The organism is Stenotrophomonas sp. B1-1 (genome assembly GCF_010894375.1).
Classification (GTDB): domain Bacteria; phylum Pseudomonadota; class Gammaproteobacteria; order Xanthomonadales; family Xanthomonadaceae; genus Stenotrophomonas.
Genome location: NZ_JAAIUZ010000027.1, coordinates 56,212 through 106,243 on the forward strand (window position 1 = coordinate 56,212; position 50,032 = coordinate 106,243).

A 50,032-nucleotide genomic window follows, 5' to 3' on the forward strand; every position below is an offset into this window, starting at 1 on the left:
TATTCCGGTGCGGGCACCAGCCCGTCGGACAAGAACAACGTCGAGCTGCTGGCCGACAACCTGATGCCGTACGCGCTGACCAACCACGTGCACGAGCGCGAAGTGTCGGTGCAGCTGGGCGTGGCCGTGGAGTTCATGCCGCACGTGGCGCCGCACTTCCGTGGCATCACCCTGACCGCGAACCTGTGGTTGAACCAGGTGCAGACCCGCGAGCAGATCGTCGCGCGTTTTGAGCAGGCCTACGCCGGCGAACCGCTGGTGGAGGTGGTGGACGAAGCACCGTGGGTCAGCCGCATTGCCGGCCGCCACGGTGCCCAGGTCGGTGGTTTCACCCTGGCGCCCGGTGGCAAGCGGGTGGTGGTGGTAGCCACCCTGGACAACCTGCTGAAGGGCGCGGCCACCCAGGCCATGCAGAACCTCAACCTTGCGCTGGGTATCGACGAACTGACGTCGATCCCGCACTGAACTCGTATTACGGAGCCCCCCATGGCAGACCTTCTTTGGCAGAAGCCGGGCGTCGCGGTCGACGCACAGATCCAGACCTTCCTCGCCGGCGATGACGTGATCCTCGACCGTGAGTTCTTCCTGCACGATATCGCCGCCAGTGCCGCGCACGCCGAAGGCCTGCAGCACATCGGCATCCTCAGTGCCGACGAACTGGAGGGCCTGCTGCGCGAACTGGACCTGCTGTCGCAGGACTTCCGCGCTGGCCGTTTCGTGCTGGACACGCAGTACGAAGATGGTCATTCGGCGATTGAAGCTCGCCTGACCGAACGCCTGGGCGATGCCGGGCGCAAGATCCACACCGGGCGCAGCCGCAACGACCAGATCCTGGTGGCCACCCGCCTGTGGCTGAAGGAGAAACTGCAGCGCGTGGCCCATCTGAGCGCCGAAGTGGCCAAGGTGGCGCTGGACCGCGCGCAGGCCGAGAAGGACCTGCCGATTCCCGGCTACACCCACATCCAGCGTGCCGTGGTGTCTTCGGCGGGCATGTGGTGGGCCGGTTGGGCCGAAGCCTTCATCGACAATGCGGTGCGCGCGCGCGACACCTACGCACTGGTGGATGCCAACCCGCTGGGCACCGCCGCCGGCTATGGCGTGAACCTGCCGCTGGACCGCGAACACACCACCGCTGCGCTGGGCTTTGCGCGCATGCAGGTGTCGCCCATCTACGCACAGCTGTCGCGTGGCAAGTTCGAACTGGCTGCGCTGGAGGCCTTGGGCGGAGCGACCCTGGACCTGCGCCGCATCGCCTGGGATCTTTCGCTGTTCACCAGTGCCGAATTCGGTTTCGTCGCGTTGCCGGCGCAGTACACCACCGGCAGCTCGATCATGCCGAACAAGCGCAACCCGGACGTCATCGAATTGATGCGCGCCACCCACGCCAGCGTGGCCGCGGCGCGTACCGAGATCGAACAGCTGCTGTCGCTGCCGTCGGGCTACCACCGCGACCTGCAGTCGTCCAAGGGCGCCATCTTCCACGGCTTCGGTCGCGGCCTGGCCGCGCTGGAACTGCTGCCGGCGCTGCTGGCCAACCTGGAGTGGCGCGACGACAAGCTGCGTGCAGCGATCGATTCGGGCATGTATGCCACCGACGTTGCGGTGGAAGCGGCCGTGGCCGGTGTGCCGTTCCGCGAGGCCTACAAGGCCGCCGCTGCCGGCGCTGACAGTGCAGGGCAGGGGCGTACCCCGGAAGGCAGCCTGGCCGCGCGCGTGTCGCCCGGTTCGGCCGCCGACCTGCGCCTGGACGAACTGCGCGCGCGCTGGCTGGCGCTGGCCTGATGTCCGGCACCGTCTATCTGGTCATGGCCCTGCGCCTGCCCACGTTCACCCAGGCCGCGGTGCAGCCGCACCTGGATTTCCTGGACGCGTTGCGCGAGCAGGGCCAGCTGCAGCTGACCGGTGGCTTCACCGATGGCAGCGGCGGCGCCTACGTGCTGTGCAACGTGGACAGCCTGGCGCAGGCCCAGGCCATCGTAGCCACCGATCCGCTGGTGACGATGCACGCCTCGCAATTGACCGTGCACGAATGGCGTACCCGCTGAGATCCCGCTGATGACACACCCCGCTGCCCACGTCGCCTCGCCGTTCCCCGAACAAGCGCTGCCGCCGTGGCGGCGTGCGGTGCTGAAGGTGGGCAGCAGTCTGCTGGCCGCCGATGGTGGCGGACTGTCACCGCGCCATGCGCTGGGCCTGGCCCAGTTCGTGTCGGCCCATGTGCTGGCCGGCCGCGAAGTAGTGATCGTCTCCTCCGGCGCTGTCGCGGCGGGGCGGGCGATCCTGCCGCGCGTGGATGAACCCGGCGCGGCCATGGCCGCCCGCCAGGCCCTGGCCGCACTGGGCCAGGCGCAGCTGATCGGCCTGTGGCAGCGCTTCTTCGAGCGCCCGGTGGCCCAGGTGCTGCTGACCCACGACGACCTGCGCAACCGCCGCCGCTACCTCAATGCGCGCGCAACGCTGAACGAGCTGCTGCGGCTGGGCGCACTGCCGGTGGTGAATGAGAACGACACCGTTTCGGTGGACGAACTCAAGCTTGGCGACAACGACAACCTGGCCGCCACGGTGGCCGCGCTGGTCGACGCCGATGCGCTGTTCATCGCCACCGACATCGACGGGCTGTACAGCGCCGACCCGCGCACGGTGGCCGACGCGCAGCCGCTGCACGACGTTGCCGAGTTGAGCGATGCCGTGTTGGCCATGGCTGGCGGTGCAGGCTCGCGTGCCGGTACCGGTGGCATGCGGACCAAGCTGGAAGCCGCTGCCAAGGCCGGCCGGCTCGGCATTGAAACCTATCTGTTCAACGGCCGCAGCGGTGACGTGGTGCGCGCGCTGACCCGCGATCGGCTGTTTGGCACGCGCATCCACGCCGCCCGCAGCCGTGAAGCGGCGCGCAAGCATTGGCTGCGGCATGCCCCGCTGGCCAAGGGCGCGATCCTGGTCGATGCCGGTGCCGCGCAGGCCATGCGCGAGAAGGGCGCTTCGCTGTTGCCCGGCGGCATCATCGGCGCCGACGGCGCGTTCCGTCGCGGTGACATGGTGCAGGTGTGCTGGAACAGCGACGCGGGGCGGGTCTGCGTGGCGCGCGGGGTCAGCCAGTACGCCGCCGACGATGTGCGCCGCATCGCCGGGCGCCACACGCGCGACATCCAGGCCGTGCTCGGCTACAACTACGGTGGCACGGTCGTGCATCGCGACGATCTGGTGCTGCCATGAACCAACCGCAGGATATCCCCATGAGTGAAATCGAAGCGCAGGCGCGGGCCTGCCGTGATGCGGCCACGGTGGTTGCCGGGCTGGACAGTGCGGCGCGCCGTGCATTGCTGCTGTCCATGGCACAGGCATTGGAAGCGAACGCTGGCCTGATCCTGGCTGGCAACGCACGCGATCTGGCAGCAGCGCGGGAAAAAGGCGTGGGCGCGGCGATGCTGGACCGCCTGGCGTTGGACCCGGCGCGGTTGTTCGGCATGGCCGAAGCGGTGCGCGACGTGGCCGCGCTGCCCGATCCGGTTGGGCAGGTAACCCGCGACGATGTGCGCCCCAACGGTATCCGCGTGCAGAAGGTGCGCGTGCCGCTGGGCGTGATCGCGATGATCTACGAGGCACGCCCGAACGTGACCGCAGAGGCCGCCGCGCTGTGCCTGAAGGCCGGCAACGGGGTGATCCTGCGCGGTGGTTCCGAGGCCATCCATTCCAACACCGCCATCGCCCAGGCCCTGGCCGGTGCACTGAAGGCCAACGGCGTGCCGCCGGCGGCGGTGACCGTGCTGACCGATCTGCGCCGCGAGGCCATGCTGGAACTGCTGCAGCTGCACGAGCTGATCGACCTGGCCATTCCGCGTGGCGGTGAAGGCCTGATCCGCTTCGTTGCCGAACACGCACGGGTTCCGGTCATCAAGCACTACAAGGGTGTCTGCCATCTGTTCGTGGATGCCAGCGCTGATCTGGACAAGGCCGTTGCGCTGCTGGTGGATGGCAAGTGCAGCCGCCCGGCGGCCTGCAATTCGCTGGAAACGCTGCTGGTGCACCGCGACGTGGCCGAGGCGTTCCTGCCGCGCGCGGCGCAGGCGCTGGGCGAGCGCGGGGTGGAGCTGCGTGCCGACGCGCGCGCGCAGCCGTTGCTTCCGGGCAGCACGGCCGCTACCGACGAGGATTTCGCTGCCGAGTTCCTCGATCTGGTGCTGGCAGTCGGCGTGGTCGATGACCTGGACGCGGCGATCGCCCACATCCGCACGTATACCTCTGACCATACCGAAGTGATTGCGACCGAAGACGCCGGCAATGCCGAGCGCTTCGTCAACGCGCTGCGTTCGGCGGTGGTAATGGTCAACGCGTCCTCGCGTTTTTCCGATGGTGGCCAGTTGGGGCTGGGCAGCGAGATCGGCATTTCCACCACGCGCCTGCACGCGTATGGCCCGATGGGGTTGGAAGCGCTGACCGTGGAACGGTTCGTGGTACGTGGCGAAGGGCAGACCCGGTAGGGGGCTTTGCGGCAGGGCCTGCGGCCCTGCACCTGCTGCACGTCAACGTCAAAAGCGTGCATTCCGTGGGATGGCGGGGTGGTGTCGGAATGCGGGGACGCCGCAAGTCCCCCTCCGGGGCCCGGCCCAGCCGCTGGCGGCTGTGCGTTCGGGCGCTTGCGAAGCAGTGCTTCGCAAGCAAAGCGCCCTCACCCCTGTAGGCTTGGCAGCCGCATCCATGCGGCTGACACCCCGCATTCCGACACCGCCCCACCTCTGACAGTTTCCCGCGATCTGTCGGAACGGCAACGGGCTCTGACCCCGCAATTGTTTCGGCACCCGTCAGTAGATCCACGCCATGCGTGGATGATTCATTCGATACCTGACAGATGTGTCGACCAAGGTCGACACCTACTGTCGGCACGATCTGTCGGAACGGCATGGGGTCGGATCCCGTTGCTGCGCAACGGGCTCTGACCCCGCAATTGTTTCGGCATCCGTCAGTAGATCCACGCCATGCGTGGATGATTCATTCGGTAACTGACAGATGTGTCGACCAAGGTCGACACCTACCGTTGGCGAGCGCTGTGGGAACGGCATGGGGTCGGATCCCGTTGCTGCGCAACGGGCTCTGACCCCGCAATTGTTTCGGCATCCGTCAGTAGATCCACGCCATGCGTGGATGATTCATTCGGTAACTGACAGATGTGTCGACCAAGGTCGACACCTACCAACAGCGCGATTTGTCGGAACGGCAACGGGCTCTGACCCCGAGTTCAATATTCGATTTCCATGGAAGATCATCCACGCATGGCGTGGATCTACTGTGTCGACCAAGGTCGACACCTACCAATAGCCGCGCGCTCGAAAAGTCGCCGTTGCCAACAGCCGAGTGAACCTGTCAGAGGTGGGGCGGTGTGGGTGGGCAGGACCGCAGGCGCCATGGATGGCGCCTACGAGCCTACACGGACGTACTTGCGGCGTGTCCTGCCCACCCACACCGCCCCGCCATCCCACGGATACCCAGCTTTTGACGTTGCCGTTGCCGTTGCTCTGGCTTGAAGCAGGTGCAGGGCTGCAAGCCCTGCCGAAACAACTCCCCCTTACACCAGCGGCTGCCGCGTCAGGCCCACCGGGCGTGCGTTGTCATCCATGTGCAGCGTCACCGCCTTGGCATTCACCAGCAGATCGGCCAGTGCATCGCTGGCACCCAGCGAGTGGGCGATCTCCGCCCGGCTCGAATCCACCCGCGGCGCGCGCCGTTCCTTGCCGGCGAAACGGTAGCGGTTGTACTCGGCCCAGGCGATCAGCAGCAGCGCGCAGCACACCAGGATGATCGGCAGCGCGATCATCACGAACGGGTCCAGGTGCTGCTTGTGCTGGTACAACTGCACGAAGGCCATCTGCCCGCCCAGCAGCCACGAGATCAGCGTGACCAGCGGTGCCCACAGGTAGAAGTAGAAGCCCCAGAAGGCCAGGGTGACGAAGCCCCAGGCCGTGCGCTGCAGGCGCGGCTGCTGGCGAGGCTTCTGGATCAACCGCGAATCGAAGCGGTTGGACGGTTTCTTGGTGGTGGTGCCACGTACGGTGCTCATCGGATCCCCCGGTCAGGGCTGACCCAGGTGGCGCGCTTGCCGCGGCGCTTGAACAGCGTCTTCGGCAACGCCACCAGAGTGGTGAACAGGCTGATCAACCAGTACGCCATCGGGTACCAGATGACCCAGAAGTAGTTGCGTCCAATGTGTGTTTCGTAACGACGGTCGATGATCAGGCTGCTGGCGAACTGCAGCAGGCAGACCAGCGCCAGGATCACGCCATGCCACTGCGGCAGCAGCGTATCGATGTACAGCGGGGCCGGCAGCGGAACGAACTTGCCCAGCGCCCACAGCACCACGATCAGCAACATGGTGTACGCCCAGAACACGCTCAGGATGTACTCCAGCAACACCCCCCACATGCGCCGCTTGCGCCAGCTGAACAGCGAAGTGCCATGCCGCAGCAGCACTTCCACGCCACCCTGGGCCCAGCGCAGGCGCTGCCGCCACAGACCCTTCAGGGTTTCGGGCATCAGGATGAAGCACAGCGCGTTGGGCTCGTAACGGATGTCCCAGTGGTCCAGCTGCAGGCGCCAGCTGATGTCGATGTCCTCGGTCACCATGTCGTCGGCCCAGTAGCCGATGCGGTGCAGGGCGGTGCGGCGGAACGCGGCGATCACCCCGGACACGGTGAAGATGCGCCCGTACACGCGCTGGGCACGCTTGATCATGCCGATGATCGAGGAGAACTCGGCCACCTGCAGGCGCCCCAGCAGGGTGGAGCGGTTGCGGATGCGCGGATTGCCGGTCACCGCGCCCACGCGCGGGCCGCTGGTCAGGTGCCAGACCATCCAGTGCATGGCGAACTCTTCCAGCATCGCATCGCCATCGATGCACACCAGGTATTCCGAACGCGCGGCCAGCGCGCCCATGCGCAGCGCATTGGCCTTGCCCAGGTTGCGGTCCAGGTGCACCACGCGCAGGCGCGGGTGCTGTGCGGCCAGTGCATCCAGGCGCGCGCCGGTGTCATCGCGGCTGCCATCGTTGATGGCGATCACTTCGAAATCCGGGTAGCGCTGGGCCAGCGCCGCGCCGATGGTGTCGTCCAGGTTGTCCGATTCGTTGTGGCAGGGAATCAGCAGCGTGGCGAACGGGTATTCGGCCATCGGTGGCGGATCGTTGCGCGGCCGCGACTTCCGCTCGCGGCGGAAGAAGTAGTACAGGCCACCGGACATCCAGAAGAACGCCATCACCATCGGGTAGAAGAAGGCGAACTGGAACAGGGCATACAGCCAGGGGCTCATGTCCATGTCACTTCTCCGGGTACGGGAAGTTGCGCGCAGACATCGCGGCGCGCGCGTCCACGGTCGACGGCTTGTCGGCAATGAAATCGTCCGGGTACCACGCGAAGTGGCGTACACCCTGTGCCTGCAGGCGGCGCACCTGGGCGCGCAGGCGCTGGCCGCTGATCGGCGTCTGTGTGCGCCAATCCACGGTCTGCAGTTCGAACATGGTGTGCTTCAGGTCCGGGTCGTGCGCGCGCACGGCGGTGACCAGGCGGTCCAGCCAGCGCTCGGGGTGGCGGCTGCCTTCCATCCACGGCATGGCCATCAGTGCAGTGCGGTCGTAGGCCTTGTTGAACAGGTCCAGGCGCTGGGCGAACCAGGTGGCGCTCTGCGGTTCCAGCACCGGCTGGGCGTACAGGTTGCGCACCGTGCCCAGCTTCGGCCGCCAGCGCTGCGCGCTGTCACGCAGTTCCAGGGTGAAGTCGATCAGTGCCTGTGTGCGGCCGCCATCGGGGCCTTCCTGCGGCAGCTGCGCCAGTTCGGTGTCGCGCACGTAGGCGTCGTCATGGAACAGCAGGCCTTCGAAGTACGAATTGATGGCCAGGTCTTCGTAGATGTCCTTGATGATCTGCCGCGCCTGCGGCTTGGTGAAGTCCAACCGGTACATGCCATCGTGTTCCGGGCTGGCGATACCCAGCGCGGTGCGCTGTGCGGCGTCGGGCAGTTCGTAGCCCAGCACCGGCAGCCACGCATACACCTTCACCCCGGCACGGGTCTTCAGCTGCCAGGCCACGCGGTTGAACAGGTCCGCACGCATCGGCAGGTGGCGGTTGGGGAAGTACAGGGCATCGGCGGTGTTGTTGCCGTCCGGATCGGCGAAGGCCTGCAGGTAGACGTGGGTCGGGCCGACCTTCTTTACGCGCTCGATCAGCGCATCCAGGTTGCGCGCCTGCTGCGCGGGGTTGGCGTCGTACACCGCATCCATGTCGATCTGCAGCGCGCGGGTGCCATCCAGGCTGACATTGCGGCGCAGTTCAAAGGCCAGCGAGGCGGTGTTCGGATTGTTGGTCACCAGCAGGCGCGCCAGACCGTGCAGGTCGCGGGTCACCGGCGTGCTGCGGCCTTCCAGATCGAACGACACCGGCATGCCCAACTGCTCGGCAATGTCGTTGCTCATCTGATTGTAAGCGGCGTACGGCCAGACGATCGCCTTCGGCGTCACCCCCAGCTCTTTCTTGATCAACTGCACGCTGCGGCCGAGGTCGGCGCGCAGGCGCTGTTCGTACTCCTGCGCGGTTTCGTAGCGCTGCGCCTTCGGGTCGTACACGCGGGTGATCACCGCCGGGGTCTGGTTGCCCTGCGGGTTGGACTGCACGCCGTGGTGCAGGTTGTCGGTGTGGCTGGCCAGTTCGATCAGTCCGCTGGACTGCATCTCGCGCAGCTGTGCCCAGGTCAGGAAATCGTCATGGCCGAACGGCCGGTAGCCATAGTCGATGGTGCGGCCCGGTGCCATGTCCACGTAGTCGGTGATCACTGCCACCAGCGCCGGGTAGTTGTACGCACGCAGCAGCGGGTACACGCGGGTGTAGACGCTGCGCAGGCCGTCGTCGAAGGTCAGCAGCACCGGCCGCGGCGGCAGCGTCGCTTCTCCGCGCGAGGCCTTGATCAGCTGCGACAGCGAGATCGGGTGGTAGCCGTGCGCCGACAGCCAGTCCAGGTGTGCGGCGAAGTTCTGCGTGCTGACCGCGTAGGCGTCGGCGTCGGCCTTTTCGCGCACGTCATCGCGGATGTCGTGGTAGCTCAGGATCAGCAGGCCGTTGTCGCTGGCATCCAGCTCGGTGGGCTGCTGGGCTGCGGCCGGCAGTGCCAGGGCCAGCAGGCCCAGCAGCACGGTGGTCATCAGGTAGCGAAGCATCCGTTCCATCTCACTCTCCCCAGCGCAGCGCGGCATCGAAGCCGATATGACGTTCACGTTGGCCGTCGTAGACCGGCCGCGACCAGCTCACCCCGTATTCCAGGATGCGCCCCTGGCTGAACTGCCATTCGTGGCGGTACGCCACGCTGGGAATCAGTGCGCTGCCATAGCCTTCCTGCCAGTAGTCGCCCAGCGACACCGTCAGGCGGTGGCGGAAGTGGCGTTCGTAGTGGCGCCACAACTGCTGGTCGATGCGCAGGCCGATTTCCACCGAGCGGTCGCGCGAGGGATTGAAGTACGGTGCGTCGTCCTGGCTGCCACGGCTGGTGTAGACGCTGCCCAGGCCATCGATCAGCAGGCGCGGGCGGGTCAGCAGGCGCTGTTCGATGGCGCTGGTCAGGGTGTCGCGGCGGTTGCCGTCGTCGTAGCGGAACTGGCTGCCACCCAGGCTCCAGTGGGTGCGCTCGTTACGGGTGTAGTCCACGGCCACGGCCACGCTGTCGGCGGTGATGCCCGAGACGCGGGCCTGCATCGAGGCTTCCGGATCGTTGCGCGCGGCAGTGACGCCGGCATGCCACTGGTCGTTGAACTGCCAGCCGAAGCCACCGCGCAGACCGGTGTCGCCGATGCTGTCGTTGGGACGAAGCACGGCGGCTTCGGCGTCTGCGTGGCCGAAGCGGTAGCGCACGCCGGCACCCATCCACAGCGGGTTGATCTTCTGGTCCTGGAAGGTGACCGAGCGGCGGTCGGCGAAGGCGAACAGCCGCCAGCGGTCGTCCAGGATGGGCGTGGCCACTTCCATGCCGTAATGCAGGTCGTCGTTGCCCAGCGGCGAGGTGCCGCCGCCGCCCGAGCTGCGGCCGCCTTCAACGGTGGCCTGCAGCTGCCAGCCGCGGTGTGCGCGCCAGTCGCGGTCCATGCGCAGCACCGAGGGCTGGTTGGGGTAGCGTTCCAGCAGATCGTCGTGCAGCGGCCGCGCCAGATCGTCGCGCTGCAGCTGCACGTAGGCTTCGTGCATGCCCAGGCGCGGCGAGACGTCGCGCGGGTCCAGCGTGTAGGCCATCTGGTGGCGTTCCAGCGAACGCCGCGGCCAGCCGCGCATCTGGTACACGCTGCCCAGCGCGGTCTGCAGGCCGCCGTTGCCCGGGCCCACGTCCACCAGGGCTTCCAGTTCGCGCTGCGCGGTGGGCAGGTCGCCGCTGTAGGCGCGGATCATCGCCAGGTTCACGTCGGCCTCGTAGCGCGCCCAGTTGGCGTACGGGCTCTTGCCGCCGCCCCAGCGCCAGGCCGGTTCGTCCTTCTGCCACGCCTGCAGGTAGCCGATGGCTTTTTCTGCCTGCTCGGTTTCCAGGTAGGCGTAGGCCAATTCAGAGCGCGACTGGAAGCGCGACGGATCGTTCTTCACCGCCGCTTCCAGCAGCGGAATGGCTTCGTCGGGGTGCTGGGTGGCCATCATCGAATCGCCCACCGCCGGCAGCACATAGTCGGGCAGGGCATGGCCTTCGGCCTGCAGGGCGCGTGCTTCATCGCGCACCTGTGCGTGCCGTGACAGGCGGTTGAGCAGGATCAGCCGGTCCATGCGGATGCGCAGGGGGGCCTGCGCCAGCGGCGTGCCGTCGCGCTGCACGTACTGCTCCATTTCAGCCAGCGCATCCTCGGCCTCGTCCAGGCGCGAATCTTCGGTCTGGCCGTAGGCCAGGCTCCAGTTAACCAGCTTGGCTACGTAGTTCGCTTCCAGCCGGGCCTTCTGGTCGGCATCGAACAACTGCGGCCGTGCCTGGTACAGGCGCCAGGCGCGGTGCGCATTGCCGATGTCGCCCAGGGTGAGCACCTGCAGCTTGTACAGCAGGTCATCGTTGGGTTCGACCTGCTGCGCGCGCTCGATGGCGGCCAGCGCATCAACCCAGTGGGCCTGGTCACGGTAATGGCCGATTTCAGCCAGCCGATCGGCACGGGTGGCCTGGGTGGGCGGCGGCGCCGCGTGGGCCCCGGACGCCAGAGCGGCGCAGGCCAGGCCGACGCAGAGCGCCAGCGGTCGATGAACAACCATGAATTCCCCCTTCAGCATCCATTCTTAGACGATGTGCAAAAAGTGTGACGCACATCACATGCCAACTTTAGCCGACACGCCCCAAGGAGGCCAGAGCCTCGCTGTTCCCTCTACACGCAAGCGCCACCGGATACAGGCCATTTCCGTCGCACCGTCCCTTCCGCCAAAGGCTTGGACTGCGAAATCACGTTGAACCGGCCGCCGCAGCGGCGCGGTGCGCAGGCACGGTGGGCGCGCCCCGGCCAATGGGCCTGGAAGCGCCCCGCGTCAGCTTTGGACACGCTACGTCAGTTCGCGCCGAAGCGGTGTGTACACGCGCGGGGGAAGGTGGCCCGGATCACCACAGATCTTCCAGGCGGCGCGGCTTGCACGCCACCCAGGACGCGCACAGCATCACCGTGGCACAACCGAACAGGAAGCCGAACGGCAGGCCCCAGCCGTTGCTGACCGTGTGCAGCCAGCCGACCAGGAACGGCCCCAGGCAGCTGAAGCTGTAACCCACGCCCTGCATGAAGCCGGACAGCGCCGCCGAGCCGGTGGCGGTGCGCGTGCGCAGGTTGATCAGGGTCAGTGCCAGCGGGAAGGTGGACGGGCCCACGCCCAGCAGGGCGGCCCACAGCAGGGGCACCTTCATCGGCGCCAGCAGCAGGCCGGCAAAGGCGATCACGAACGAGAAGAAGCCGATCAGCACCAGCGGGAACGGGTTCTGCAGGCGCACCGCCAGCGACGGGATGACCAGCGACGGCAGCAGCCCCAGCGCCGAGAACACGGCCACCATCACCCCGCCGAAGGCCGGCGTGGCGCCGGCTTCCACCACGATGCGCGGCAGCCAGGTGAACATCGAATAGGTCATCAGCGAGGTCATGCCGAACATCAGCGACATGCTCCAGCCCAGCGACGTGCGCCAGACCTTGCCGTGCGGCTGGGCGCTGGGATCGTTGGCCGCCAGCTGCGCGTGCGGCGCGCGGCGGGCCAGCATCAGCCACGGCAGGGCGGCGGCCAGGGCCAGCAGCGCCCACATGCCCAGCGACACGCGCCAGCCGGCCGCCTGCGCCACCGGCACCGCCAGCAGCGCCGGCAGCATGGTGCCCAGCTGCAGCATGCTGATGTACAGCGTGCTCATGGTGCCCACCTTGTTGGCGAAGTAGCGCTTCACCAGCGGCGGTACCACCACGTTGCCGATGCCCATGCCGGCCAGTGCCATCACCGAACCCAGCAGCAGGGTGCCGACGTTGCCGGCGCTGGAGCGCAGCAGCAGGCCGGCCATGGCCAGGGTCATGGCCAGCAGGGTGGTGCGTTCCAGCCCCAGGCGCCGGGCCAGGGCCGGGGTGGCCACGCCGAACAGGGCGAACGAGGCGGTCGGCAGCATGCCCAGCACGCCGGTCATGGTGGTGCCGAAGCCGAAATGCTGGCCCAGCACGTCCAGCAGCGGGGTGATGGAGGTGACAGCGGTGCGCAGGTTCACGGCCGCCAGCAGGATGGCAGCGAAGGCGAGCAGCCGCCCGTGCAGCAGTGAGGGCGAGTCGTGGGAGGCGGTGGTCATGCGGAATCCTTGCAGGTGGCGCACGCGGGAACGTGGGCGTGCAGCGGCGGCACCGGACCGGGCCGGTGCGACAGGTGGGGGCAGGGGGCCATTGTACGTGGCCGCGGCATTGCGGCCGCCATGCGGGCGGGGCGCCGATTTCAGATACAAAAAAACCCGGAGGACTGTCGTCTTCCAGGCTTCTTGCTGACCACCGAAGTGGTCGGGGAGACAGGATTCGAACCTGCGACCTCTACGTCCCGAACGTAGCGCTCTACCAGACTGAGCTACACCCCGAAGGGAGCCGCCTATTCTAGCTGTTCACCCCGATGGCGGCAAGGGGTGAAAGCGGTTTCCTTCACACTGCCAGGGCAGTGTCACTTCAGGGAACAAAAAAGCCTGGACAACTTCACCAGGCTTCAATGCGACCACAAAAGTGGTCGGGGAGACAGGATTCGAACCTGCGACCTCTACGTCCCGAACGTAGCGCTCTACCAGACTGAGCTACACCCCGAAGGAGCCGCCTAAGATACCGTGTGAAGGCCAAGGCGGCAAGGTTTTTTTACAACTCAGCGACGGTTTTCCTGTTCGAGCCGGTTCTCCTCGCGCGATTCGAACCACATGCCGTTGAGGATGGCCACGGTGGAGGCCAGGCCGGTGCCGAGAATCCAGGCGAAATACCACATGTTCGTTTCTCCTTCGTTCGGTGAAGGTGCCGACCGTGGGTCGGCACATCTTGCTTGTGGGTAGGTGCCGACCGTGGGTCGGCACACCTTCAAATCAATACGCGTTCGGGTTCTGGTCCATCTCTTCGGTGGTCGTCTTGCCCTTCAGCACGCGGTACACCCAGGTGGTGTAGGCCAGGATGATCGGCAGGAAGATCGCCGTGGCCACCAGCATGATGCCCAGCGTCAGGTGGCTGGACGAGCTGTCCCAGACGGTCAGGCTGGAACCGGGCTGGCTGGAAGACGGCAGCAGGAACGGGAAGATGGCAAAGCCGACGGTGAGGATGATGCCGGCAATCGACGCGCCCGAGGCGATGAACGCCAGGCCGCCGCGACGGGCCCGCAGCAGCGCCGCGCTGGCCAGTGCACCCAGCAGGCCCAGCACCGGGAACACAACGGTGAGCGGCATGCTGCTGTAGTTGCGCAGCCAGCCACCGGCGGCCGTGCCGATGGCCGCGGTCTTCAGCAGTGGGTTGGTCGGGCCGTCTGTCACCACCTGCGAGGTGATCTGGTAGCCGGGCAGGCCGAAGGCCACCCAGGCACCGGCTGCGGCGAACAGCACGCAGCTGATGATCGCCGCCACGCTGCCGTAGCGCGCGGCACGATCGGCCACCGGGCCATCGGTCTTGATCACCAGCATGGCTGCGCCGTGCGACACCAGCATCGCCACGCTCACCAGACCTGCCACCAGCGCGAACGGGGTCAGCAGGCCGAAGAACGAGCCGGTGTAGAAGATGCGCATGCTGTCATCGAAGTGGAACGGCACGCCCAGCAGCACGTTGCCCACCGCCACACCGGCGATCAGGCCCGGCAGCAGGCCACCGACGAACAGCACCCGGTCCCAGTTGTCGCGCCAGCGCTTGCTGGGCAGCTTGCTGCGGTACTTGAAGCCGACCGGGCGCAGGATCAGCCCGAACAGCATGGCAAACACCGCCAGGTAGAAGCCGGAGAAGCTGACCGCATACAGTGGCGGCCATGCGGCGAAGATCGCGCCGCCACCCAGCACCAGCCACACCTGGTTGCCTTCCCACACCGGGCCGACGGTGTTGATCACCAGCCGGCGCTCTTCATCGGTCTTGGCCACGAAAGGCAGCAGGGTGCCCACGCCCAGGTCGAAGCCATCCATCACCGCCCAGCCGATCAGCAGGATGCCCAGCAGCAGCCACCAGATCACGCGCAGCGTGGTGTAATCCAATCCAAGAAATTCCATGTGCGTTCTCCTGCCTCAGACCTGGCCGGGGGCCGGCATTGCGGCATTGGGGGATGCGGGGCGGATGTCGGCCTGCAGCGTCGGCAGGATCTCGTCCGGACCCTTGCGGATCGCCTTCAGCATCAGCTTCACCTCGATCACCAGCAGCACCGTGTACAGCGCGGTGAAGATGGCCAGCGTGGTCAGGATTTCATGCAGGGCCAGACCCGACGCGGCATAGAAGGTGGGCAGCACGCCATCCACCGCCCACGGCTGGCGACCGTATTCGGCCACGAACCAACCGCACTCGATCGCAATCCACGGCACCGGCAGCGACCACACCGCCAGCTTCAGGAACCAGCGCTTGTCCTGGAAGTTGTTGCGGCAGGAGAAGTAGAACGCCAGGGCGAAGAAGGCGATCAGGTAGAAGCCCAGGCCGGCCATCACGCGGAAGGTCCAGAACAACGGCGCCACGCGCGGCACGGTATCCAGCGCCGCCTTGGAGATTTCTTCCGGCGTGGCGTTGAGGATGTCCTCGCGGTAACGCTTCAGCAGCAGGCCGTGGCCCAGGTCCTGCCAGTGGCGGTCGAACATCTCGCGCGCTTCCACATCGTCCTTGTTGGCACGGATGCGTTCCAGCGCACCGTAGGCCAGCTGGCCGCCGCGGATGCGGTGCTCGGCGCGCTCCACCAGTTCCAGGATGCCCGGAATCGGCTGGTTGGTGGAACGGGTGGCGATCAGGCCCATCAGGTACGGGATCTTGATCGCGTAGTCGTTCTGCTGGGTGGTCTGGTTGGGAATGCCGAAGGCGGTGAAGTCGGCCGGCGCACGCTCGGTTTCCCACATCGCTTCAATGGCGGCCAGCTTCATCTTCTGGTGTTCGCTGGCGGCGTAACCACTTTCGTCACCCAGCACCACCACCGACAGCGACGACAGCAGGCCGAACGCAGCGGCCACCGCGAACGAGCGGCGGGCCATGTCACGGTGCTTGTTGCGCAGCAGGTACAGGGCGCTGATCGACATCACGAAGATCGCACCGGTCACGTAGCCGGCGCTGACGGTGTGCACGAACTTGGCCTGGGCCACCGGGTTCAGCAGCACGGCGGCGAAATCCACCACTTCCATGCGCATCGTTTCCGGGTTGAACACCGCGCCGGTCGGGTTCTGCATCCAGCCGTTGGCGATCAGGATCCACACCGCCGACAGATTGGTGCCCAGCGCCATCAGCCAGGTCACCGTCAGGTGCTTGACCGGGCTCAGCCGCTTCCAGCCGAAGAAGAACAGGCCGATGAAGGTGGCTTCCAGGAAGAACGCCATCAGGCCTTCGATGGCCAGCGGCGCACCGAAGATATCGCCCACGTAGTGGCTGTAGTACGACCAGTTCATGCCGAACTGGAATTCCATCACCAGGCCGGTGGCCACGCCGATGGCGAAGTTGATGCCGAACAGGGCGCCCCAGAACAGGGTCATCTGGCGCCAGACCTGCTTGCGGGTCATCACGTACACGCTTTCCATGATGGCCACCATGAAGGACAGGCCAAGGGTGAGCGGTACGAATAGGAAGTGGTACATCGCGGTCAAAGCGAATTGCAGCCGCGACAGTTCTACGACTGTCTGATCAATCATGGCCTGGCTACCTCGTTGGATAGTGCCGTTGCAGGTGGCGGGAAGGGTGGTCTACGGGGTGGATGATGTGACCGACTACTTCAAACAGCCTTGATCCAGATCAATGTATGAATGGCTCTGCACGGGGATCGTATGCCAAACCGGATGAAGACTGCGACCGCTGGCCGCAGGGGAGGGCGCCTGTGTGTGCCTACAATGCCGGCCATGCCCTGTTGCCCGTGACCCCCTTGAGCGCTGCCGAATCTTCCGCTGTTGCCACCGACCCGCACGCCGAATCGGCCCTGCAGCGGCGTACCCGTACGGCCTGGCTGGCCGATCTGGCGCGCGCGGCGCGTGGCCGCCAGCGCCTGGCAGGGCTGTGCCTGGGCCTGTCCGGCGCACTGCTGATCTGCCAGGCCGCGGCCATCGCCTGGCTGGTGCAGCACGTGCTGGTGCAGCGTGCGCCGCTGGCGTCGGGGCTGCCGGTGCTGGCCGGGCTGGTGGTCATCCTGCTGCTGCGCACCACACTGGCCGGCGCCAGCCAGGCCGCCGCAGGCGACGTGGCCGACGCCGCGCGCCTGGCCCTGCGCGAGCGCGTGTTCGCACGCCTGCTGGGGCAGGGCCCGCTGTGGCTGCGGCAACGTCGCACCGGCGAGCTGGGTGAATTGATGCTGCATCACGGTGATGCGATTGAGAACTATTACAGCGGGTTCCTGCCGGTACGCACCGAAGTGGTGGTGGTGCCGCTGCTGATCCTGGCGGCGGTGGCCTGGGTGGACTGGGTGGTGGCGCTGATCCTACTGTTCACCGCGCCGCTGGTGCCGTTCTTCATGATGCTGGTCGGCTGGGGTGCCGAAGCCGCCGGGCGTGCGCAGCTGGGTGAACTGGCGCGCATGAGCGGGCACTTCGCCGATCGCATCAAGGGCCTGGGCCTGCTGCGCCTGTACGGCCGCGGCGATGCCGAACTGGCCGGTGTGGAAGCGGCGGCCGAAGGGGTGCGGGTGCGCACGATGAAGGTGCTGCGCATCGCCTTCCTGTCGTCCACCGTGCTGGAATTTTTCGCCTCGGTCAGCGTGGCGATGGTGGCGCTCTACCTGGGGCTGAGCTACCTGGGCCTGATGTCACTGCATGCCAGCGTGCCCACCCTGGGTGCGGGTCTTTTCTGCCTGCTGCTGGCGCCGGAGTTCTACGCGCCGCTGCGGCGGTTGGCGGCCCATTACCACGACCGTGCCAACGCGCTGGCCGCTGCCGCCGAAGTGGAACGCCTGCTGCACGCATTGCCAGAAGAAACGGCGTTGCCGGAGGAAGGCATGGCCACGCGCGCACCCGAACCGGCCGAGGCCGCGTTGCCGCCGCTGCAGGCGCAGGGTCTGGTGCTGCGCCCGCTGGGCGCGCCGCAGGATGTGCTGAGTGGGCTGGATGTACGCCTGGAACCCGGCCAGCGCCTGGCCCTGGTCGGCCCCAGCGGTTCGGGCAAGAGCACCCTGCTGGAAGCGCTGGCGGGATGGCTGCCGCCGCGCGAAGGCCGCGTGCTGGTGCGGCCCGGCGTGCAGGTCGCCTACGCCAGCCAACGCCCGTACCTGTTCCATGGCTCGATTGCCGATAACCTGCGCCTGGCCGATCCCGGGGCCAGTGATGCGCGCCTGCGCGCGGTGGCCGAGGCGGCACAGGTGCTGCAGTTCGCCCAGCGCCTGCCGCAGGGCCTGGACACGATGATCGGTGAGCGCGGCTTCGGCTTGTCCGGTGGCGAAGCACGGCGCATCGGCCTGGCGCGGTTGCTGCTGCGCGATCCGCAGGTGCTGCTGCTGGACGAGCCCACTGCATTCCTGGATGCCGACACCGAGGCCGCACTGCTGCGCAGCCTGGCCGCCTATGCGCGCGGCCGCACCGTGGTGGTGGCCACCCACAGCCCGGCGGTGATCGCCTGGGCCGACCGCTGCCTGTTGTTGCCCGAAGGCCGCCTGGTCGACCCGGCGCAGGCGGTGCGCGCATGAGCCGCTCGCCCGATTCGCTGCGCGCGGTATTCATGCGCCACCGTCCGCGCCTGCTGCTGACCGTGCTGCTGCTGTGGATCACCATGCTGGCCGGCACCGCGCTGCTGGGGCTGTCCGGTGGCTTCCTGACCGCCGCGGCGCTGGCCGGTGCCGCAGGGCTGGCGCAGGGCTTCAATTTCTTCTCGCCGTCAGCCGGCATCCGCGGTCTGACCATGGCCCGCATCGTCTCGCGCTATTTCGAGAAGCTGGTGGGCCACGATGCCACATTGCGCATCGCCCGCGACCTGCGCGTGTGGTTCTTCCGCCGCGCGCTGCCGCTGGCACCGGCGCGGCTGGGGGCCACTCGCACCGGTGAACTGCTGGCACGCCTGCTGGGTGACATCGGCGAAGTGGATGGACTGCTGGTGCGCGCGCTCGGGCCGCTGTTCGCGCTCGCTGCGCTGTCACTGGTGGCCATTGCATCGGCCGCGCTGATCCTGCCCGCGGCGGCCGTGCTGCTGGCCGTGCTGGCAGTGCTGATCGGCTTCGGCGTGCCGTGGCTGGGCGTGCGCGGGCGCGATGCTGAAGAAGCCGACCGCGCTGCGCATCGCGCCGCGCTGCGCACCGCCGCGTTCGAAGGGCTGGAAGGCGCGGGTGACCTTGCGGCCCTGCATGCGGGTACCGCGTGGCAGTTGAAGGTGCGCGTTGCAGCCAAACAACTGGCGGCGCGCGATCGGCGCCGGCGCTGGCGCCTGATTGCAGCGTCCACCCTGCACGGCGCGGTGGCTGGGCTGGGCCTGGTCGGCATGTTGGCGCTGGCCCTGCACGCGGCCGAACAGCAGCGTATTGCCGCGGAAATGGCCGCCGGCCTGGTGTTCCTGACCGTGGCGCTGATCGAGCTGTGGGCCGGCATGGGCCTGGCCTGGCAATCGCTGCAGTCTGGCCGTATTGCGGCCGATCGCCTGCAGTCCATCGTCGAACAACCCGCCGCCGTGGACGAGCCGCAAGCGCCGCAGCCGGTGCCGCAGGCATCGGCGGTGCAGTGGGAAGACGTGCATTTCCAGTGGCCGGGCGCGGCGCGGCCGGTGCTGTGCGGGCTGCAGCTGCATCTGGCGCCGGGCGAACGCATCGCGATCCGTGGTGACAGCGGGTGCGGCAAGACCACCCTGTCCAGCCTGCTGCTGCGCTTGTGGGACCCGCAGCAGGGGCGCCTGAGCTATGGCGGCCAGGACCTGCGCACGTTCGCCCAGGCCGATTGGCATCGGCAACTGGCCTGGCTGCCGCAGAACGCACCGGTCTTCGCCGGCAGCGTGGCCGACAACCTGCGCCTGGGCGACCCGGAAGCCAGCGATGCCACGCTGTGGGCCGTGCTGCGCCGGGTGCGGCTGGGCGAATGGGCCGAGCGCAACGGCGGTCTGGACACCTGGGTGGGCGAGAACGGCGCGACGATGTCGGTCGGGCAGGCACGTCGCCTTGCGCTGGCGCGGGCGATGCTGCGCAATGCGCCCATCCTGGTGCTGGACGAACCCACCGAAGGGCTGGACGTGGATACCGCGCACGCGTTGCTGCGCGACCTGCCGGCGCTGCTGGACGGCCGCAGCCTGTTGATGATCACCCACGACGAGCTGCCGGACGGCGTGGTGGATGCGCAGTACCGATTGCGTGACGGTGTGCTGGAGCGGGAAACGTAATCGCGGTGGTAGCGCCGGGCCATGCCCGGCGGCCGTTTGCGTGATGGCGTGCCGACCGGCACATCCCCGCATGGCGTGGATCTACTGGCGTCGTGCCGCGTCGTTCGAACGGCTACCGCGAAAACTCGCGCAGCATCACTGCGATCGAGGCCACGTTGGCCAGCACGCACAGCCAGAACACCCACTGGAATTCCGCCTTGCGGTGCTTGTGCCGGAACAGCGCCTGGCCCAGCAGCGCACCGGGCCAGCCACCGGCGAAGGCCAGAAGCTGCAACGTGCGTTCGGGAATGCGCCACTGCTTGCGCTGTGCCGCCCGCTTGTCATGCCCGTACAGCCCGAACGACACCACGCTGGCCAGCACGCACCAGCCGCCCAGCCACAGCGGCAGCACGCCACTGACCGTCAACGCGATGAGCGCGCCGAACGCGGCCAGCGCGAGGTTGCGCCGCCAGGCCACTTACAGTCCGTCGAGGAAACCGCGCACGGCCGGGCCGAAGCGATCGAAATCGACAAGGAATGCGTCGTGGCCCTGCGGTGAGTCCAGGCCGATGAACTGCGCATCGGCACCGCCGGCACGCAGGCCGTCGGCCACCTGTTGCTGCTGCTGCACCGGGAACAGGATGTCGGTGTTGGCGCCGATGGCCAGCGCCTTTTCGACACGGATCTTCGCCAGCCCGCCCAGCACGTCACCGTCGGCATACTCGGCCAGGTCGAACCAGTCCATCGAACGGCTCAGATACAGATAGCAGTTCGGATCGAAGAAGCGCACGAAGCGCCGTGCATGGCCTTCCAGATAGCTCTCCACCTGGAATTCGAGGCCGAACGGATCATCATCGGTCTGGTCCGAATCCAGCCGCACGCGACCGAAGCGCCCATCCCATTCCAGCGCGGAACGGTAGGTGATCACGCCCAGCTTGCGTGCCATGCGCATGCCCGATTCCGGATAATCGATCTCGGTGTAGCGCCCGCCGTCCCACTTGGGGTCGAGGCGGATCGCTTCGCGCTGCAGTGAACGGATGGCGATGGAGAACGGCAACGCCTGCGCGCTGCCGGAAATGTTGATGTGGCTGCGGGCGATGCCCGGCTGCAGCATCAGCACCGCCAGCGCGGTCATGCCGCCCATCGAATTGCCGACCACGCAGGCCAGCTGTTCGATGCCCAGCGCATGCACGACCTCGATGGCTGCGCGCGCACCGTCTTCCACCGACAGTTCCGGGAAGTCGAGGCGATAGGGCTCGCCAGTGGCCGGGTTCAACGAGGCCGGGCCGGTGGAGCCCTTGCAGCTGCCCAGCGAGTTCACGCAGACCACGAACCAGCGGTCGGTGTCGATCGGCTTGCCTGCACCAACCATGGCTTCCCACCAGCCGGGCGCGGGGTTGGCCCCGTTGGCGGCTGCGTGCGCATCGGGCGAGAGACCGGTAACGATCAGGATCGCGTTGCGGCTGTCGGCGGCCAGCGTGCCCCAGGTCTCGTAGGCCACGCGCGCGCCGTGCAGGGCGCCACCGCGCTTGAACGGGAACGGCGAGGGCAAGGCATGGAAGCGGGTGCCGGGCGGAATGAATTCAGTCATGGCGCCATTCTAGCGGGGCGGCACGTGGAGCTGGCGGCACGCTGGTTTCCATGGACGGCATGCGCGCAAAGCCGCCGGGCATGGCCCGGCGCTACCGGTCATGCGGCCCGGCGAGCGCAGCGGTGTGTGGATCACGGGAACCGCAGTTCCACCGCGCCGTCATGCGGCAGCGTTACCCGCACCGCCTCGCTCTGCAGATCGCCTTCACCGCGGTTGGCGCTGCCGCTGCGTGAAATGCGCGCCAGCACCTCCACCTCGCGGTGCGCCGACAGCGGTGCGGTCGGCATCGGGCTGTCAGCGTCGCCCAGACCGACCGTGGCCGGGAAGGCGGTCAACGGCAGCTTGCGCGCCGCCACCGGCATCGGCGGGCCGCCCACGGCGCGGGCCAGCACGAACACCTGCGCACTGGCCGGCCAGTCGCCGTGCTTCACCGCGTCGGGCAGCTGCACCTGCACCTGCAGCAACGCCGGTGCCGCCGTGGTGGAAGGATCGACTGACTGTCCCGCGGCTTCGCGGGCAATCGCAATCTGTGCCTGCAGGGCCTGCGCGGCACCCGGTTCCAACTGCGGCAGCAGGCTGCTCCAGATCTCGGCCGCTTCGGCATTGCGGCCGCGCTGGCGCAGGGCAATGCCCAGCAGCCAGCTGGCCCGCTCGGCCTGCGGTGCCACCCGCCGCGCCTGCTGCAACCACGCCATGGCGGTGTCATCGAACTGCTTGCCGGCATCGGCCTGCGCGCGCGCCTGCGCCGCTTCCACCAGCACGCCTGCATCGTCCGGTGCCAATGCTGCGGCACGTGCAAAGGCATCGGCCGCCGCCTGTGCATCGCCCAGTTCGGTCTGTGAACGGCCCAGCAGTGCCCAGCCATCGGCGCGCTGCGGATCGCGCTGCAGGGCCTGCTGCAGCGCCGTTACACCCTCGCGCAGGGTCGCCACCGACGGCGCCGGCTGCACCTGCGCTGCGCGCGGGTCGCCCACCAGCAGGTACAGGCAGGCACCGGCCACGCCCAGCGCGAACACGCCCAGTACGAAACCGCGGCGCCCCTGCCGGCGCAGCGGCCACAGCACCAGCGCGGCCATCACCGCGGCCACCAGGCCGGCCAGCACGGGCAGTGTGTAGCTCACCAGCCATCTCCTTCATCGGCGTTGCGGTCGGCCGCTGCCGGTGCCACTGTGCGGCCGCGCCGGCGCACGATGCCCAGCACCAGCAGGGCACCACCGCCAAGGATCAGCAACGGCCCGCCCCACAGCAGCCAGGTACCCGGCTGCAGCGGCGGCTGGTACAGCACGAATTCGCCGTAGCGGGCGACCAGGAACTGCTTGATCTGTGCATCGTCGTGGCCCTGCTGCATCAGCTGCAGCACTTCACGGCGCAGGTCCTGGGCGATCTGTGCGTTGGAATCGCCCAGCGACTGGTTCTGGCACTGTACACAGCGCAGCTGCGCGGCCAGGTCGTGGAAGCGGGCCTCTTCGGCCGCGCTGCGGAAGGCGAGCGGCCGTGGGTCGTGCAGCGGCTGCTGGGCCAGTGCGGGCAGCGCCGCGCACAGCAGCAGCGCCAGCAGCGCGTTACGGATTGCCGTGCAGGCCGGTATCGGCATGGCCCTGGGCCTTTTCGATCTTCTGCAGCGCGGGAATCAGCTTTTCGTCCACCACCTGCTGGGTCATCGCGCCGCTGTACTTCCAGCGCACGATGCCACTGCCATCGACCAGGAAGGTTTCCGGCGCAGCGGTAACGCCCCAGTCGATCGCGGTACGGCCTTCCATGTCACTGAGCACCACCATGAACGGGTTGCCCAGCGTCTCCAGCCAGTGCAGCGCATCGGTGGGCTCGTCCTTCCAGTTGTAGCCGATCACGCGTACGCGCTTGCTTTCGGCGAAGCGGGTCAGCACCGGGTGTTCCTCGCGGCAGGCCGCGCACCAGCTGCCCCACACGTTCAGCAGGTAGGGCGCACCGCGCAGCTCTTCGCTGCGCACGGTCATGCCGGGGTCGTGCAGCACCGGCAGCGCGAAGGCGGGGGCCGGCTTGTCGATCAGCGCGGAAGGCAGCACGTCGCGCTGCGGATCCCCCGACTTCATCACCCCGTACACCATCAACCCCAGCAGGCCGAAGAAGAACAGCACGCCGATGACAATGGCGATGGGGGGCAGCGGGCGCGATGGACGCGGAGCAGGGGACGACGACATGAAAACTCCTACGGACGACGGAAACGGCGGTCGGCGGCGGTGATGAATCCGCCCAGTGCCATCAGCAGTGCGCCCAGCCAGATCCAGCGCACGAACGGTTTGATGTGCACCCGCACCGCCCACGCATTGTTGCCCAGCGGCTCGCCCAATGCCACGTAGACATCACCGTTCAGGCGTGCATCGATGCCGGCCTCGGTCATCACCTGGCCGCCGCTGGCGTACTGGCGTTTTTCCGGGTGCAGCAGGGCCTGCTCGCGGCCGTTGCGGAACACCCGCAGGTGGCCGCGGTCGGCCACGAAATTGGGGCCTTCGCGGTGGTCCACGCCTTCGAAGCGGACTTCGTAGCGGCCCACAACCAGCTGCTGCCCCGGCGCCAGCGCCACTTCCCGCTGCACGTTCAGGGCTTCCACCAGCAGCGCCCCGGCAAGGAACACCGCCATGCCGCCATGGGCCACGATCATGCCGAGCATTTCGGCGGTGAAGCGGCCATTGCCGCGCAGACGCTGCCAGACGAAGCGGGCGGTGCCCAGGCCGACCCAGGCCGCGGCCGCGACGCCCAGCCCTGCCTTCCAGCCATTCTGCGGCGCCTGCCACCACGCCAGCGCACCCAGCACGATGGCCAGCCCCATCCACGGCGCCAGCAGGGCCAGGGCGCGCGAGGGCTGGTCGCGTTGCCACTTCACCAGCGGCCCGAACGGCAGCAGCAGCACCAGCGGCGCCATCAGCAGCAGGAACAGGCTGCCGAAGTACGGTGGGCCTACGGAAATCTTGCCCAGCGACAAGGCATCGGCCAGCAGCGGGTACAGGGTGCCCAGCAGCACCATGGCGCAGGCCGTGGCCAGCAACAGGTTGTTGCCCAGCAGCAGGGTCTCGCGCGAGGTGGCGGTGAAGCCGCGGCGTGGATCATCGCTGTCCATGCCCAGACGGCCGGCACGCAGCGCATACAGCAGCAGGCTGCCACCGACCAGCAGCGACAGGAAGATCAGGATGAACAGGCCACGCGACGGGTCGGCGGCGAACGAATGCACGCTGGTCAGCACGCCCGAGCGCACCAGGAAGGTGCCCAGCAGGGACAGCGCGAAGGCGGCGATGGCCAGCAGCAGGGTCCAGCTGCCGAACGTGCCGCGCTTCTCAGTGACGGCCTGCGAATGGATCAGTGCGGCGCCGACCAGCCAGGGCATGAAACTGGCGTTCTCCACCGGGTCCCAGAACCACCAGCCGCCCCAGCCAAGTTCGTAATACGCCCACCAGCTGCCCAGCGCGATGCCCAGGGTCAAAAAGCCCCAGGCCACGTTGGTCCACGGCCGCGTCCAGCGCTGCCAGCGTGCATCCACGCGGCCTTCCAGCAGTGCGGCCACGGCGAAGGCGAAGGGCACCGAAAACCCGACGTAGCCCAGGTACAGCATCGGCGGGTGGATGATCAGGCCCGGGTCCTGCAGCAGCGGATTCAGGTCGCGGCCTTCCAGCGGCGCCGGGTTCAGGCGCAGGAACGGGTTGGAGGTGAAGATCAGGAAGGCCAGGAAGCCGACGCTGACCACGCCCATCACCGCCAGCACGCGGGCCTGCACCGGCGCCGGCAGCTGCCGCGAGAACAGGGCCACCGCACCGGTCCACAGCGCCAGCACCAGTGCCCACATCAGCAGCGAACCCTCGTGCGCGCCCCACACCGCCGAATAGCGATAGATCAGCGGCAGCAGCGAATTGGAATTCTCGGCCACGTAGCGCACCGAAAAATCCTGCTGCACGAAGGCGGCCGTCAGCACCGCGAAGGCAGCGGCCACCAGCAGCAGCTGGGCGAAGGCGGCCGGGCGTGCGGTGGCCATCCAGGCGCTGTTGCCGCGCTGCGCGCCGGCCAGCGGCAGGCCGGCCTGCAGCAGCGCTGCCAGCAACGCACACAACAGCAGGATCTGACCCAGCTCCGGCAGCACTCAGCGCACCTCGGGCGCCGTTACCGGCACGTCGTGCTTGCGATGGGCATCGCCCATCTTGTCGGCCACTTCCTTGGGCACGTAATTCTCATCGTGCTTGGCCAGCACTTCGTCGGCCACGAACACCCCGTCCTGCAGGCGGCCGCTGGCGACCACGGCGGTGCCCTCGCGGAACATGTCCGGCAGGATGCGATCGGTGCTGACCGGCAGCGTGGCATCGCCATCGGTCACCACGAAATGTGCCTGCAGCGAACCACTGGGGCGATCAAAGGAACCCTTCACCACCATGCCGCCCAGGCGGAAGCGCGACTGCGCGTCGACATCCCCGCGCAGCACTTCAGACGGCGTGTAGAGATAGGCGATATTGCGCTGCAGGGCGAAGGCCACCAGGGTGGTCGCCAGCCCGGATGCCAACAGCAGCAGCATTACCCAGACCATGCGGCGTCGCTGCACCGGCGTCATCGGCTGAGCTCGGTGGCCAGCGGCGCCGCTGCCGGGCCGTTGCTGCGCGCCTGCAACCGCTGCTGGCGGCGCTGCGCCTGTTGCCGGGCGTGGCGCAGGCGCAGCCAGGAACCCAGCGCATCGCAGCCCAGCACCAGCAGGAACACCGAGAACGCCGCGATCAGATAGGGCAGGTGGGTCATGGCCGTGGCTCCGTGTGGCGGGCTGCCGCTGGCGTGCCGAAGCGTTCGCCGATCCAGGCCTTGCCGGCCTCGCGGGCGATGTTGTCGGCGCGCGCCTTGGCCAGCAGCGAGCCGACGAACCACAGCTTGGTCGCCACCACCATCCACCACAGCGGCGCAATCAGTTCCGGGCGAACCGCGTTTTCGCCGAACACATTGATCGACTGGCGCTGGTGCAGCGCCCCCCACCAGTCCACCGAATAGCGGATGACCGGCAGCAGGCCCACGCCGATGATCGCCAGCAGCCCGGCGGCGCGCGCGGCGCTGCGGCGGTCCTCGATGGCGTGGTACAGCCCGATCACGCCCAGGTACAGGAACAGCAGGATCAGCTCACTGGTCATGCGCGGGTCCCAGTCCCACCACGTGCCCCAGGTACCTTTTCCCCAGATGCTGCCGGTCAGCAGGGTGATCAGTGTGAAGCCGGCGCCCATCGGCGCACAGGCCATGGCCAGGATTTCGCAGATCTTGATCCGCCAGATCAGTGCGATGGCGGAATAGGCCGCCATCAGTGCGAACACGAACAGGCTCATCCAGGCACTGGGCACGTGGATGTAGATGATGCGGAAGGCATCGTGCTGGTTCTGTTCCGGCGGCGCCACGAACAGCCCCTGCCACAGGCCGATCAGCAGCACCGGTACCGCTGCGGCGTAGAACACGCGGGACCAGCGCGCGGCGAAACGATCGAAGGTCGGAGGTGAACCGAGTTGGTGGAACCAGCGGACGATCGGATTCATGCGTGGCGGCTATCCAGCAGGGATGGATTGGCTCTCAGCTCGTTCAACTCAGAGAAATACGGATGGCCGCGGCCGTGGCCAGCGGTGCCAGCACCAGGGCAACCACCAGCCCCGCGCCCAGCATCAGCAGCGCACCGACTGGATCCTGCCCACGGCCGGCTGCCGCCAGACTGCCTGCACCGAACACCAGCACCGGCACATACAGCGGCAACGACAGCAACGCCACGAGAATACCAGAGCGCCGGATGCCGACGGTCAGTGCTGCCACCACACCGCCGATCAGGCTCAACACGGGTGTTCCCAGCAGCAACGATGCCAGCAACATCGGCAGTTGGTCATGCGGCAGATGCAGCATTTCCGCCAGCAACGGGCTGACCACGATCAGCGGCAGCGCCGTAGTGGCCCAGTGCACCAGCACCCGCACCAATACCAGCCAGGCCAACGGCACCGGGGCCAGCAGCCATTGTTCCAGCGAGCCGTCTTCGGCATCGGAACGGAACAGCGAGTCCAGCGCCAGTTGCCCGGCCAGCAGAACCGCCAGCCACAGCACGGCACCGGCGGTGGCGGCCAGCGGCTGCGGATCGCGGCCCTGGGCCAGGGCGAACAGCACCACCACCAGCAGCGCGAACAGCAGCGGCTGCAGGGCATCGCCACGGCGGCGCCACAGCAGGCGCATGTCGCGCGCCACCAGGGCGCGAGCGGTCTGCCACAGACCCGGTTCGGTGCCCGGCGCGATCATGCGGCTTCTCCCTGGGCAAGATCCGGCTGTAGTTGCAGCAGGCGCGTGCGTACCGGCGGTGCGGCATAGGCACCATGGGTGGTGACCAGGGCGGCACCGCCACTGCGCAGGTGCGCCGAAATCATCCGGTTGACCAGGTTGATGCCGTCCAGATCCAGGTTGGCGTAGGGCTCGTCCAGCAGCCACAGCGGAGCGGGTGAGAGCCAGATGCGGGCCAGTGCCAGCCGCCGTTTCTGCCCGGCCGACAGGTGCCGCACCAGGGTGTCTTCGTAACCGGCCAGGCCGACGATGGCCAGCGCATTGCCCGGCATCTGCCGTGCGCGCCGCCCATGCAGGCCGCACAGGAAGTGCAGGTTTTCCAGCGTGTCCAGGTCCGGCTTCAGCGCGGGCAGGTGGCTCAGGTAGGCCACGTAGCGCGCGCGCTCGGCCGTGCTGGCCTGCTTGCCGTCGATGCGCACCTGGCCGGCGCCCGGCCGGGCCAGGCCGGCCAGCACGCGCAGCAGTGTGGTCTTGCCGGCGCCGTTGCCGCCCTGCACCAGCAGCGCCTCGCCGGCGTCCACATGGAAATCCAGCGGGCCGAACACGGGCTCATCATTGCGGGAGAAGCTCAGGCCGCTGGCGGCCAGCAATGCAGGGGTGTTCAAGGGGCAGGGATCTTCATGCCGGGGTGCGGCGGCAATTGTAGCGGTGAATGTGGCCCCGGTAGCGCCGGACCAGGGCCGCTGGCGACGTGGAATATGCAAAGAACGGCCCGGTTCCGCAGGCAGGGCGTGGATTTCGTACACTTCCGGGCCTTGTTCTCCCATATTCCAGGCCGATGCAACCGAACACCAAGCTGCCCAAGGTCGGCACCACCATCTTCACGGTCATGTCCCAGCTCGCCGCCGAACACGGCGCGGTCAACCTGGGCCAGGGCTTCCCGGACTTCTCCGCACCGCAGCGGCTGATCGACGAGACCAGCAAGGCCATGGCGGCCGGCTTGAACCAGTACCCGCCGATGACCGGCGTGGCGCCGCTGCGCCAGGCCATCGCGCAGAAGTCGCTGGACCTGTACGGCGCCACCATCGACCCGGACACCGAGATCACCGTGACCAGCGGTGCCACCGAGGCCATCTTCAACGCCATCCACGCCGTGGTGCGTGCCGGCGAGGAAGTGATCGTGCTGGACCCGGCCTACGACTGCTACGAACCGGCCATCGAGCTGGCCGGCGCCACCGCCGTGCACGTGCCGCTGGACCCGCAGACCTTTGCCGTGGACTGGGACCGCGTGCGCGCGGCAATCACCCCGCGCACCCGCATGCTGATGGTCAACACCCCGCACAACCCGTCCGGCGCCATGCTGGACGAGGCCGACATGCAGGCGCTGGCCGACCTGCTGCGCGGTACGCAGATCTACCTGATTTCCGATGAGGTGTACGAGCACATCATCTACGACGGCCGCCGCCATGAATCGGCGCTGCGTTACCCGGAACTGCGCGAGCGCACCTTCGTCATCTCCAGCTTCGGCAAGACCTACCACTGCACCGGCTGGAAGATCGGCTACGCGGTGGCGCCGCCGCTGCTGACCGCCGAATTCCGCAAGGTGCACCAGTACAACACCTTCACCAGCTTCGGCCCGGCCCAGTATGGGTTTGCCGCGATGATCCGCGACGAGCCGGAACACCACCTGGAACTGGGTGCGTTCTACCAGGCCAAGCGTGATCGCTTCCGCGAGCAGCTGGCCGGCACGCGCCTGAAGCCGCTGCCGGTGCCGGGCGGCTACTTCCAGCTGGTCGACTATTCGGACATCAGCGATCTGCCCGACCACGAATTCGTGAAGTGGCTGACGATTGAAAAGGGCGTGACCGCCATTCCGCTGTCGCCGTTCTACGAAACCGCGCCGGTGGGCCAGCGCCTGGTGCGCCTGTGCTTTGCCAAGAACGAAGCCACCCTGGACGCGGCGATCGAACGCCTGCGCCTGCTCTGAGGGAACACGACCATGCAGGACCTGCGCATTTCCCTCGTCCAGGGCGACACCCGCTGGCATGACCCAGCGGGCAACCGCGATTACTACGGCGCGCTGCTGGCGCCGCTGGCCGGCCGCACCGACCTGGTGATCCTGCCGGAGACCTTCACCAGTGGGTTTTCCAACGATGCCATTGCCCAGGCCGAGGGCATGGACGGCCCGACGGTGGCCTGGCTGCGCGGGCAGGCACGTGCGCTGGATGCCGCGGTGATCGGCAGCGTGCAGCTGCGCGAAGGCGAGGGGGTCTACAACCGCCTGCTGTTTGCCACGCCTGACGGTGAGCTGCAGTACTACGACAAGCGCCACCTGTTCCGTTATGGCGGCGAGCACGAACGCTATGCCGCCGGCCGCGACCGCCTGAGCGTGGAATGGAAGGGCTGGCGGATCAACCCGCAGGTCTGCTACGACCTGCGTTTCCCGGTGTTCTGCCGCAACCGCTACAACGTGGAGCGGGCAGGGCAGATGGATTTCGACCTGCAGATCTTCGTGGCCAACTGGCCCTCGGCACGTGCCTATGCGTGGAAGACCCTGCTGCGCGCGCGCGCCATCGAGAACCTGTGCTTCGTGGCGGCGGTCAACCGCATCGGCGTGGACGGCAACCAGCTGCACTACGCCGGCGACAGTGCGGTGATCGATTTCCTGGGCCAGCCGCAGGTGGAGATCCGCGAGCGCGAGCAGGTGGTCACCACCACCATCTCGGCCGAGGCCCTGGCCGCGCACCGCGCGCGTTTCCCGGCCATGCTCGATGCCGACGCCTTCCATCTGGACGAGCGCGCCTGAGCGCACGCTGCGGCGGCTGAACGCTTGCCGCACCCACGCGCGCGCCTGCATCCACCGTGCACGCGCGCGCTGCTAGATTCGCCGGCAGTCCGAATGAAGTGGAAGTGCTGCCGATGAAGAAGTCCCTTGCCCTGCTGCTGGCCCTTGCCGCCAGCGCCCTGGCCCCGGCCGCGCAGGCCGGCGGCAACCTGGATTGCCAGTTGCGCTACAACCTGTCCGGCTGGTCGCTGATCTACAAGACCGCCTCGGGCACCGGCACGGTCCGCTGCAGCAACGGCGCCAGCATGCCGGTGCGCATCCAGCTCAAGGGCGGTGGCCTGACCGTGGGCAAGTCGAAGATCACCGATGGCCGTGGCAGTTTCACCGGCGCCAGCAGCGTGGGTGAGCTGCTGGGCACCTATGCCTCGGTCGGTGCCCATGCCGGTGCGGTGAAATCCAGCAACGCCCAGGTGATGACCAAGGGCGACATCTCGCTGGCCCTGTCCGGCACCGGCAAGGGCTGGGACCTGGGCGTGGATGGTGCGGCGTTCACCATCAGCCGCCGCTGAGCCTTACCAGCCGATCTGCAGGTGCCAGGCGTGGCCGGTCACGCTGAGCTGTTCGACCACGTAGCCGCGATCCTGGTAATGCGCCAGTACCGCTTCGGCCTGGCCTTCGCGGGCCTGGCCGCGCGGCAGGGACACTACGATGCGGCGTTCGCCCTTGCGCGAGTTGGCGTCGATGGAATGATCGATGTCCTGGATGAATTCGCCGGTGGTGCGGCCAGCGAGGTCGGCGTTGGCGCGGGCCTGGTCGGGGGTGATGCCGGTCATGGGTGTTGCCTTGTCGTGTGAGTGAGGCTTGACGATAGGCAGCGGCCGCACCAGATGCGGCGACCTATGGCACAAATGGCCTGTTTTCAAACAATTCCTAGAGAAGACCCGCGCAACGATCAGGCGCCCTCAGGAGCCAGTCACCAACAAAAAACCCCGGCCGAAGCCGGGGTTTTTCATTTCAGCGAGGACCGCGATCAGCCGCCGCGCGGGCCGCTGCGGCGCGGGCCGCCCGGGCCACGGTTGCCGCCGGGGCCACCCGGGCCGCGGTTGCCACCCGGACCGCCGGGACCACGGTTGCCGCCCGGGCCACGGTTGCCACCGGGACCACCCGGACCGCGACCGCCCGGACGGGCGCCGTGCGCCGGCTTCGGGCTGCCATACGGGTTGAAGCCCGGGGTGGCATGGTCGGACGGGAAGCTCGGGGCATTGCCCGGATGGCCGTACGGGTGCTTGTTGCCCTGGCCCTGCGAGCGGTTGCCCGCACCGGCCGGACGACCCTGGCCGCCACCGGCGCCACCACGGCCTTCACCGCCGAAGCCGCCACGGCCCTGGCCGCCGGCATTGCCGCGACCTTCGCCGCCGAAGCCACCACGGCCCTGGCCGCCACCGGCACCCGCACCCGGGCCCTTCGGCTTGCCGTACGGACGGCCCTGGCCGCCTGCGCCCGGACCACGGGCACCCGGGCCACGCGCGCCGGGGCCGGCGTTGCGGTGGCCGCTCGGGCCGGTGCTCACGCCATCAGGCACATACCAGGTGCGGAACGCGGCCGGGTTGCCTTCCGGAAGCGAACGATCGTTCTTCGGCGCGCGCTGCTTGAACGGCTTCTGTGACTGCTTGGCCGCCGCTTCACCGCTGACGGTCAGGCCGCCCTTGAAGCCGCCGCCCTTGCCGCCACGGCCACGGCCGCGGTCTTCGCGCACGTTGTCGAAGCGGCGCAGTTCGCGGCCTTCATCGGCCGTGCTGTGGCCATTGACGTAGGCGTTGCCGCGGCCACCTTCGCGCACGCGCACGGTGGTCTTGGCGGCGCGGCGCTGGCCGATCACCGGCTGCAGGGTCAGCGCCGACGGCGCGCCTTCTTCCAGCTTCAGCTGCGCGCGCAGTGCTTCCACCTGGGCGCTGGGCAGTTCCACGGTCTGGCCACGGGCCAGTTCGCGCGGCAGCGACACCTTGCCGTAGCGGGTTCGCTTGAGGCGGCTGACTTGGCAGCCCTGCGATTCCCACAGGCGGCGCACTTCGCGGTTGCGGCCTTCCTTCACCACCACGCGGAACCAGTCGTGCGAATCGGTGCCGCCGATGCGTTCGATCTCGTCGAACTTGGCCGGGCCGTCTTCTAGCGCCACGCCGCGGGCCAGGCGGTCGACGATCGCGTCGCTGACCTTTTCTTCGCCTTCCGGCGCACGCACGCGCACCACGTATTCGCGCTCGACCTCAAACGACGGGTGCATCATGGCATTGGCCAGTTCACCGTCGGTGGTGGCCAGCAGCAGGCCGGTGGTGTTGATGTCCAAGCGGCCGATCGCGATCCAGCGCGCGCCCTTCAGCGGCGGCAGCGCTTCGAACACGGTCGGGCGGCCTTCGGGGTCTTCGCGGGTGGTCACTTCGCCTTCCGGCTTGTTGTAGACCAGCACGCGCGACGGCTCGGCCAGCGCGGTGGCCACGAAGCCACGGCCGTCCAGCTCGATCTTGTCGCCGCTCTTGACCGACATGCCGGTCTGCGCGACTTCACCGTTCACCTTGACCAGGCCTTCGGCGATGCGCTGTTCCAGCGCGCGGCGCGAACCCAGGCCAGCCTGGGCCAGCACCTTGTGCAGGCGCTCTTCCAGCTTGAACTGTTCGGAGGTGGCTTCGCGCTTCAGCGACAGCTTGTTACGGGGGGTGTCACTCATCAGATTTGCTCCGGCCGACGGTTTCGAGGTCGGCCTCTGGTTCGGAATCGGCTTGGTCAACAGCCACGGTCGTCATCGCGACGGCGTTGTCTTCGCGTTCGTTCACGGGAACCGCGCGCTCGCCCGGCGCGGAATCGGGGTGCCCAGCATCGAAGGGCGAAGGTGCTTGCTCGTCACTGGCCGGTGCAGGGGCTGCGCCGGCGGAATCGGGGGTGTTGCCAGTGCCTGCGTCCAGGCGGGTGTCATCATTGGCAGCGCCGTCAGGGTCGGCACTGATGTCCGGGCCGGCGGCGCCGGCGGCGGCCGGGCCGTCACGGTCCAGTGCCAGCTGCGGCTCCAGCTCGCCCAGGTCCTTCAGTTCGGACAGTGGCGGCAATTCGTCCAGCCGCTTCAGCCCAAAATAGTCCAGGAAGCCCTTGGTGGTGCCAAACAGCGCCGGCTTGCCGGGTACGTCGCGGTGGCCGACCACGCGGATCCACTCGCGTTCTTCCAGCGCCTGGATGATGTTGCTGCTGACGGCCACGCCGCGCACCTGCTCGATCTCGCCGCGGGTGATCGGCTGCCGGTAGGCAATCAGCGCCAGCGTTTCCAGGGTGGCGCGGGTGTAGCGGGTCTTGCGTTCGGTCCACAGCCGGCTGATCCAGCCATGCACTTCGGCGGTCACCTGGTAGCGGAAGCCGGAGGCCACCTCCAGCAGTTCCACGCCGCGGCCGGTGCAGGCCTCGCGCAGCTGTTCCAGGGCGCGCTCGATGCTGCCCGGCGGCGCCGGCTCGTCTTCCGGGAACAGGTCTTTCAGCTGGGCCAGGGTGAGCGGCTGGCTGGACGCCAGCAGGGCACCTTCGACAATACGGTTGATCAGCGGTTGGTCCATCGGCAGGCAGCGCTCACTCGTTCTCGTTGGCGGCGTCGTTGTCGTCGAACTCGCTGCTGAACTGCAGCGGGGCGTTGGTGTTGCCGGCCGCCAGCGATTTCACGTAGATCGCCGCCAGCGGTTCTTCCTGCACGATGTCCAGCAGCTGTTCCTTGGCCAGTTCCAGCATGGCAAGGAAGGTGACCAGCACGCCCAGCTTGCCTTCCTCAGCGGTGAACAGACTTTCAAACCGGTAGAACCGGCCATCTTCCATGCGGCCCAGGATCTCGCCCATGCGCTGGCGCACGCTCAGTGCCTCGCGCTTGATCGCATGGCCAGTGAACAGCTCGGCGCGCTTGAGCACGTCGTGCAGGGCCAGCAGCATTTCCTTCAGGTCCACCGGCGGCGGCAGCTTCACCGTCGCCCGTTCCGGCATGAACGCATGCGCCACCGTCGTGTCGCGGTCCTGCCGGGGCAGGGCGTCGATATCCTCCGCCGCCTGCTTGAAGCGTTCGTACTCCTGCAGCCGGCGCACCAGCTCGGCGCGCGGATCGGCCTCGTCGCCGTCCTCGCTGACCGGTCGCGGCAGCAGCATGCGCGACTTCACTTCGGCCAGGATCGCGGCCATCACCAGGTATTCGGCGGCCAGCTCGAAACGCAGCTCGCGCATCACCGTGATGTATTCCACGTACTGCCGGGTGATCTCGGCCACGGGAATGTCCAGCACGTCCAGGTTCTGCCGGCGGATCAGGTACAGCAGCAGGTCCAGCGGCCCTTCGAAGGCATCCAGGATGACTTCCAGCGCGTCCGGCGGGATGTACAGGTCCTGCGGAATCTGCAGGACCGGTTGCCCATGCACCACGGCCAGCGGCATTTCCTGCTGCTGGGGGGCGGGCGGCCGGGTTGGCGGGTTCGCGTCGAGCGCGAGTTCGGAAGTCATCTAATGGACGTCAGCATTGCAACGGACCAGTCGCGGTACCCGCCATGCCGGGCCAACGCCACGGCCACGGGGGCACCAGGCACGCCTGTCTCGGCGCGATTCCACACATATGAAACAGCAGCACGCGCTGCACAACAGCGGCAGCGACAAGACTACGGGGAGGTCGTCTACGTGGCCCGTCAGGAAGCGGCGGGGCGATCGTCGGGGGCTGCGGAAGCCGCGGAAACCGACGGGCTGCTGCATCCAGCCACGTGCAATTGACCCTAGGGTAAGGCTTTGCCGCGCCAGTGTCCAGCAACGGCAGGCAACCGGCTGGCATTGGCTAGAATCGGCGCACCGCAACATGAACGAGGAACCACCCCATGTGGTACGTGATTGAAGGCTATGACGGCCAGGATGTGCTGGCCCGGCGGCTGCAGGTACGCCCGCAGCACCTGACGCGCCTGCAGGCGCTGAACGACCAGGGGCGCCTGCTGCTGGCCGGTCCTTGCCCGGCCATCGACAGCGAAGACCCGGGTCCGGCCGGCTTCAGCGGCTCGGTGGTCATCGCCGCATTCGACTCGCTGGCGCAGGCACAGGAATGGGCCGAAGCCGACCCGTACGTGGCCGCGGGCGTGTACGTACGCACCCAGGTGCGTCCGTTCCGCAAGGTGCTGCCATGAACGCGCGGCGCATCAAACAGATTCGTGATGCGCTGCAACAAGCATTGGCCCCCAGCGTGCTGGAGATCGAAGACGACAGTCATCGCCATGCCGGCCATGCCGGCGCGCGCGATGGGCGCGGCCATTTCAACGTGCACGTGGTCAGCGAACGCTTCGCCGGCATGGCCCCGCTTGCGCGCCACCGCGCGGTCTACGCCGCGCTGGGCAGCCTGATGGACACCGACATCCATGCGCTGTCCATCCGTGCACATACCCCGTCAGAACAGGGCTGAACATGACCCAGATACTGTCTTTGCAGGTCACCGTGCGGGCCTGCGCGGGACAACTTTTTGTGTCCGGAATGGGACATTCGCCTAACGGACAGTTTACAAGCGCAGATGGAAACGCTTACATTCCGCGCCAAGCTGGTAGGTCCAAGCCGTGGAGGGCGGCTTCGTGAACAAGGCAGCCATAACAATCAAAGATGTCGCACGCGAAGCCCGGGTCTCCGTGGCCACGGTTTCCCGCGCGCTCAACGGGCATGAGAACGTTGCCGAACCGGTCCGCCAGCTTGTGCTGGAAGTGGCCGCGCGGCTGCGCTACACCCCACATGCTGCCGCGCGCAGCCTCAGCAGCCGCCGTACCAATACGGTGGGCGTGGTGCTGCCCGATCTGTACGGTGAATTCTTCTCCGAACTGATGCGCGGCATCGACGGGGTGGCCCGCAGTCGCCGCCAGCACCTGCTGGTGTCCAGCTACCACGGCGACCAGGAACAGCAGGGCGCTGCGCTGCGCGCCATGCGCGGCCGCGTCGATGGCCTGCTGGTGCTGTCCCCGTATGCGGAAAGCCCGGGGTTCCTGACCGACAACCTGCCGCAGTCGCTGCCCACCGTGCTGATCAACACCTACCTGCCCACGCAGGACCACCCGGTGTTGAGCATCGACGACCACGCAGGGGCGATGGCCATGACCCGCCACCTGCTCGATGCCGGCCACCGCCGCATCGCTTTCATTTCAGGCCCGGACCTCAACTTCGACGCGCGCGAGCGCCTGCGCGGCTTCCGTGACGCGCTGGCGGCTGCTGGCAACGGCGCCGAAGGCATCGAGCTGCCCGGTGATTTCGACGAAGCTTCCGGCCATCGCGCCGGTCAGGAGTTGCTGGCAGCCGGTGCGCTGCCCGATGCCGTGTTCGCCGCCAACGACATGATGGCCCTGGGGTGTCTGTATGCGTTCGCGCAGGCAGGCGTCCACGTGCCCACCGATGTCGCCCTGGCGGGTTTCGATGACATTCCGCTGGCGCGGTTCGTACACCCATCGTTGACCACCATGCAGGTCAGTATCGCCGAGTTGGGCGATCGGGCCATGACGCGCCTGTTGCAGTTGATGGACGGCACTACCACGGAAGGGGCAGGGGACAAGCAGACGCTGGTACCCCGCCTGATCGTTCGAGATTCCACCACCTCGCCATCCGGCCGTTGAAGCCGGAGGCTTTCCTTTTCTTTTGACTGATCGCAGGAACCGCGCAAGCGGGACCACCACCCGGAGATTGAGTTGATGATGCATTCCACCATCCGCACGCCGGCACGCCGGCTGCTGAGCACCGCCCTGGTCAGCTGCCTGATGTTGGCCGCTGCCCCGAACGTGATGGCGCAGTCGGCCAACGCCAGCCTGCGCGGCCAGGTGTCCGGCGCCCAGGCCGGCGCCGAAGTGACCGCCACCAACGTGGCCACCGGTTCGGTACGTCGTGGCACCGTGCGTGCCGACGGCAGCTACTCGCTGATGGGCCTGGACCCGGGCACCTATGACGTGGTGGCCAACGGCCAGACCCAGAAGGTCACCGTCACCGTGGCCTCCACCGCCACGCTGAACTTCAGCGAAGCGGCCGCCACCGGCGGCGGCACCACCGCGGCCACCAACCTGGACACCGTGAACGTGGTCGCGCCGACCCTGCTGCAGGAAGTGCGCACCTCCGAAGTCGGCAAGACCGTCAGCCTGCAGCAGATCCAGACCACCCCGCAGGTGTCGCGCAACTTCCTGGAGTTCGCCGACGCCGTGCCGGGCATGATCTTCACCCGTGATGCCAAGGGCAACACCTCGCTGCGCGGCGGCGCCACCAATGCCGACGGCACCAACGTCTACATCGACGGCGTGGGCCAGAAGAGCTACGTGAAGGGCGGCGGCGTGGCCGGCCAGTCCGGCAGCGCCGGCAACCCGTTCCCGCAGCTGGCCATCGGCGAATACAAGGTCATCAGCGGCAACTACAAGGCCGAGTACGGCCAGGTGTCCAGCGCCGCGGTGACCGCCGCGACCAAGTCCGGTACCAATGAATTCAAGGGTGAGGCGTTCTACCGCTACACCGACGAAGACATGCGCGCCAAGACCCCGGCCGAGCGCCAGGCCGGCCAGGAAAAGATGGTTTCGGCCGAGAAGGAATACGGCTTCGCCCTGGGCGGCCCGATCGTCAAGGACAAGGCCCACTTCTTCGTGACCTACGAAGCCAAGCGCTTCGACCTGCCGGTCACCATCGCGCCGGACGGTGCGGTGACCAGCAGCGTGGGTCTGCTGCCGGCTGACGGCGCTGCCGGCCTCGGCCCGGCCAGCCAGCCGTTCCAGCAGGACCTGATCTTCGCCAAGGTCGACTTCGAGCCGACCGACAACGATCGCATCGAGTTGACCTTCCAGGACCGCGACGAAACCCAGCAGCAGTTCAGTGGCCAGACCTCGCCGGAAGCCGGCCGTGAAGTGGTCAACACCGATCGCCGCTATGCGCTGCGCTGGAACCACAGCGGTGAGCGTTACTACAACGAATTGATGGTCACCCACGAAGATTCGTTCAACAACCCGACCCCGCTGACCCTGGCCAACGGCATCACCTACACCGCGCCGGACGGCACCGAAGACCGCACCATCGTCAAGGTCGGCGGCGCTTCGGCACTGGATTCGCAGGTGAAGGGCCAGAAGGGCTGGTCGATCGAAGACAACCTGACCCTGGACGGCATCCAGTGGGCGGGCGACCACACCATCAAGATGGGCGTGAAGTACAAGGAAATCGATCTGTACGCGTCTGACGCGGCGCAGATCAACCCGACCTTCACCTACACCCTGGGCGATCCGGACTTCCCGTCGGACATCCCGTACAAGGCACAGTTCGTCAAGCCGGTCACCGGCGTGTCGGGCGTGTCCGGTGAAGTGCGTTCCAAGGCCAAGCAGCTGGGTCTGTTCATCCAGGACGACTGGCAGGTCAACGACCACCTGCAGATCAACCTGGGCCTGCGCTGGGACTACGAAAAGAACCCGGCTTACCTGGACTTCGTGACCCCGCAGCAGGTGGTGGACGCCATCTACTCGCAGGACCCGCGCGCTGCCGCCGGCCAGACCTACGCCGATTCGCTGGCGCTGGGCGGCCTGGACATCAGCGATTACATCAGCAACGGCCACAACCGCAAGGCGTTCAAGGATGCCTGGCAGCCGCGCCTGGGCTTCTCGTATGACATCAACGCCGACGAGCAGCACGTGATCCACGGTGGTGCCGGCCGTTCCTACGACCGCGACCTGTTCGACAACCTGCAGCTGGAAACCACCAAGCTGGCCCTGCCGCAGCCGACCATCTACTTCCGCAACCCGGCCACCGGCACCTGCATCAACGGCCAGGCCGCCTGCTACGACTGGAACCCGAACCTGCTCAACGGCATCGGCAACCTGCAGGCCCTGGTGGGCGCCACCAGCAATGCCGGTCTGGAAGTGGACCTGCTGAACAACAAGCTGAAGGCCCCGTACTCGGATCAGTTCAGCCTGGGCATGAGCAACCAGATCGGTGACTGGCTGACCGACGCCACCATCGCCCGTACCCTGAGCTACGACGGCTTCGCCTTCACCCTGGGCAACCGTTACCCGACCGGCCAGTTCTTCGATGACCCGCGCCTGTGCGGCGGCACCGACCCGGGCCTGAGCCAGGCCTGGAGCTGCAACGTGCCGGGCTTCGGCAGCCTGATCATCGGCCAGCAGGGCATCAAGACCCGTGCGACCCAGGTGCTGCTGTCGGCGCAGAAGCCGTTCACCAAGGAAAGCGGCTGGGGCACCTCGATCGCCTACACCTGGACGACCGCGCGCCACAACCGCGACATCAACGAGAAGTACGCGTTCGACCGCGGCCTGATCGGCGATTACCCGACCATCCGTTCCAACGGCGCGCCGCGCCACCGCCTGGTGGTGACCGGTTCGTACGCGGGCTTCTGGGGCATCACCTTCGGCGGCAAGATCACCCTGGCCACCCCGACTGCCGTCAACGACTGGTACGGCATTCCGCAGGCCAGCGGCTACACCCTGCCGACCCCGCAGGCCGCCGTGCCCAACGCCAATGGCAAGTTCCTGATCGGTGGCAAGGTGTTCGGCTACCGCTCGGTCGACCTGCAGGCCACGAAGACGTTCAAGATGCCGGGTGATACCGAGCTGTACGCTCGCCTGGACATCATCAACGTGTTCAACTTCGACAACTTCTCCAGCTACAACTACATCAAGAGCAACGGCAAGCTGGAAGCCAGCTACAACGAGACCGGTGACATCATCGGTACGCCGCGCCAGATCAAGGCCGAAGTGGGCTTCCGCTTCTGATGATCGCGCTTGGTACCGCCGGTTCGCCGGCGGTACCGGTTGTGCAATGGCCGGCCGTGATGGCCGGTCCATTGCCCATGCCAGTGCGCCGCGACTGCACGGTGCACTGGCATGGGCAATGACGCCGACACCCGGGCCACGTTTTTCGTGGTTTTTTAAGAGTCCGTGCTGTAAACGATTTCAGGTGTTTGGACGTTATGCTCTTCCATCGAACAGCCCACCGGAGGAACCGCGCCATGCAGGCACGCCACCTGTTGACCGCCGCTGCGATGACCCTGGCCATCGCCGCCTGCAAACCGGCCCAGCAGGAAGCGCCGGCCAAGCCCAAGCCGCAGGTGATCCTGGTCGAGGCCGACGCACCGCCGCGGCCGATGAAGCCGGAACTGCCGCCGCTGTTCGACGATATCGAGCGCCGCACCTTCCAGTTCTTCTGGGATACCACCAATGAACTGAACGGCCTGACCCCCGACCGTTACCCGTCGCGTCCGTTCGCCAGCATCGCCTCGGTGGGCTTCGCGCTGACCGCCTACCCGATCGGCATCGAAAACGGCTGGGTCAGCCGCAACCAGGCCATCGACCGCACCCTGACCACGCTGAAGTTCTTCCGCGATGTGCCGATGGGCCCGCAGCGCACCGGCAAGGCCGGTTACAAGGGCTTCTACTACCACTTCCTGGACATGCAGGAAGGCCGTCGCTACGACAGCTGGGTGGAACTGTCCTCGGTGGATACCGCGCTGCTGATGATGGGCGTGCTGTTCGCCCAGTCGTACTACGACGGCGACGACCCGCGCGAAAAAGAGATCCGGCAGATCGCCGACAGCCTGTACAAGCAGGTGGACTGGCCGTGGCTGCAGCAGCGCGCACCGCTCATCTCCATGGGCTGGTTCCCCGAAAGCGGCTTCATCGACCACGACTGGATGGGCTACAACGAAGCGATGATGGTCTACATCCTCGCCCTGGGCTCGCCCAGCCACCCGGTCAGCCCGGATGCGTGGACCGTGTGGACCCGCACCTACGACAACGACTGGGGCGTCTACCAGGGCCAGGAGTACCTGTCCTTCGGGCCGCTGTTCGGCCACCAGTACAGCCACGTCTGGATCGATTTCCGCGATATCCAGGACGCGTACATGCGCGAACGCGGCAGTACCTACTTCCTCAACAGCCGTTCGGCGGCGCTGGCCCAGCGTGAGTACGCCATCGCCAACCCGATGAACTGGAAGGACTACGGCGAGAACGTGTGGGGCCTGACCGCCAGCGATGGCCCGCAGAACACCACCCAGGAATACCGCGGCGAGCAGCGCCAGTTCCGCCATTACTCCTCGCGCGGCGCAGGCCTGCGCGAGAACTTCGACGACGGCACCATTGCCCCGACCGCGGCGGTGTCCTCGATCGTGTTCGCGCCCGAGGAAGTGATCCCGGCCACGGTGGAGATGCACAAGCGCTACGGCGACTACATCTATTCCAGCTACGGGTTCCTGGATTCGTTCAACCCCAGCTTCAACTACGACATTCCGATCAAGACCGGGCGCCTGGTGCCCGACCGCGGCTGGGTCGCCAGCGATTACATCGCCATCGACCAGGGCCCGATCCTGACCATGATCGCCAACTACCGCGATGATTTCGTCTGGGAAGTGATGAAGAAGAACCCGTACATCCGCAAGGGTCTGGAGCGGGCAGGGTTCAGTGGTGGCTGGCTGGCGCCGGAAGGCGAGTTCCAGCCGCTGCAGCTGCAGAAGGATGAGAAGGCCGCGGCGGCGCGCGCGGTGGGTATCGCAGAATCGCGCGCGGCCGCCGCGCAGGAACAGAAGAACAATGCCAACCGCAACACTGGACAGGGGAAGTAAGCCGGTGCATCCCTGGACCCATCGCCTGCGCCGCTGGGCGCTGCCGCTGCTGGCCGTGCTGGCCATTGCCGGCTGCGCCCGCACCGAGCCGGGCACCACCACCGTGCGCTTCTGGGCCATGGGCCGCGAAGCCGAAGTGGTCAGCGAGCTGATCCACGAGTTCGAAGCCGAGAACCCCGGCATCAAGGTGGATGTGCAGAACATTCCGTGGACGGCCGCGCATGAAAAGCTGCTGACCGCCTTCGCCGCCGATGGCCTGCCCGATGTCTGCCAGCTCGGCAACACCTGGGTGCCCGAGTTCGCCGAACTGGATGCATTGACCCCGCTGCAGCCGTTCGTGCAGCGCTCGAGCGTGGTCGATCCGCAGGATTATTTCCAGGGCATCTGGGATACCAACGTGATCCACGGCGAGCTGGTGGGCGTGCCGTGGTACGTCGATACGCGCCTGATCTACTACCGCAAGGACCTGCTGGCCAAGGCCGGTTTCGACCACCCGCCGCGCACCTGGGCCGAGTGGGACCAGCAGATGGCCGCGATCAAGAAGATGCAGGGGCCGAACCGCTATGCGGTGCTGATGCCGATCAACGAATTCGAACAGCAGCTGTCGCTGGCACTGCAGCAGCCCGACCCGCTGCTGCGCGACGATGACACCCGTGGCAACTTCGCCAGCCCCGGCTTCCGCCGCACCCTGGCCTTCTACTCGAACATGTTCGAGCAGGGCTGGGCGCCGAAGATGTCCGAGACGCAGATCTCCAACGTCTGGGATGAGTTCTTCCGCGGCTTCAACGTCTTCTACATCTCCGGGCCCTGGAACATCCGCGAGTTCAAGAAGCTGCAGCCCAAGGAACTGGAAGGGCAGTGGGGCACCGCTGCGCTGCCGGGCCCGGACGGTCCGGGCGCGGGCATCGCCGGTGGCACCAGCCTGGTGATCTTCCGCAAGTCGCAGCAGAAGGAAGCCTCGTGGAAGCTGATCGAGTTCCTGTCGCGGCCGGAAATCCAGGCCCGCTTCCATTCCATCATCGGTGACCTGCCGCCGCGTCGCAGCACCTGGAACGCACCTTCGCTGGCCGGTGATCCGCTGGCTGCGGCCTTCCGTGACCAGCTGGAGCGGGTCAAGCCCACGCCGAAGGTGCTGGAGTGGGAGCGCATCGTGCAGGAAATGCGCATCGTCACCGAAAAGGTGGTGCGCGGTGGCCTGCCGCAGGACAAGGCCGTGGAAGAGCTGGACCAGCGCGTGGACAAGGTGCTGGCCAAGCGCCGCTGGATGCATGAACAACAACGCCTGCAGGGCGGCGGTGCGCAGGCACCTGCCGATGCGCCGGCCGCAGCGGCCGGGAGCCCGCAATGAAACGTACTTCGCTTGCCGGCTGGATCTTCGCCGGCCCCTCGCTGATCGTGCTGGGCCTGTTCTTCGGCCTGCCGGTGGCCTCGGCGCTGGCGCTGAGCGTGACCGACTTCGATCTGTATGCCTTGTCCGACAGCAGCAACCTGCGGTTCGTCGGCCTGGGCAACTACATCGATCTGCTGCAGACCCCGATGTTCTGGAAGTCGCTGTGGAACACCACCTACTTCGTGCTGATCGGCGTACCGCTGTCGATCGGCGTGTCGCTGGGCGCGGCGATGCTGCTGAACGCACCGGCGGCGCGCTTCAAGGCGCTGTTCCGCACCGCACTGTTCGCCCCGGTGGTGACCACCCTGGTGGCGGTGGCGGTGATCTGGCGCTACCTGTTCCACACCAGCTACGGTCTGGTGAACTACGGCCTGGGCCACATCGGCATCAGCCCGATCGACTGGCTGGGTGACCCGAACTGGGCCATGCCCACCATCATGCTGTTCGCCGTGTGGAAGAACTTCGGCTACAACATGGTGATCTTCCTGGCCGGCCTGCAGGCCATTCCGCATGACCTGTACGAGGCCGCGCGCATTGATGGTGCCTCGCGCTGGAAGCAGTTCCTGCACATCACCCTGCCGATGCTCGGCCCGGTGCTGCTGGTGGTCGGGGTCATTACCGTGTCCGGTTACTTCCAGCTGTTCGCCGAACCCTACGTGATGACCCGCGGCGACCCACTGCAGAGCACCGTCAGCGTGCTGTATTTCATGTTCGAGGAAGGCTTCAAGTGGTGGAACCTGGGTCGCGCCTCCGCGGTGGCGTTCCTGCTGTTCCTGATCATCCTGGCGGTGACCACCGTGATGCTGCGTTTCGGCCGCAAGAGGCAGTTGGTATGAGTCGTGAAATCGGCCAGTCGCGCTGGCACCCGTGGATGGTCAATGGTGCGTTGCTGGTGCTGGCCCTGGTCAGCCTGGCACCGCTGCTGTGGATGGTCTCGGTCTCGTTCATGCCACAGGGCGAGGCCACCCATTTCCCGCCGCCGTTGCTGCCCTCGCACGTCACCACGCGCAACTACCTGGAGTTGTTCGCGCGCACCGGCATGGGCGGCAACTTCGCCAACAGCCTGCTGGTATCGCTGGCCATCACCCTGGGTTCGCTGCTGCTCAACACCATGGCCGGCTACGCCTTCGCCAAGCTGAACTTCGTCGGCCGCGAGCGCCTGTTCCAGGTGCTGATGGCCGCGCTGGTCATCCCGGCGCAGGTGGCCATGCTGCCGCTGTTCCTGCTGATGAAGCAGCTGGGCCTGGTCAACAGCTTCGGCGGCGTGATCGTGCCGGCCCTGGCCAGCGTGTTCGGCATCTTCCTGGTGCGCCAGTACGCCCGCTCCATTCCCGATGAGCTGCTGGAAGCAGCGCGCATCGACGGGGCAGGGGAGCTGCGCATCTTCTTCCAGATCGTGCTGCCGATGCTCAAGCCGGTGCTGGTCACCCTGGCGATCTTCACCTTCATGGGCGCATGGAACGATTTCATGTGGCCGTTGATCGTGTTGACCGACCAGGAGCACTACACTTTGCCGGTGGCACTGGCCACCCTCTCGCGCGAACACATCATGGACGTGGAAATGATGATGGCCGGCGCGGTGGTCACCGTGGTTCCGGTGCTGGCCCTGTTCCTGGTGCTGCAGCGATACTACATCCAAGGTCTGTTGCTGGGGAGTGTGAAGGGATGAAGCGTGCGATCGCCGTTGGATTGGGCCTGCTGTGGTCTTCCCTGGCGATCGCCGCACCACCGGCGCTGCCCGCGCCGAAGGTGCTGGATGACTTCGACGACATCGGCGCATGGAAACTGGTGCTGTCCGACCAGGTCAGTGGTTCGCTGCGCCCGGTCACCGCACCGGGCGGTGGCCGCGCGCTGTGCCTGGATTACGACTTCCACAAGGTCTCCGGCTATGTGGGCCTGCGCCGTGCGCTGAACATCGAATACCCGGTCAATTACCGCTTCGGCTTCCAGCTGCGCGGCGATTCGCCGGGCAACGACCTGCAGTTCAAGCTGATCGACGCCAGCGGTGACAACGTGTGGTGGGTCAACCGCCCCGGTTACAGCTTCCCCAAGGCCTGGACGCCGGTGGAGTACCGCCGGCGCCAGATCGACAAGGCGTGGGGGCCGTCGCCGGACAAGGAGATGGCGCGCAGTGCCGCGGTCGAGTTCACCATCTACAGCAAGGTGGGTGGGCGCGGCACCGTGTGCTTCGACAAGCTGACCCTGCAGGGCCTGCCGGCGCAGGACACCTCGCCGCTGCACCCGGCGGTGATTGCTGATACCGCGCCTGCGCTGCAGGACCGCATGATCGACGGCAAGAGCGATACCTTCTGGATCAGCGGCGGGGTCAAGCAGCAGACCATCAGCCTGGATCTGCACGACACGCGCGAGATCGGCGGGGCGGTGATCGACTGGCTGCCCAGCCTGGAAGCGACCCGCTACACCGTGCGCACCTCGCAGGACGGCCGCGACTGGCGCACCGTGCGTGAGGTGACCAATGGTGGCGGTGGCCGTGATTGGCTGGCGCTGCCCGACACGGACGCGCGCTATGTGCGCTTCGACCTGCAGGGCGGCCCGAACTGGCGCTACGGCATCCGCGACATCGCGCTGAAGCCGCTGGCCTTTGCGGCCACGCCCAACGGGTTCCTCTCGTCGGTGGCAGCAGACCTGCCGCGCGGCGCGCTGCCGCGTGCCTTCGTGGGCGAGCAGCCGTACTGGACCCTGCTGGGTCTGGATGGCGGCCAGGAACAGGCGTTGATCAGCGAGGACGGCGCGCTGGAGCCGGCGAAGGGCAGCTTCAGCATCGAGCCGTTCGTCCGCCTGGATGGCAAGCTGCTGGACTGGTCCAACGTGGCCATCACCCAATCGCTGCAGGACCGCTACCTGCCCATCGCCAACGTCGATTGGGTGCATGAAAAGGCCGGGCTGTCGGTCACCGGTTTCGTGCAGGGCACGCCCGAGCGCGCGCAGCTGATCGGCCGCTACCGCTTGAGCAACCCGGACAAGGTGGCGCACGAATACACCCTGGCGCTGGCGATCCGGCCGTGGCAGGTGAATCCGCCGACCCAGTTCCTGAACACCACAGGTGGCTTCAGTCGCATCGACAGCCTGGACGTGGGCGAGCAGCTGGTGCGCATCAATGGCGAGCCGCGGGTCTATCCGCTGCAGGCGCCCGATGCGCGCTTCGCCACCACGTTCGATGGCAAGCTGGACGCGATGCACCTGGCCAGCGGCAAGCTGCCCGGCACCACGGCGGTGAAGGACAGCACCGGGCTGGCCTCCGGCGCCTTGCTGTACACCATCAAGCTGGAGCCGGGGCAGAGCCGCGAAGTGGCGGTGGTGCTGCCGCAGACCGGCAGCTGGGCGCCGCAGGCGCTGGACGTGGCCAAGGCACAGCAGCAGGTGGCCGCGCAGTGGCGGCAGAAGCTGGGCGTGGTGTCGCTGCAGGTGCCGGCCGCCGGCCAGCCGCTGGTGGAAACCCTGCGCACTGCCGTCGCGCACATGCTGATTTCCCGCGTGGGACCGCGCCTGCAGCCGGGCACGCGCTCCTATGCGCGCAGCTGGATCCGCGATGGCGCGATGATTTCCGAGGGTCTGCTGCGCATGGGCCGAAGCGATGCGGTGCGTGACTATGTGAACTGGTACGCGCCCTTCCAGTTCGAGAACGGCAAGGTGCCGTGCTGCGTGGATGCACGCGGCAGCGACCCGGTGCCGGAGAACGACAGCCATGGCGAACTGATCTACAACATCGCCGAGTACTGGCGCTACACCGGCGACGGCACCTTCCTGGAACTGATGTGGCCGCACGTGCAGGGTGCCTACCAGTACATGGAACAGCTGCGCGCCAGCGAGCGCACCGAAGAGAACCGTGCGCGCAATCCCGCGTTCTACGGGATGATGCCGGCTTCGATCAGCCACGAAGGCTATTCGGCCAAGCCGATGCATTCGTACTGGGACAACTTCTGGGCGCTGCGCGGTTACAAGGACGCGGCGATCATCGCTGCGCAGCTGGGCAAGGTCGAAGCAATGCAGATCAGCGAATCGCGCGACCAGTTCCGTGATGACCTGCAGGCATCGCTGCAGTCGGCCATGCAGCAGCACCGCATCGACTTCCTGCCCGGTTCGGCCGAGCTGGGGGACTTCGATGCCACCTCCACCACCATCGCCCTGGCCCCCGGCGGCGAGCAGGGGCGCCTGCCGCAGCCCGCACTGGACAGCACGTTCGAGCGCTACTGGAACGAATTCGTGGCGCGCCGCGACGGCAAGCGCGAATGGAAGGATTACACCCCGTACGAGTGGCGCAACGTGGCCGCGTTCGTGCGCCTGGGCTGGCGTGACCGCGCCTGGCAGGCCAGCCAGTTCTTCTTCAAGGACCGCGCGCCGCAGGCCTGGAACCAGTGGGCCGAAGTGGTCTCGCGCACGCCGCGCACGCCGTTCTTCGTGGGCGACCTGCCGCATGCCTGGGTGGCCTCGGACTTCGTGCGCTCGGCGCTGGACATGTTCGCCTACAACCGCGATGTGGATGACGCGCTGGTGCTGGCCGCAGGTATTCCCACCGCCTGGTTCCAGGGCGAGGGCATTGCCGTGCAGGGCCTGCGCACCCCGCAGGGGCAGCTGAACTACCGCCTGCAGCGCAACGACAAGCAGCTGGTGCTGGACGTGCAGCCGGGCCTGCTGCCGCCGGTGGGTGGCGTGGTGCTGCCGTGGCCCTACAGCGGCGAACCCGGCGCGGCCACGGTCAATGGCGAGCCGGCCGAATGGGTGGACAACGAACTGCACGTACACGCGCTGCCAGCGCGTGTGGAAATTGAAGTGCCCAGTGCGGTGCGCCGCGGCGAACGCAAGGGGCAGTAAACATGGCGTTGAAGCAGGGGAGAGCGCGCGTGGCACTGCGCGCCCTGGGGTTGGCCATGGCACTGGCATTGCCCGCGTGGGCGACGGCGCAGCAGGCAGGTGAACCTGCCGTTGCGCAGGCATCGACCGCGCCCGGCATGGGCATGGTCACCTTCAACCTGCACCATGACCGCGAAGACTGGCCGACCCGGCGGCGCACGATCGTGGCCGAGCTCAAGCGCCTGCAACCCGATGCCATTGCACTACAGGAAGTGATCCAGCGCCGCAACGTGCGCAACCAAGCCCAGTGGCTGGCCAGCCAGCTCGGTTACAGGTACGTCTTCGTATCCACCGATCCGGTGGGTGCGCCCAAGCGTTATGGCAACGCCCTGCTGACCCGGCGCCCGATCCTGGCCCACGGCGAGCACCTGCTGCAGCCGTTGGATGACTACCGCACCGTGGCCCACCTGCGCATCGACGTGGACGGGCAGGCGGTGAACGTCTATGCCACGCATCTGAACGAGCGCAGTGACGAGCGCGGCCAGGGCATCCGCCGCAGCCAGGTGGAGGACCTGCTGCGCTTCATCACCGAAACCTCGGCCGGTGCGCCGGTGGTGATTGCCGGTGACTTCAACGCGCTGGTGGATGCCGGCGACCTGAGCGAACTGCGCAGCCACTACGGTGACAGCTACGGCAGCGTGCACGTGAACACCGACCTGGCGGCGGTCAGTACCTTGAACCGGCACTATTACCAGGCGCCCTCGCGCATCGACCACATCTTCTTCCAGCAGGACCGGATGGTCGCGCGCGAAGCCAAGATCCTGTTCGACCAGCCCGACGACAGCGGTCGCTGGGCGTCGGACCACTACGGCGTGTGGACCCGCCTGCAGTTCGCCCCGGCCCGCTGATGCCACGGGGCTTCATGCTCTGGTAGGTGCCAACCTTGGTCGGCACGGCCGCACCTGCGCGCGGTGAAGCATAGGCGCTCTGGTAGGTGCCGACCTTGGTCGGCACGGACGCATCCGCGTGCGGTGAATCAAAGGCGCTCTGGTAGGTGCCAACCTTGGTTGGCACGGACGCATCCGCGTGCGGTGAATCAAAGTGCCAACCAAGGTTGGCACCTACCAAGCAGGCACGGGCGCATCCGCGCGCATTGAATTCATGGCAATGCCGCACCCGCTCTTGCTCCGGTAGGTGCCGACCTTGGTCGGCACGGACGCACCTGCGCGCGGTGAATCAAAGTGCCAACCAAGGTTGGCACCTACCAAGCAAGTCCGTCTCCGCGTGCGGTGAATCAAAGGCAGTTCCGCACCCGCGCTCTGGTAGGTGCCGACCTTGGTCGGCACGGACGTATCCGCGTGCGATGAATCAAAGTGCCAACCAAGGTTGCCACCTACCAAGCAAGTCCGTCTCAGCGCGCGGTGAATCAAATGCGCTCTGGTAGGTGCCGACCTTGGTCGGCACGGACGCATTCGCGTGCGGTGAATCAAAGTGCCAACCAAGGTTGGCACCTACCAAGCAAGCACGGACGCACCTGCGCGCGGTGAAGCAAAGGCGCTCTGGTAGGTGCCGACCTTGGTCGGCACGGACGCATCCGCGTGCGGTGAATCAAAGTGCCAACCAAGGTTGGCACCTACCAAGCAAGCACGGACGCACCTGCGCGCGGTGAAGCAAAG

The 50,032-nt window shown here is 67.2% G+C and carries 42 protein-coding genes and 2 tRNA genes (1 of these 44 cut by a window edge); 20 read left to right on the top strand and 24 right to left on the bottom strand.

The genetic code is table 11. The annotated features are described in order from the left end of the window. The 5 genes in view from argC to G4G00_RS18485 are tightly spaced (at most 21 nt apart) and all read left to right on the top strand, a layout consistent with a single transcriptional unit that may run on beyond the window. Nucleotides 1-465, top strand: partial view of an N-acetyl-gamma-glutamyl-phosphate reductase gene (gene argC / locus G4G00_RS18465; protein WP_164275610.1) — the 3' portion only. 489 nt of this gene lie to the left of the window's left edge; only the last 465 of its 954 coding nucleotides appear in the window; the start codon falls outside the window, past its left edge; it ends in the stop codon at nucleotides 463-465. A gap of 21 nt (nucleotides 466-486) precedes the next feature. Then, a complete protein-coding gene (gene argH, locus G4G00_RS18470; RefSeq protein WP_164275612.1) occupies nucleotides 487-1,782 on the top strand; it encodes an argininosuccinate lyase in 1,296 nt (431 codons plus the stop codon). Further along, the gene (locus tag G4G00_RS18475; RefSeq protein ID WP_108753621.1) at nucleotides 1,782-2,045 is read left to right on the top strand and encodes a YciI family protein; all 264 of its coding nucleotides are present in this window, start codon (nucleotides 1,782-1,784) and stop codon (nucleotides 2,043-2,045) included. Before argH ends, G4G00_RS18475 begins: the two co-directional genes overlap by 1 nt. 10 nt (nucleotides 2,046-2,055) lie before the next feature. Then, nucleotides 2,056-3,213: a glutamate 5-kinase gene (gene proB, locus G4G00_RS18480; protein ID WP_164275614.1), complete on the top strand. Its 1,158-nt coding sequence runs from the start codon at nucleotides 2,056-2,058 to the stop codon at nucleotides 3,211-3,213. After that, nucleotides 3,210-4,478 (top strand): glutamate-5-semialdehyde dehydrogenase, encoded by a 1,269-nt coding sequence (locus G4G00_RS18485; RefSeq protein ID WP_108753619.1) that lies wholly within the window; start codon nucleotides 3,210-3,212, stop codon nucleotides 4,476-4,478. Before proB ends, G4G00_RS18485 begins: the two co-directional genes overlap by 4 nt. A gap of 1,082 nt (nucleotides 4,479-5,560) precedes the next feature. Here the strand turns inward: G4G00_RS18485 and pgaD are convergent. The 10 genes from pgaD to G4G00_RS18535 form a co-directional block, all read right to left on the bottom strand. After that, nucleotides 5,561-6,052, bottom strand: a complete 492-nt coding sequence (pgaD, locus tag G4G00_RS18490; protein ID WP_108750123.1) for a poly-beta-1,6-N-acetyl-D-glucosamine biosynthesis protein PgaD — start codon at nucleotides 6,050-6,052, stop codon at nucleotides 5,561-5,563. Beyond that, a complete protein-coding gene (gene pgaC, locus G4G00_RS18495; RefSeq protein WP_108750122.1) occupies nucleotides 6,049-7,302 on the bottom strand; it encodes a poly-beta-1,6-N-acetyl-D-glucosamine synthase in 1,254 nt (417 codons plus the stop codon). Before pgaC ends, pgaD begins: the two co-directional genes overlap by 4 nt. A 1-nt stretch (nucleotide 7,303) precedes the next feature. Continuing rightward, nucleotides 7,304-9,193: a poly-beta-1,6-N-acetyl-D-glucosamine N-deacetylase PgaB gene (gene pgaB / locus G4G00_RS18500; RefSeq protein WP_164275666.1), complete on the bottom strand. Its 1,890-nt coding sequence runs from the start codon at nucleotides 9,191-9,193 to the stop codon at nucleotides 7,304-7,306. Nucleotides 9,194-9,203: 10 nt separating this feature from the next. Further along, the gene (gene pgaA, locus G4G00_RS18505; RefSeq protein ID WP_108754840.1) at nucleotides 9,204-11,243 is read right to left on the bottom strand and encodes a poly-beta-1,6 N-acetyl-D-glucosamine export porin PgaA; all 2,040 of its coding nucleotides are present in this window, start codon (nucleotides 11,241-11,243) and stop codon (nucleotides 9,204-9,206) included. Between the two features lie 337 nt (nucleotides 11,244-11,580). Then, nucleotides 11,581-12,786 carry an MFS transporter gene (locus tag G4G00_RS18510; protein ID WP_164275618.1) on the bottom strand — a complete coding sequence of 402 codons (1,206 nt, stop codon included), beginning with the start codon at nucleotides 12,784-12,786 and terminating at the stop codon, nucleotides 11,581-11,583. 199 nt (nucleotides 12,787-12,985) lie between these two features. Continuing rightward, nucleotides 12,986-13,062 (bottom strand) — tRNA-Pro (locus G4G00_RS18515). A gap of 140 nt (nucleotides 13,063-13,202) precedes the next feature. Further along, nucleotides 13,203-13,279 (bottom strand) — tRNA-Pro (locus tag G4G00_RS18520). Nucleotides 13,280-13,334: 55 nt separating this feature from the next. Beyond that, nucleotides 13,335-13,451: a cytochrome bd-I oxidase subunit CydX gene (gene cydX, locus G4G00_RS18525; protein ID WP_164275621.1), complete on the bottom strand. Its 117-nt coding sequence runs from the start codon at nucleotides 13,449-13,451 to the stop codon at nucleotides 13,335-13,337. Between the two features lie 94 nt (nucleotides 13,452-13,545). After that, a complete protein-coding gene (gene cydB / locus G4G00_RS18530) occupies nucleotides 13,546-14,700 on the bottom strand; it encodes a cytochrome d ubiquinol oxidase subunit II (RefSeq protein ID WP_164275624.1) in 1,155 nt (384 codons plus the stop codon). 15 nt (nucleotides 14,701-14,715) lie between these two features. Next, the gene (locus G4G00_RS18535) at nucleotides 14,716-16,305 is read right to left on the bottom strand and encodes a cytochrome ubiquinol oxidase subunit I (RefSeq protein WP_108753616.1); all 1,590 of its coding nucleotides are present in this window, start codon (nucleotides 16,303-16,305) and stop codon (nucleotides 14,716-14,718) included. Between the two features lie 227 nt (nucleotides 16,306-16,532). On the opposite strand from G4G00_RS18535, the gene cydD reads away from it, so the two are divergent. Then, entirely contained in the window at nucleotides 16,533-18,278 is a 1,746-nt protein-coding gene (gene cydD, locus G4G00_RS18540; protein ID WP_164275629.1) for a thiol reductant ABC exporter subunit CydD, read from the top strand. Further along, nucleotides 18,275-19,948, top strand: coding sequence for a thiol reductant ABC exporter subunit CydC (cydC, locus tag G4G00_RS18545; RefSeq protein ID WP_164275632.1), 1,674 nt, complete (start codon nucleotides 18,275-18,277; stop codon nucleotides 19,946-19,948). The genes cydD and cydC overlap by 4 nt, the downstream gene beginning before the upstream one ends. Before the next feature lie 112 nt (nucleotides 19,949-20,060). On the opposite strand, the gene G4G00_RS18550 is transcribed toward cydC, so the two are convergent. From G4G00_RS18550 to ccmA, 10 genes are all read right to left on the bottom strand, one after another. Then, on the bottom strand, nucleotides 20,061-20,405 hold the full coding sequence (locus G4G00_RS18550; RefSeq protein ID WP_164275635.1) for a DUF1294 domain-containing protein: 345 nt from the start codon (nucleotides 20,403-20,405) through the stop codon (nucleotides 20,061-20,063). Beyond that, nucleotides 20,406-21,518 (bottom strand): homoserine O-acetyltransferase, encoded by a 1,113-nt coding sequence (locus tag G4G00_RS18555; RefSeq protein ID WP_164275638.1) that lies wholly within the window; start codon nucleotides 21,516-21,518, stop codon nucleotides 20,406-20,408. It abuts the gene before it with no gap. A 131-nt stretch (nucleotides 21,519-21,649) separates the two neighbouring features. After that, entirely contained in the window at nucleotides 21,650-22,642 is a 993-nt protein-coding gene (locus tag G4G00_RS18560) for a tetratricopeptide repeat protein (RefSeq protein ID WP_164275669.1), read from the bottom strand. Continuing rightward, a complete protein-coding gene (locus G4G00_RS18565; RefSeq protein WP_164275640.1) occupies nucleotides 22,636-23,112 on the bottom strand; it encodes a cytochrome c-type biogenesis protein in 477 nt (158 codons plus the stop codon). Before G4G00_RS18565 ends, G4G00_RS18560 begins: the two co-directional genes overlap by 7 nt. Then, complete coding sequence (locus G4G00_RS18570) at nucleotides 23,081-23,698, bottom strand: DsbE family thiol:disulfide interchange protein (RefSeq protein WP_164275643.1); 618 nt, start codon at nucleotides 23,696-23,698, stop codon at nucleotides 23,081-23,083. The genes G4G00_RS18565 and G4G00_RS18570 overlap by 32 nt, the downstream gene beginning before the upstream one ends. Before the next feature lie 8 nt (nucleotides 23,699-23,706). Next, complete coding sequence (locus G4G00_RS18575) at nucleotides 23,707-25,626, bottom strand: heme lyase CcmF/NrfE family subunit (RefSeq protein ID WP_108750110.1); 1,920 nt, start codon at nucleotides 25,624-25,626, stop codon at nucleotides 23,707-23,709. Next, nucleotides 25,627-26,088, bottom strand: coding sequence for a cytochrome c maturation protein CcmE (gene ccmE, locus G4G00_RS18580; RefSeq protein ID WP_108750109.1), 462 nt, complete (start codon nucleotides 26,086-26,088; stop codon nucleotides 25,627-25,629). Between the two features lie 178 nt (nucleotides 26,089-26,266). Next, complete coding sequence (ccmC, locus tag G4G00_RS18590) at nucleotides 26,267-27,043, bottom strand: heme ABC transporter permease CcmC (protein WP_108756655.1); 777 nt, start codon at nucleotides 27,041-27,043, stop codon at nucleotides 26,267-26,269. A 43-nt stretch (nucleotides 27,044-27,086) separates the two neighbouring features. Next, on the bottom strand, nucleotides 27,087-27,782 hold the full coding sequence (ccmB, locus tag G4G00_RS18595) for a heme exporter protein CcmB (protein WP_108753606.1): 696 nt from the start codon (nucleotides 27,780-27,782) through the stop codon (nucleotides 27,087-27,089). Beyond that, nucleotides 27,779-28,426, bottom strand: coding sequence for a heme ABC exporter ATP-binding protein CcmA (ccmA, locus tag G4G00_RS18600; RefSeq protein ID WP_108753605.1), 648 nt, complete (start codon nucleotides 28,424-28,426; stop codon nucleotides 27,779-27,781). The genes ccmB and ccmA overlap by 4 nt, the downstream gene beginning before the upstream one ends. Nucleotides 28,427-28,599: 173 nt before the next feature. On the opposite strand from ccmA, the gene G4G00_RS18605 reads away from it, so the two are divergent. From G4G00_RS18605 to G4G00_RS18615, 3 genes are all read left to right on the top strand, one after another. Further along, nucleotides 28,600-29,748, top strand: coding sequence for a pyridoxal phosphate-dependent aminotransferase (locus tag G4G00_RS18605; RefSeq protein WP_108753604.1), 1,149 nt, complete (start codon nucleotides 28,600-28,602; stop codon nucleotides 29,746-29,748). 12 nt (nucleotides 29,749-29,760) lie between these two features. Further along, nucleotides 29,761-30,567: an amidohydrolase gene (locus G4G00_RS18610; RefSeq protein ID WP_164275646.1), complete on the top strand. Its 807-nt coding sequence runs from the start codon at nucleotides 29,761-29,763 to the stop codon at nucleotides 30,565-30,567. A 113-nt stretch (nucleotides 30,568-30,680) separates the two neighbouring features. Next, nucleotides 30,681-31,115, top strand: a complete 435-nt coding sequence (locus tag G4G00_RS18615; protein WP_108751591.1) for a hypothetical protein — start codon at nucleotides 30,681-30,683, stop codon at nucleotides 31,113-31,115. A 3-nt stretch (nucleotides 31,116-31,118) separates the two neighbouring features. Here the strand turns inward: G4G00_RS18615 and G4G00_RS18620 are convergent, their stop codons facing one another. From G4G00_RS18620 to G4G00_RS18635, 4 genes are all read right to left on the bottom strand, one after another. Next, nucleotides 31,119-31,379, bottom strand: a complete 261-nt coding sequence (locus G4G00_RS18620; RefSeq protein WP_108753602.1) for a hypothetical protein — start codon at nucleotides 31,377-31,379, stop codon at nucleotides 31,119-31,121. Between the two features lie 197 nt (nucleotides 31,380-31,576). Then, nucleotides 31,577-33,268: a pseudouridine synthase gene (locus G4G00_RS18625; RefSeq protein ID WP_108753601.1), complete on the bottom strand. Its 1,692-nt coding sequence runs from the start codon at nucleotides 33,266-33,268 to the stop codon at nucleotides 31,577-31,579. Next, a complete protein-coding gene (scpB, locus tag G4G00_RS18630; protein WP_108750100.1) occupies nucleotides 33,261-34,139 on the bottom strand; it encodes an SMC-Scp complex subunit ScpB in 879 nt (292 codons plus the stop codon). Before scpB ends, G4G00_RS18625 begins: the two co-directional genes overlap by 8 nt. A 13-nt stretch (nucleotides 34,140-34,152) precedes the next feature. Next, nucleotides 34,153-35,058: a ScpA family protein gene (locus G4G00_RS18635; protein ID WP_108750099.1), complete on the bottom strand. Its 906-nt coding sequence runs from the start codon at nucleotides 35,056-35,058 to the stop codon at nucleotides 34,153-34,155. A gap of 362 nt (nucleotides 35,059-35,420) precedes the next feature. Between G4G00_RS18635 and G4G00_RS18640 the strand changes: the two genes are divergently transcribed. The 10 genes from G4G00_RS18640 to G4G00_RS18685 all read left to right on the top strand — a co-directional run bounded on the left by G4G00_RS18640 (nucleotide 35,421) and on the right by G4G00_RS18685 (nucleotide 49,264). Beyond that, a complete protein-coding gene (locus tag G4G00_RS18640) occupies nucleotides 35,421-35,720 on the top strand; it encodes a YciI family protein (RefSeq protein ID WP_164275649.1) in 300 nt (99 codons plus the stop codon). Continuing rightward, nucleotides 35,717-35,992 carry a BolA family protein gene (locus tag G4G00_RS18645; protein ID WP_108753598.1) on the top strand — a complete coding sequence of 92 codons (276 nt, stop codon included), beginning with the start codon at nucleotides 35,717-35,719 and terminating at the stop codon, nucleotides 35,990-35,992. Before G4G00_RS18640 ends, G4G00_RS18645 begins: the two co-directional genes overlap by 4 nt. Before the next feature lie 148 nt (nucleotides 35,993-36,140). Then, a complete protein-coding gene (locus tag G4G00_RS18650; protein WP_108750096.1) occupies nucleotides 36,141-37,178 on the top strand; it encodes a LacI family DNA-binding transcriptional regulator in 1,038 nt (345 codons plus the stop codon). 75 nt (nucleotides 37,179-37,253) lie between these two features. After that, a complete protein-coding gene (locus G4G00_RS18655; RefSeq protein ID WP_164275652.1) occupies nucleotides 37,254-40,310 on the top strand; it encodes a TonB-dependent receptor in 3,057 nt (1,018 codons plus the stop codon). 236 nt (nucleotides 40,311-40,546) lie between these two features. Beyond that, complete coding sequence (locus tag G4G00_RS18660) at nucleotides 40,547-42,154, top strand: glucoamylase family protein (protein ID WP_108750094.1); 1,608 nt, start codon at nucleotides 40,547-40,549, stop codon at nucleotides 42,152-42,154. Between the two features lie 4 nt (nucleotides 42,155-42,158). Continuing rightward, entirely contained in the window at nucleotides 42,159-43,502 is a 1,344-nt protein-coding gene (locus G4G00_RS18665; RefSeq protein ID WP_240336187.1) for a sugar ABC transporter substrate-binding protein, read from the top strand. After that, nucleotides 43,499-44,380, top strand: a complete 882-nt coding sequence (locus tag G4G00_RS18670; RefSeq protein WP_108750093.1) for a sugar ABC transporter permease — start codon at nucleotides 43,499-43,501, stop codon at nucleotides 44,378-44,380. Before G4G00_RS18665 ends, G4G00_RS18670 begins: the two co-directional genes overlap by 4 nt. Continuing rightward, complete coding sequence (locus G4G00_RS18675; protein ID WP_108750092.1) at nucleotides 44,377-45,213, top strand: carbohydrate ABC transporter permease; 837 nt, start codon at nucleotides 44,377-44,379, stop codon at nucleotides 45,211-45,213. Before G4G00_RS18670 ends, G4G00_RS18675 begins: the two co-directional genes overlap by 4 nt. Beyond that, nucleotides 45,210-48,377 carry a discoidin domain-containing protein gene (locus G4G00_RS18680; protein ID WP_164275658.1) on the top strand — a complete coding sequence of 1,056 codons (3,168 nt, stop codon included), beginning with the start codon at nucleotides 45,210-45,212 and terminating at the stop codon, nucleotides 48,375-48,377. The genes G4G00_RS18675 and G4G00_RS18680 overlap by 4 nt, the downstream gene beginning before the upstream one ends. 56 nt (nucleotides 48,378-48,433) lie before the next feature. Continuing rightward, complete coding sequence (locus tag G4G00_RS18685) at nucleotides 48,434-49,264, top strand: endonuclease/exonuclease/phosphatase family protein (RefSeq protein ID WP_240336188.1); 831 nt, start codon at nucleotides 48,434-48,436, stop codon at nucleotides 49,262-49,264. The last annotated feature ends 768 nt before the right edge of the window (nucleotides 49,265-50,032 follow it).

Bases quoted from the DNA above. Each gene is read 5' to 3' on its own strand.
- cydB (WP_164275624.1), bottom strand. From the start codon at position 14,700: ATGGAATTTCTTGGATTGGATTACACCACGCTGCGCGTGATCTGGTGG.
- G4G00_RS18510 (WP_164275618.1), bottom strand. From the start codon at position 12,786: ATGACCACCGCCTCCCACGACTCGCCCTCACTGCTGCACGGGCGGCTG.
- G4G00_RS18655 (WP_164275652.1), top strand. From the start codon at position 37,254: ATGATGCATTCCACCATCCGCACGCCGGCACGCCGGCTGCTGAGCACC.
- G4G00_RS18660 (WP_108750094.1), top strand. From the start codon at position 40,547: ATGCAGGCACGCCACCTGTTGACCGCCGCTGCGATGACCCTGGCCATC.
- G4G00_RS18685 (WP_240336188.1), top strand. From the start codon at position 48,434: ATGGCACTGGCATTGCCCGCGTGGGCGACGGCGCAGCAGGCAGGTGAA.
- G4G00_RS18645 (WP_108753598.1), top strand. From the start codon at position 35,717: ATGAACGCGCGGCGCATCAAACAGATTCGTGATGCGCTGCAACAAGCA.
- proB (WP_164275614.1), top strand. From the start codon at position 2,056: ATGACACACCCCGCTGCCCACGTCGCCTCGCCGTTCCCCGAACAAGCG.
- G4G00_RS18680 (WP_164275658.1), top strand. From the start codon at position 45,210: ATGAAGCGTGCGATCGCCGTTGGATTGGGCCTGCTGTGGTCTTCCCTG.
- pgaB (WP_164275666.1), bottom strand. From the start codon at position 9,193: ATGCTTCGCTACCTGATGACCACCGTGCTGCTGGGCCTGCTGGCCCTG.
- cydC (WP_164275632.1), top strand. From the start codon at position 18,275: ATGAGCCGCTCGCCCGATTCGCTGCGCGCGGTATTCATGCGCCACCGT.
- argH (WP_164275612.1), top strand. From the start codon at position 487: ATGGCAGACCTTCTTTGGCAGAAGCCGGGCGTCGCGGTCGACGCACAG.
- cydX (WP_164275621.1), bottom strand. From the start codon at position 13,451: ATGTGGTATTTCGCCTGGATTCTCGGCACCGGCCTGGCCTCCACCGTG.
- ccmB (WP_108753606.1), bottom strand. From the start codon at position 27,782: ATGATCGCGCCGGGCACCGAACCGGGTCTGTGGCAGACCGCTCGCGCC.
- G4G00_RS18475 (WP_108753621.1), top strand. From the start codon at position 1,782: ATGTCCGGCACCGTCTATCTGGTCATGGCCCTGCGCCTGCCCACGTTC.
- G4G00_RS18610 (WP_164275646.1), top strand. From the start codon at position 29,761: ATGCAGGACCTGCGCATTTCCCTCGTCCAGGGCGACACCCGCTGGCAT.
- G4G00_RS18555 (WP_164275638.1), bottom strand. From the start codon at position 21,518: ATGACTGAATTCATTCCGCCCGGCACCCGCTTCCATGCCTTGCCCTCG.
- G4G00_RS18640 (WP_164275649.1), top strand. From the start codon at position 35,421: ATGTGGTACGTGATTGAAGGCTATGACGGCCAGGATGTGCTGGCCCGG.
- G4G00_RS18570 (WP_164275643.1), bottom strand. From the start codon at position 23,698: ATGTCGTCGTCCCCTGCTCCGCGTCCATCGCGCCCGCTGCCCCCCATC.
- G4G00_RS18535 (WP_108753616.1), bottom strand. From the start codon at position 16,305: ATGATTGATCAGACAGTCGTAGAACTGTCGCGGCTGCAATTCGCTTTG.
- G4G00_RS18635 (WP_108750099.1), bottom strand. From the start codon at position 35,058: ATGACTTCCGAACTCGCGCTCGACGCGAACCCGCCAACCCGGCCGCCC.
- pgaC (WP_108750122.1), bottom strand. From the start codon at position 7,302: ATGGACATGAGCCCCTGGCTGTATGCCCTGTTCCAGTTCGCCTTCTTC.
- G4G00_RS18565 (WP_164275640.1), bottom strand. From the start codon at position 23,112: ATGCCGATACCGGCCTGCACGGCAATCCGTAACGCGCTGCTGGCGCTG.
- pgaA (WP_108754840.1), bottom strand. From the start codon at position 11,243: ATGGTTGTTCATCGACCGCTGGCGCTCTGCGTCGGCCTGGCCTGCGCC.
- ccmE (WP_108750109.1), bottom strand. From the start codon at position 26,088: ATGACGCCGGTGCAGCGACGCCGCATGGTCTGGGTAATGCTGCTGCTG.
- scpB (WP_108750100.1), bottom strand. From the start codon at position 34,139: ATGGACCAACCGCTGATCAACCGTATTGTCGAAGGTGCCCTGCTGGCG.
- pgaD (WP_108750123.1), bottom strand. From the start codon at position 6,052: ATGAGCACCGTACGTGGCACCACCACCAAGAAACCGTCCAACCGCTTC.
- G4G00_RS18620 (WP_108753602.1), bottom strand. From the start codon at position 31,379: ATGACCGGCATCACCCCCGACCAGGCCCGCGCCAACGCCGACCTCGCT.
- G4G00_RS18485 (WP_108753619.1), top strand. From the start codon at position 3,210: ATGAACCAACCGCAGGATATCCCCATGAGTGAAATCGAAGCGCAGGCG.
- G4G00_RS18625 (WP_108753601.1), bottom strand. From the start codon at position 33,268: ATGAGTGACACCCCCCGTAACAAGCTGTCGCTGAAGCGCGAAGCCACC.
- ccmC (WP_108756655.1), bottom strand. From the start codon at position 27,043: ATGAATCCGATCGTCCGCTGGTTCCACCAACTCGGTTCACCTCCGACC.
- G4G00_RS18670 (WP_108750093.1), top strand. From the start codon at position 43,499: ATGAAACGTACTTCGCTTGCCGGCTGGATCTTCGCCGGCCCCTCGCTG.
- G4G00_RS18605 (WP_108753604.1), top strand. From the start codon at position 28,600: ATGCAACCGAACACCAAGCTGCCCAAGGTCGGCACCACCATCTTCACG.
- G4G00_RS18675 (WP_108750092.1), top strand. From the start codon at position 44,377: ATGAGTCGTGAAATCGGCCAGTCGCGCTGGCACCCGTGGATGGTCAAT.
- G4G00_RS18615 (WP_108751591.1), top strand. From the start codon at position 30,681: ATGAAGAAGTCCCTTGCCCTGCTGCTGGCCCTTGCCGCCAGCGCCCTG.